Source organism: Rhodoferax sp. P1_F3, assembly GCF_056405715.1.
The window spans coordinates 1-55814 of record NZ_JBFUBO010000010.1 but is presented as its reverse complement, the minus strand read 5'-3'; the positions used below and the strand labels follow the sequence as shown (position 1 = coordinate 55814).

The following is a 55814-nucleotide window of genomic DNA, read 5'->3' as shown; positions in this document are numbered from 1 at the left end:
TGCTCAGGAGCCGACCATGGCAGTTCAACAAAACAAAAAGTCCCCTTCCAAGCGCGGTATGCACCGCTCGCACAACGCTCTGGTTGTGCCCGGTATCGCTGTGGAATCCACCACTGGTGAAACCCACCTGCGTCACCACATCAGCCCCACCGGTTTCTACCGTGGTCGCAAGGTGCTGAAGACCAAGTCCGAAGCCTGATTCACCTGAATCTCCAAAAGCCCGAAGCTACGGACCTGTAGCGACGGGCTTTTGTCATTTATGGCTTCTATATTCGGATGTTTGACTTCGTTGTCGTTGGAATGATGCACGCATGATTACTGTCGCCGTCGATTGCATGGGGGGAGACCACGGCCCCCAAGTCACTTTGCCCGCCTGCACCCAGTTTCTGGAGCAGCACCCCGAGGCCGCGCTGGTACTGGTTGGTTTGCCCGAGGCACTCAAAGGCTTCTCGCACCCCCGTGCCACGCTGGTCACGGTGACCGAAGTTGTCACCATGGACGATCCGCTGGAAGTGGCGCTGCGCAAGAAGAAAGATTCTTCGATGCGCGTGGCGATTCAGCAGGTCAAAGATGGTGCTGCCCAGGCGGCGGTGTCGGCGGGCAATACCGGCGCACTCATGGCGATTTCGCGCTACATCCTCAAAACCATGGACGGCATTGAGCGCCCGGCGATTGCGGGCCAGATCCCCAATGCCACCGGCGGCGCCACCACGGTGTTGGACCTGGGGGCCAATGTGGATTGCACGGCTGAACACCTGCTGCAGTTTGCGGTCATGGGCTCGGCACTGGTGTCGGTGCTCACCAACCAGGAATCACCTTCGGTGGGCCTGCTCAACATTGGTGAAGAAGTCATCAAAGGTAATGAAGTCATCAAAAAAGCAGGCGAACTGCTGCGAAATGCAGCCAAGTCTGGCGATTTGAACTTTGTGGGCAACGTCGAAGGCAACGATATTTTCAAAGGTACGGCCGATATCGTGGTGTGTGACGGTTTTGTCGGGAACGTGGCGCTCAAGACCAGCGAAGGCCTGGCCTCCATGATCGGCAACTTCCTGAAAGCCGAGTTTTCCAAAAACATTTTTACCAAAATGGCGGCAATTGCAGCCTACACAGTGTTAACTGCGCTTAAAAACCGCGTTGACCACCGTCGCTACAACGGTGCTGCGTTGCTGGGCCTGCGTGGCCTGGTGTTCAAAAGCCATGGCTCAGCCGATGTGCTGGCCTTCAGCAATGCCTTGAACCGGGCGTATGATGCAGCCCGAAACAACTTGCTGGACCGCGTTCAGGTCCGCATTGCCCATGCAGCCCCTTTGCTGGCTGCGTCTGACGCAACGCAATAGCCTGAACGGGTGCCCGCCATAACACCCATGAGACGATATTCGCGAATCACCGGCACCGGCAGCTATGTGCCTCCCCGTCGCCTGAGCAACGCTGACCTGGTGGCCCAATTGGCTGCGACCGGCGTGGAAACTTCGGACGAGTGGATCGTGGAGCGCACCGGCATCCGCGCCCGCCATTTTGTGGATGACAGTGTCTACAGCAGCGATCTGGCCCTGGAGGCCTGCAAAGGCGCGCTGCAGGCCGCAGGCCTGGAAGCCAAAGACATTGATCTGATCATTGTGGCCACGTCCACCCCGGACATGGTCTTCCCCTCGACCGCCTGTATCTTGCAGAACAAGCTGGGCGCCAACGGTGGCGCCGCGTTTGACGTGCAGGCCGTGTGCAGCGGCTTTGTGTACGCCCTGACCGTGGCCGACGCCATGATCCAGTCCGGCGCCGCCAACAAGGCGCTGGTGGTGGGGGCCGAAGTGTTCTCCCGCTTGCTGGACTTCAACGACCGTACCACCTGCGTGCTATTTGGCGACGGTGCGGGTGCCGTGGTGCTAGAGGCCTCTGACATGCCCGGCATTTTGGCCAGCGACCTGCATGCCGATGGCAAGCACGTGGGCATCCTCTGTGTGCCCGGCCATGTGGCCAATGGCCATATTCTGGGCGATCCTTTATTAAAGATGGATGGCCAGGCGGTCTTCAAGTTGGCCGTGGGCGTGCTGGAAAGCGCGGCCCGCGCCACGCTGGCCAAGGCCGGCAAGACCGAAGCCGACATTGACTGGTTGATTCCGCACCAGGCCAACATCCGCATCATGCAGAGCACTGCCAAAAAACTGAAACTTCCCATGGATAAAGTGGTGGTGACGGTGGACCAGCATGGCAATACCTCGGCGGCCTCGATTCCGCTGGCGCTGGACGTGGCGGTGCGTGGCGGCCAGGTCAAATCCGGCCAGACCCTGATGCTTGAGGGCGTGGGCGGTGGTTTCACCTGGGGCGCCGTGCTCCTGACTTTGTAGCTGCTCGCGCATATTCCATCAGGGCTAGAGCCCTATTTCATTGCCAATCACTATGAAACCATTTGCATTTGTATTTCCGGGCCAAGGCTCCCAGGCCGTGGGCATGCTGGACGCCTGGGGCGACCACCCTGTGGTGGCCCAAACCCTGCGCGAAGCCTCGGACGCCTTGGGCGAAGACGTGGCCCAACTGATCCACGAAGGCCCCAAGGAGGCGCTGGCGCTGACCACCAACACCCAGCCTGTGATGTTGGTGGCCGGTGTGGCCGCCTACCGCGTCTGGATGTCCGAGACCGGTGTGGCCCCTCAGGCTGTGGCCGGCCATTCGCTGGGCGAGTATTCCGCCTTGGTGGCAGCCGGTTCGCTGACGCTGGCCCAAGCCGCACCGCTGGTGCGCCTGCGCGCCCAGGCCATGCAGGAAGCCGTTCCCGTGGGCGTAGGCGCCATGGCGGCCATCCTTGGCATGGATGCTACGAAAGTGATAGCTGGTTGTGCAGAGGCGACGGGGGCTTTTGGCCCCAATAGCACTGAAGTAGTGGAAGCAGTGAACTTCAACGACGCCGCCCAAACCGTGATCGCCGGTAGCAAGGCCGCGGTGGACAAGGCCTGCGAAATCCTCAAGGCCAATGGTGCCAAGCGTGCGCTGCTGCTGCCTGTGTCGGCACCGTTCCACTCCAGCCTCATGAAGCCCGCGGCCGAGAAGCTCAAGGCACGGCTGGAAGACATCGAGATTGCTGCGCCCCAGATCGCCCTCATCAACAATATTGATGTAGCCGTGGAAGTGGATGCCGACCGCATCCGCGACGCTTTGTACCGCCAGGCCTTTGGCCCGGTGCGTTGGGTGGAGTGTGTGCAAGCGATCAAGGCGCGCGGTCTGACGACTTTGGTAGAGTGCGGTCCCGGCAAGGTGCTGGCCGGCATGGTCAAGCGCATCGACGCCGAAATGACCGGGGTGGCGCTGTTCGACCCCGCCAGCCTGGAAGACGTCAAGGGAGTATTGGCATGAGCGAAGTGAAATTTGAAGGCCAGGTGGCCCTGGTGACCGGCGCTTCGCGCGGCATTGGCGCAGCGATTGCGCTGGAACTGGCCCGCAAGGGCGTGAAGGTGATTGGTACGGCCACGTCGGATGCAGGCGCGGCCAAGATCCGTGAAGCCTTGTTCGCCTTTCCCGGCTGTGACGGCCGCACGCTGGACGTGACGGACGGTGCTGCCGGTGATGCACTGGTGGATGCCATTGTGAAAGAGCAGGGTGGTCTGCACGTGCTGGTGAACAACGCTGGCATCACCCGCGACACCCTGGCCATGCGCATGAAGGATGACGACTGGGACGCGGTGCTGGACACCAACCTCAAAGGCGTGTTCCGCATGAGTCGCTCGGTGCTGCGCACCATGATGAAACAACGCTATGGCCGTATTGTCAGCATCACCTCGGTGGTGGGCGTCTCAGGCAACCCCGGCCAGGCCAACTATGCGGCGGCCAAGGCCGGAGTGGCCGGCATGACCCGTGCACTGGCCCGCGAGCTGGGCTCGCGCAACATCACGGTGAACTGCGTGGCTCCCGGTTTCATCGAGACCGACATGACCGCCGGCCTGGGCGAGGACCAGCAAAAAGCTTTGCTGGGCCAAATTCCCCTGGGCCATCTGGGCAAACCCAGCGATATTGCACACGCTGTGGCCTACTTGGCGTCGCCCCAGGCCAGCTACGTGACGGGGCAAGAACTGCACGTCAACGGCGGCATGTACATGTAAGTGATTCAACCTCGCCGATGTCTGAGCGGCGGCCCGGTTAGAGACAAGTCTCTAGGGCGGGTAAAATCTCGGATTCTTTTACAACCCTTAGAGGGAACCCATGAGCGATATCGAAGTCCGTGTCAAAAAAATCATTGCCGAACAACTCGGCGTTGAAGAGTCTCAAGTCACCAACGAAAAAGCCTTCGTGGCCGATCTGGGTGCCGACTCCCTGGACACCGTGGAGCTGGTGATGGCCTTGGAAGACGAATTCGGGATCGAGATCCCCGACGAAGACGCGGAAAAAATCACGACCGTGCAAAACGCGATCGATTACGCGACGTCCCACAAAAAAGCCTAATCGGCTTGGGCAGCACCCTGGGGGTGCTGCCGCCTCTTGCATGCTTTCCATGCCGCTGCTGGCGGTATTTCATTGACGAACTGCTGAATTTCAGATTTCTATGTCCCGTCGCCGCGTCGTTGTTACAGGTTTAGGTTGCATCAGTCCCGTGGGCAACACGGTGGCTGAGGCTTGGTCGAACGTACTGGCTGGCAAGTCGGGTATCGTCACGATCACCAAGTTCGATCCCGAGGCGTTTGCCTGCAAGATCGCTGGTGAAGTGCGCAACTTCGATCTGGAGTCCTACATGAGCTCCAAAGAAGCCCGCACCATGGATACCTTTATCCATTACGGTATAGCCGCCGCGGTGCAGGCAGTGAACGACAGTGGTCTGAAAACAGGTGACGCGTTGGGCGAAGAAGAGTCCACCCGCATCGGCTGTGTGATTGGTTCCGGCATTGGCGGTTTGCCCATGATCGAGAACACCCATACCGAATACACCAACCGCGGCCCACGCCGCATCTCCCCATTTTTTGTGCCGGCGTCCATCATTAATATGACGGCCGGCCATGTGTCCATGCGTTTTGGCTTCAAGGGCCCGAACATCGCCATCGTGACCGCTTGCACCACCGGCCTGCACTGCATCGGTGAAGCCGGCCGCATGATTGAGTACGGCGACGCCGATGTGATGGTTGCTGGCGGCTCCGAAGCTACGGTTTCGCCGCTGGGCATTGGCGGTTTCGCCGCCATGCGCGCACTTTCCACCCGCAATGACGACCCCGCAACCGCGTCGCGCCCTTGGGACAAAGACCGCGACGGCTTTGTGCTGGGCGAGGGCGGTGGCGTGATGGTGCTCGAAGAATACGAGCACGCCAAAGCCCGTGGCGCCAAGATTTATGCCGAACTGGCAGGCTTTGGCATGAGCGCCGATGCCGGCCACATGACGGCCCCCAATATGGACGGCCCACGCCGCGCCATGCTCAGCGCCATGCGTAATGCCGGTGTGAACCCGGACCAGGTGAACTACCTGAACGCGCACGGCACTTCCACACCGCTGGGCGATATCAACGAAACCAATGCCATCAAGGCGGCCTTGGGTGATCACGCCAAGAAGACGGTGGTTAATTCCACCAAGTCCATGACCGGTCACCTCTTGGGTGGCGCAGGTGGGTTGGAGTCGGTGTTTACCGTGCTGGCGCTTCACCATCAGAAGAGCCCACCCACGATCAACATCTTCAACCAGGACCCCGAGTGCGACCTGGACTACTGTGCCAATACGGCGCGGGACCTGAAGATCGACGTGGCCGTGAAGAACAACTTCGGCTTTGGTGGAACCAACGGCACGTTGGTGTTCAAGCGCATCTAAACTTCGCCTCTATATCCAAGACGGACTATGCACCGGCCACCTGCGGTCAGTTACAGCGTAGTCCGCTCCCGCTGGCACGCCCTCACGCTGGGCACTCTCTGGGGTCTGGGTATTGTCCTGGTTCAGCTGGCGCTATGGCGCTACAACTACTCCGGTGCTGCCCTGGCCATCATGGAATGTGCCTGTCTGCTGACAGGGATCTGGGCCGTTTGGGCTTGGCGCACGGCGCCGCAAGGGCTGTTGCGCTGGGACGGCGATTACTGGCATTGGTCCGGGGATGCCGAGGCGCCTTCACGTCAGGTGACCGTGCATTTTGATTTTCAAGCGGTGGTGCTGGCTTCTGTGCATGGGCCGAGCGGTGCTCGTATCTGGCTGTGGTTGGACCATGCGGCAGTCCCCCGTGCCCGTTGGCTGGCATTGCGCCGTGCTTTGGTTGCGGGCCGCACGCCGTTGCAGACAGGCCCATCGGCATTGCCATATGAGCAACTGCCGTGAGTGACCCGCTGCTGTCCTCTAATGATTCGGACCTGGCCCTGGTGGAGCGCACGGTGGCGGGGGATCAGCGCGCCTATGGCCTGTTGGTGCTCAAGTACCAGCGCCGCATCCAGCGCTTGATTGGGCGCATGGTGCGTGACGTGGATCTGGTGGAAGATATTGCCCAGGAAACCTTTGTGCGGGCCTACCGCGCACTTCACCAGTTCCGGGGCGACGCCCAGTTCTACACCTGGCTGTACCGCATTGCGGTGAATACCGCCAAAAAGTTCTTGCTGGAGCTCAAGCGCGATCCCACGGTGACCGAAAGTTTTTTGGCCAATGACGATGACGATGAAACTTCCCGGTCCAAAAACGAACCAACCACCGACGAAACCCCGGAATCCGTGCTGGCGGCCAAGGAAATTGCCTCGGTGGTGAATGCTGCCATGGACGATTTGCCCGAGGAACTGAAGCAGGCGGTCACGTTACGGGAAATTGAAGGTCTGAGTTACGAGGAAATTGCCATGGCTATGGATTGCCCCATTGGAACGGTCCGCTCCCGCATCTTTCGGGCGCGAGAAGCCATTTCCGCCAAAGTGCGCCCCTTGTTGGAAAAGCAGACCGGAAAACGCTGGTAGATCGACGCCAGGAACACGACGATGAATACGCCCCACGCCCCTTTGAACGAACGTATCTCCGCCCTGATGGATGGTGCAGTGCCAACCGACCAGTTGCCGGGACTGCTGGCAGAACTGCGTGCGTCGGAGGAAGGGCGCCAAGCCTGGCACCTTTACCACCTGACCGGCGATGTGTTGCGCAGCGATGCCTTGGCTCCTAGTGTGTCGGAGTTGGCGTTTTGGGAGCGTTTGCAGTCGCGCTTAGATACCGAACCGGTACGCCCCGTGCAAGTGGTGGCCGCATCGGATGTGATGGTGATGTCGTCCGCAGGTGCTGCAAACCAACGCTGGGCATGGGTCGCCGGTTTGGCCGGCGTGGCCATGCTAGGCGTGCTATCCCTGGTCGTCTTGCGCCAGGCTGAGCCATCTGCCTCTCCCCAAATGGCCCTGGCCCCTGTGCCCAGCCAAGCCGCTACGGTGGCGCCTGTGGTGCTGGCGCAAGACATGCCCGCCGTGATGTTGCGCGACCCGCAGCTGGATGCGTTGATGGCGGCCCACCAGCAAATGGGTGGACATTCGGCTTGGCAGATGCCGTCGGGCTTCTTGCGCAACGCCACCTTTGAGAGGCCGGCACGATGAAGCCCTGGCGGCATCTTCTGTGGGGTAGCTGGCTGGCGCTGGCCCTGTGCGGTCTGCCGTGGATCGTGCACGCCGAAGAAGCGCCCGTGAATGCCTGGTTGATGCGCTTGCACGAAGCGTCGCGCCACCGTACCTACACCGGTACCTTTGTGGTGTCGGCGGGCGGGCAAATGGCGAGTGCACGCATCTGGCACGTGTGCGATGGTGCGCAGCAGATGGAGCGGGTGGAGTCGCTGAGTGGCACGCCACGCAGCACGTTTCGCCGCAACGACCAGGTGTTGACGTTTTTCCCGGAGTCCCGTGTGGCGGTGGCGGAAACGCGGGAGTCACTGGAGTTGTTCCCCAACCTGCTCAAGTCGCAAGATTCGACCATTGAAGAGTTCTACCAATTGAAGCCGATAGGCGCCGAGCGCGTGGCGGGGCTGGATGCCGACGTCGTGCAGTTGCAGCCCAAAGACAACTTGCGCTATGGCTACCGGGTGTGGAGCGAAAAGCGTTCTGGCCTGGTGGTTCAGCTGCAGACGCTGGACCCGGACGGCAAGGTGTTGGAGCAATCGGCCTTTTCCGAACTGCAGCTGGACGCACCGGTGAGCATGGGCAAGCTGGCGCAGATGATGGCCCACACCGATGGCTACCGGATAGAACGCCGTGATTTGCAGAAGACCACGGCCAAGGCCCAGGGCTGGGACATGCCCAAGGGAGTTGCAGGGTTCAAGCCCATGGGTTGCTACACGCGCCCGGTGGCTTTGCTGGCTGGCGCCTCGGGCCGTGCGGACCAGACCATGCAATGGATGTTCTCAGACGGACTGGCTACGGTGTCGCTGTTTGTGGAAGCGTTTGATGCGCGCCGCCACACACGCGAAGGAGCTACCGAGCTGGGCGGTGCCACGCGCACCTTCACCCGCCATGTGGGCGCTTGGTGGATCACTGCTGTGGGCGAGGTGCCTGCGGCAACTCTGAGCGCCTTTGCGCTGGGGCTGGAACGCAAAAAGTAGGTCTGCGTCCCGGGGAGCCGGAGCGTTGCGTGGTTTTCTTGTGACTTTGACGGAAAGACAAACGATGAGAACTTTGAATATGCGGTCGGTACGGGTGTGGGGCATGGCCACCATGCTGATTGCTAGCGGTGTGGTTGGCTTCGCGCCTGTGACTCCAGCACTTGCACAAACGCGGACCTTGCCGGACTTCACGGATCTGGTGGACCAGGTGGGGCCTTCGGTGGTCAATATCCGCACGCTGGAGAAGGTGGCTGCGCGCTCGCAGCAGGGCACACCGGGCGAGGAGGAAATGCTGGAGTTCTTCAAACGCTTTGGCTTGCCCATCCCCAACATTCCGCGCCAGGCACCGCGGCAAAACCGTCCACAGCCTGATGAAGAGCAGCCCCGCGGCGTGGGGTCCGGCTTTATCCTGACATCGGACGGTGTGATCATGACCAACGCCCACGTGGTGGAGGGCGCGGATGAAGTCCTGGTAACGCTGACCGACAAGCGCGAGTTCAAGGCCCGCATCATTGGTTCGGACAAGCGCACCGATGTGGCAGTGGTGAAGATCGATGCCTCGGGCCTGCCTGCCGTGAAGGTGGGCGACGTCAGCCGCTTGCGTGTGGGTGAGTGGGTGATGGCGATTGGTTCGCCTTTTGGCCTGGAGAACACCGTGACCGCCGGCATCGTGAGTGCCAAGCAGCGCGACACGGGTGACTACCTGCCCTTCATCCAGACCGACGTGGCGATCAACCCCGGAAACTCCGGCGGCCCTTTGATCAATATGCGCGGCGAAGTGGTGGGTATCAACAGCCAGATCTATTCCCGTTCGGGTGGTTTCATGGGTATTTCCTTTTCCATCCCCATGGACGAAGCGGTGCGCGTGAGCGACCAGCTGCGCAACGCGGGCCGTGTGACACGCGGACGTATTGGCGTGCAGATTGACCAGGTCAGCAAAGAGGTCGCCGAATCCATTGGATTGGGCAAACCGGTGGGTGCCTTGGTGCGTGCGGTAGAAGCGGGTTCGCCCGCCGAGAAGGCCGGTGTGGAGGCCGGCGACATCATTACCAAATTCGATGGCAAGGCCATCGAGAAATCGAGCGACTTGCCACGGCTGGTAGGCAGCACCAAACCAGGTACCAAGAGCGTGGTGACTGTGTTTCGCCGGGGCAGCAGCAAGGACCTGACCGTGGTGATTGCCGAGATCGAACCCGATACGGCTGTCGCTAGCAAGGCCCCGGGCCGTGCCGAGACAAAACCCAAGGCTTCTACCGCGGCACAGGTGTACGGCTTGGCGGTTAGTGAATTGACCGACGCGCAAAAGAAGGAAGCCAGCGTTAAGGCCGGTGTGCGGGTGGAGGCTGCTGTGGAGGCCGCTAGCCGCGCAGGCCTGCGCGAGGGCGATGTCATCACCCAGCTGGCGAATACCGAAGTGGCATCGGTCAAAGAGTTCGATGCCGTGGTGGCCAAACTGGACAAGAGCAAACCTGTGAATGTGCTGTTCCGCCGCGGGGAGTGGACGCAGTACGCGGTGATTCGTCCCGGCAAGTGAATGGAGGGGCAACAACCCTAAACCAGAGCAGGGTTTGGGGTTGTTAAGGCGGGTAGAAAAATATTTATCTGCCGCCCACTGGCCTGCACCTAAAAGTGTGCGGGCGCTAACTTAAAGAGGTCGTTGAAAGCCTTGGTTAGAATATGGGGGTCTTAAGAAAGATTGTGGGTATATGGATAGGTTCAAAGTCCATCATGTGGGATGTTTAAAAATGCCCCACAGCTGATCCACAACTCACCCACACCTTGTTCAGCGCTTTGTTTGATAATTTGTGGATAAGATGTGTATAAGATAATTGTTGCGGTGTCGCAACGACCCCTGAACCAGGTTTTTTGGACTGTGCTCTCTGGACTTTTTGCCTACAATGGGCTTCCAACCTTCGCAGTTGCCAAAGATTGTTGGTTCAGGGCGCGTCGTTTTACGATGCGCCCTTTTTTCTTGCCCGTTCGTTTTAATTCAATCACTTGAAGCCCGTCGTTGATGAATCACATCAGAAATTTTTCGATCATTGCCCACATTGACCACGGCAAGTCCACGTTGGCAGACCGCTTGATCCAGCGTTGTGGTGGGCTTGAGGCCCGTGACATGGAGGCACAGGTTCTGGACTCGATGGACATCGAGAAAGAGCGTGGGATAACCATCAAGGCGCAGACCGCTGCGCTCAAATACAAGGCGCTCGATGGCAAGGTCTACAACCTCAATTTGATTGACACACCAGGGCACGTGGACTTCTCCTATGAAGTGAGTCGTTCGCTCTCTGCATGCGAGGGTGCGCTGCTGGTGGTCGATGCGTCTCAAGGTGTGGAAGCGCAGACCGTGGCCAACTGCTACACCGCACTCGACCTCAATGTGGAAGTGCTGCCCGTCCTCAACAAGATTGACCTGCCGAATGCAGACCCTGACAACGCGCGTAGCGAAATCGAAGACGTGATTGGCATCGACGCGACCGATGCGATTGTGTGTTCCGCCAAGACTGGCCTGGGCATTGACGACATTCTGGAAGCCATCGTCGCCAAGATCCCCGCGCCCAAGGGCAACCCCGATGGCCCGCTGCGTGCCATGATCATCGACAGCTGGTTTGACCCGTATGTTGGCGTGGTGATGCTGGTCCGCGTGGTGGACGGCCGTCTGGGCAAGGGAGAGCGCATCAAGATGATGGCGTCCGGCGCTATGTACAACGCCGACAACCTGGGCGTGTTCACCCCCGCTAATGAGCCGCGCCAATCGCTCGAAGCGGGTGAGGTGGGCTACATCATTGCCGGCATCAAGGAACTACAGGCCGCCAAGGTGGGCGACACCGTCACCTTGATCAAACCCGGTACCGGCGGGGCCGCAGCAACTGCTACCGAAGCCTTGCCCGGCTTCAAGGAAATTCAGCCGCAGGTGTTCGCGGGTCTGTACCCGACCGAAGCCAGTGAGTACGACTCCCTGCGCGATGCGCTCGAGAAACTCAAGCTCAACGACGCATCCCTGCATTACGAACCGGAAGTGTCGCAAGCGTTGGGCTTTGGCTTCCGCTGTGGCTTTCTGGGCTTGCTGCACATGGAAATTGTGCAGGAGCGACTGGAGCGCGAGTTCGACCAGGATCTGATCACCACCGCGCCCAGCGTGGTCTACCAAGTAGTCAAGAACGACGGCGAAGTGGTGATGGTGGAAAATCCATCCAAGATGCCGGAGATCGGCAAGACCGCCGAGATCCGTGAGCCCATCGTCACGATGCACCTCTATATGCCGCAGGAATATGTAGGCGTGGTGATGACGCTGGCCAACCAGAAGCGCGGCGTGCAGATGAATATGGCCTACAAGGGTCGCCAGGTCGTGCTGACCTATGAAATGCCGCTGGCCGAAATCGTGCTGGACTTCTTTGACAAGCTCAAGAGCGTGAGCCGCGGCTATGCCTCGATGGACTACGAGTTCAAGGAGTACCGTGCGGCCGATGTGGTCAAAGTGGACATTTTGCTCAATAGCGAGAAGGTCGACGCCTTGTCCATCATGTTGCACCGCGCCCAAAGCCAGTACCGGGGCAGGGCGGTAGTTGCCAAAATGCGCGAGATTATTTCTCGCCAAATGTACGACGTGGCGATCCAGGCTGCTATTGGGGCCAACATCATTGCGCGTGAGACAATTAAAGCGCTGCGCAAGAACGTTTTGGCCAAGTGCTATGGCGGTGATATTTCGCGCAAACGCAAGCTCCTCGAGAAACAAAAAGCAGGTAAAAAGCGCATGAAACAAATCGGCTCTGTGGAGGTTCCACAAGAAGCGTTCTTGGCCATTTTGCAGGTGGAAGACTGATGCAAGCTTTGACATCCGCCGTTCTTGCGGCTTTTGGCGTGTACGCCACGTCCTGGTATTTTGGGCTGGTTGAAGGCAACTTCGCGCTCTTGTTGTTCTTGGCAACGCTGGTGACTGGTATCTATTGGGTGGCCGAGCGCTTCTACTTTTTGCCCCAGCGCCAACAGACCGTGGCGGCCCTGGAGGCCAATGACATCCAGCGCCGTGCGGAGCTGAGCAAGATGGGCATCAGCCAGGTTGACGGCGACATTACCGAGGCCAAGGTGCGCTTGCTCATGCAACCCTGGTGGTTGGACTGGACCGCGGGCTTGTTTCCCGTGATCATCGTGGTGTTCCTGCTGCGCTCGTTCCTGTTCGAGCCCTTCAAGATTCCCTCGGGTTCCATGATTCCGACCTTGCTGGTCGGTGACTTGATCTTGGTCAACAAATTCACTTACGGTTTGCGCCTGCCGGTGCTCAATACCAAGATCACCGAAGGCACACCGCCTCAGCGTGGTGACGTGATGGTGTTTCGCTACCCCCCCAAACCCAGCTTGGACTACATCAAGCGTGTAGTAGGCGTACCCGGAGACACCGTCGCCTATTTGAACAAGCGCCTGACCATCAATGGCAAGGCCCTTGAAACCAATGCGCTACCCGATTTCTTTGACGAAGATGTCATGCGTTATTTCAAACAGTTTGAAGAAACCTTGGGTGACAAAAAGCACCGGCTGCTCAACGATGCCGATCGCCCAGCCTTTGTGCCAGGTGCCGACAAGTTTGAAGGGTTTGAGGCTTGCAGCTACACCGTGGAAGGCGTGACCTGCAAAGTGCCAGCAGGCCACTACTTCATGATGGGCGACAATCGCGATAATTCGCTGGATTCGCGCTACTGGGGCTTTGTGCCAGAGAAAAACATCGTGGGCAAGGCGTTCTTTGTCTGGATGAACTTTGGCAACCTCAAGCGCATCGGTGGATTCAATTGAAGCTCCGTGCACCAAGTGATAAGGGAACAATGATGACATTTCAGCGCAAATCCAAGCAACGCGGCATTTCCTTCTTCGGCCTGATATTTGTGGGCGGTGTACTTGCCATGGCCGGCGTGATTGCAGCACAGGTGTTTCCCACTGTTGTCGAGTTGATGGCCATCCAGAAGGCGGTGCAACGCGCGGCTACGGGTCAGTCGGTCGTCGAAATTCGCAGCATCTTTGACAAGGCGACAGAAATCGACGCGATTTCGTCCATCCGAGGCAAAGACCTGGAAGTCACCAAAGAAGGTGACAAAGTGGTGGTGGCCTTTGCCTACGAGCGCGAAATTCACTTGGCTGGTCCGGCGTTTCTTACGCTGAAGTACGCCGGTCGCTCCAAATAACGTGGGTGATGCTTTGGCAGCGTTGCAGCTCAAACTGCAACACCAGTTCTCCAATCCCACCCTGCTAGCCAGGGCACTGACCCACCGCAGCTTTTCCAGCGACCACTACGAGCGCCTCGAATTTTTAGGCGACTCGGTGTTGGGTCTGGCGATCTCCGATTTGCTGTATTCCCGCCTGGGTGCTTTGCCCGAAGGCGATTTGTCTCGCGTACGTGCCAACCTGGTCAAGCAGGAGACCCTGCACCAGTTGGCATTGGGCTTGGGCTTGCCCGATGTGCTGAAGCTGGGCGAGGGCGAAATGCGCTCTGGCGGGCAAAAGCGTGCGTCCATCCTGGCTGATGCGCTGGAAGCCATCATCGGCGCGGTTTATCTGGACGCGGGCTTTACGCCTGCACAGGCCTTGGTACACCGTTTGTTTGAAGCGGTGGAGATCAACCCACAGATGGACGCTATCGGCAAGGACCCCAAAACCGAGTTGCAGGAGTGGCTGCAGGGTCGCAAAATGAAACTGCCGCTCTACAAGGTGGTGGGCACCATTGGTGCCGCCCACAAACAGAGCTTTGACGTGGAGTGTGAAATCGCCGAGCTGCGTCTGGCTGAACGGGGCATTGGTGGTTCGCGCCGTGCCGGTGAACAGGCCGCTGCGGCTGCCATGCTGCAAACCATCAAGTCAAAGGTAAAACCATGAATGCTCCTAAAAAAATAGCTGCTGGCGCAGAATCCACGGGGGCTAGCGGTCCAAAAGACTCTAAGCCTGAAGTTCAGGAAGACCTGGATGCCATGCTGCAAGGCCTGCTCAAGAGTACGCCCAAGCTGGCCCTCCCTGGCGCCGACGGCGCCGGCCAGCGCTGTGGCCTGGTGGCCATCGTGGGCAAGCCCAACGTAGGCAAGTCCACGCTATTGAATGCCTTGGTGGGTCAAAAGATCAGCATTACCTCGCGCAAGGCACAGACAACGCGCCACCGGATTACCGGCATGCACACGCTGGGCAACACCCAGTTCGTGTTTGTGGATACGCCGGGTTTTCAGACCCTGCATGCCAATGCGCTCAACAAGTCATTGAACAAAGCCGTGCAAGGTGCAGTGGCAGATGTCGATTTAATTTTGTTTGTGGTGGAGGCTGGCAGCTTTACGCCCGCAGACGCGCGCGTATTGACGTTGTTGGGCAAGGACATTCCCACGCTGCTGATCGCCAACAAGCTCGACAACGTCCACCGCCGTGGTGACATCGCGCCCTGGTTGCAAACCATGACCGACAAACACAAGTTTGCGGAGTTTGTGCCCATGTCGGCCAAGAACGCCAAAGACATTCCGCGCTTGCTCGCTATCTGTGAGAAGTACCTGCCCGAGCAGGCATGGTGGTACGCCGAGGACGAGTTGACCGACCGCAGCGAAAAGTTTCTGGCCAGCGAGCTGGTGCGCGAAAAACTGTTCCGCCTCACCGGGGATGAACTGCCGTACACCTCCACCGTCATCATCGACAAGTTTGAAGAAGAGCCACCGCAGAAGAAGGGCCAGAAGCGGCTGCTGCGCATTGCGGCCACCATCGTGGTGGAACGCGACACGCACAAAGCCATGGTGATTGGCGACAAGGGCGAGCGCATCAAGCGCATCGGCATGGAAACCCGCGTTGAGCTGGAGAAACTGGCTAACGCCAAAGTCTTTCTGGAGATGTGGGTGAAAGTGCGTTCGGGCTGGGCCGACGATGAAGCGCGCGTGCGCAGCTTCGGTTACGAGTAGTCCCTTCCCGCGTGGCCACCAAACGCATTGCTGACGAGCCCGCGTATGTGCTGCACCGCTACGACTGGAGCGAGTCCAGCCTGATTCTGGAAGTCTTTACCCGCCACTATGGGCGCATTGCGCTGGTGGCCAAGGGAGCGAAGAAGCCCAGCTCCAGCTTTCGCCCCATTTTGCTGCCGCTGCAGCCTTTGCATGTGGCCTTTGGCGGCGATGCCGAAATCCGCACGCTGCGCAGCGCCGAATGGCAGGGCGGCCATGTGATGCCTACGGGCGACGCGCTGCTGTCGGGCTACTACCTCAATGAGCTGCTGATGACGCTGCTGGCACGCGACGACCCGCATGCTGAGCTGTTTGACATTTATGCCCGCGTGGTGGAGATCATTGCCAGCGAGCATGGCGAGGTGCTGCAAGGCGCGCTGCGCACGTTTGAGCTGCTGCTGTTGCGCGAGACCGGTTTTCTACCCCCGCTGAATGTGCAGACCATGACTTTGCGCGCGCTGGATGCTGGCGACCACTACGTGCTGGTGCCCGAAGGGGGCTTGCGCCAGGCGCATGCGGACGACCGAGCCAGCCTGAGCGGCACACAGTGGCTGCGCCTGCACGAGACGCTGCAAAACCACGCCCCCTTTACCACCACGCTGCGCGCCTGCGCCGAAATGATGGGTGAGCTCAAACCCCAGCTACGCGCACTGCTGCACTACCATTGCGGTGTGAAGACGCTGCGCACGCGGCAGATGATGATCGACATACAGGCACTTTAGGCAGCCCCCTCGACTATGACAACCCATCTCTCGGTCAATCTCAACAAGGTCGCGCTGGTGCGCAATACCCGCCACCTGGGCATTCCCAGTGTCACGCGTGCGGCCACGTTATGCCTGCAGGCGGGTGCAGCGGGCATCACCGTGCACCCACGGCCGGACGCGCGTCACATCCGCGCGCAGGACGTGCTGGATCTGGCCGAGTTGCTGAAGGCCTGGCCTGACCGCGAATACAACGTCGAGGGCAATCCGTTCCACAACCTCATGGACTGCGTGCGCGACCTGCGCGAGCGCGGTCTGCCGGTGCACCAGGTGACCTTTGTGCCGGACAGCGAGGGCCAGTTCACCAGCGACCATGGCTGGGTCTTCCCCGACGATGCTGCACGCCTCAAGCCCTTGATAGCCGATGCCCATGCGCTGGACTTGCGCGTGAGTCTGTTCATGGATGCAGACCCCGCCGCCATGGCTGCCGCCAAGGCGGTAGGGGCGGACCGCATCGAGCTCTATACCGAACCCTATGCCGCGGCTTGGGGCACCGCCGGGCAGGGCACCCAACTCGCCCGCTTTGCCGCTGCCGCGCAGGCGGCGTTGGATGTGGGGCTGGGCGTCAATGCAGGCCACGACCTGAACCGCGACAACCTGACTGCCTTCGCGCAGCAGGTGCCGGGCCTGCAAGAGGTGTCGATTGGTCACGCGCTGATTGCCGACGCGCTGGAGCTGGGTTATGACGCTACGGTCAAGGGCTACCTGGCCTGCCTGGGGCAGTGAGGGGCGGCGCGTGATCTACGGCATTGGCACCGATATTTGCGATGTGCGCCGTATCCGCACCAGCCTGGAGAAGCATGGCGACCGCTTTGCGGCCAAGGTGCTGTCGGATGCGGAATTCAAAACCTGGAAAGCGCGCAGTGCGCGCTGGCCCGAGCGCGGTGTGCGCTACTTGGCCACCCGCTTCAGCGCCAAAGAGGCCTTCAGCAAGGCTATAGGCATGGGCATGCGCATGCCCATGACCTGGAAGCTGTGCGAGATTGCCAATGAGCGCAGCGGCAAGCCCACCATCGTGTTGCATGGCGGGCTTAAAGACTGGTTTGAGGCCCAAGCGCTGACGGTGCACGTGACCGTGACCGATGAGACCGACTACGCGGCCAGTTTTTGCGTGGTGGAGACCACGCCCTAGCGCTCGCCGGTTACAGCTTGCCGTACTGGGTGCCGCCAATCATGATGCCGCCGTCCAGAGGCGCCAGGTCTGATTGGTACTCCATGTCGCCCACATGTACGGCGGGCAACGTGGCGCCGCGCTGCAGGGCCTCCATGAAGGCGGCTTGTTCTTCGGCGGAGATAGCGTGATAGCCGGCCCGTGACAAAGCTCCGGTGGAGATGTGTTCCGGTGCGCTGTGCGCAACCGGCTCAAAGCCATCGCTGCGTGCCGGATCGCTGGAGCGGGAGTGGCGCTCGAAATGCTCTTCGGTTTCGCTCACACGCCAATAGATGCCGTCAATCAACACGCCAAAGCGTTTGTAAGTGTTGATGCGCATGCTGTGCTCCATGGCAGCAAAGCTCTTGGTCTTGCTGTTGGGGCCGGTCACAAACGACTTGGCAACGTCAATCATTGCAATGAAGCGGTGGTGCCGTTCGTCTACAGGCATGACCTTGAAACGGTACATCTGCGAGACCACTTCCATCGACAGGAATGTCTCACGGATGGATTGGTAGAGGCGTTCACGGCGGTAGGCCTTTCGCTCTTCCAATTCCATGCGCCGGACGGCCGGTTCTGCACTGGTAGTCTCCAACGACTCGGGTGCGGTGCGCGCACGTTTTTTTAAGAATTCAAACACGGTAAATGGCAGTTGTTTTAGTAGGGAAGCCATGCGCCGACTTACTTGCGAAGCCATTTGCGCAAAATAAGTCTATCAGCCGCCGCTTTTTTCTGTCTGTAACAAATTGGCAGAGTTCGGACATTTTTTGAACTATGGACAGGAAACAACACTTCCTACCTGGCGCTTGGGGGTCAAACAGCCCTCCAGCCCCCGTAAAATGTGCGCAAGCAGCTCCTAAATAAATAGCAAAACGGAACCTCCCGCTATGGCCTTTCACGCCCCCCTGATCATTGACATTGCCGGCACCAGCCTGACCCCGCTAGACCGCCAGCGCCTGAAACACCCGCTGGTGGGCGGCATGATTCTGTTCGCCCGCAATTGGCAAAACCGTGACCAGCTCACCGCCCTGTGCCGTGACATCAAGAAAGTGCGCGCCGACCTGCTGATCTGCGTGGACCACGAAGGTGGGCGCGTACAGCGCTTCAAGACGGATGGCTTCACCCACCTGCCGCCCATGCGGGCGCTGGGTGAGATGTGGCTGCGCGAAGCCGTCGGCACAGTGTCCCCCAAAAAGGCCGGTCCACTGGATGCGACGAATGCCGCCACGGCCTGTGGCTACGTGCTGGGTGCCGAGCTGCGCGCTTGTGGTGTGGACCTGAGCTTCACCCCCGTGCTGGACCTGGACTATGGCGAGCGCGGCGTGATCGGCGACCGCGCCTTTGGACGCGACCCGCGCGTGGTCAGCCTGCTGGCCAAGAGCCTGATGCACGGCCTGCACAAGAGCGGCATGGGCAACTGCGGCAAGCACTTCCCAGGCCACGGCTTTGTGAAAGCCGATTCGCACACCGAAATCCCGGTGGACAAGCGCAGCCTCAAGGCCATCCTGGCCGACGATGCAGCGCCTTACCGCTGGCTCAACACCGTGACCAGCAGCGTGATGCCCGCCCACGTGATCTATCCCAAGGTGGACGCGCGGCCCGCGGGCTTCTCGAGCACCTGGCTCAATGACATCCTGCGCGCCCAACTGGGCTTCACAGGCGCCATCTTTAGTGACGACTTGTCCATGGCCGGCGCCCGCCTCATCGATGGCAAGACGGTCAGCTACACCGAGGCCGCAGTGGTCGCACTCAATGCCGGCTGCGACCTGGTGCTGCTGTGCAACCAGTCCCTGCTCAGCGCCGAGGGCGGTGGCAAGGCCGTAGACGAGCTGATCGAAGGGCTGACCGAAGCCCAGTTGAAGGGCCAGTGGCAGGCGCTGGAGGCCAGCGAAGCCCGCCGCCGCGCTCTGCTGCCCAACACACCCGCATTGGCCTGGGATGAGCTGATGGTGCATCCCGACTACATGCAGGCGCTGGACTGGATTGCCTGAGGGCCTCGCGGGTGCCCGCCGCACTGCGCCCAGGCCGGGTGTGCTGGGGTGGAGCTTTTGCGATGATGACTGTGGTGTTGCAACTGTGGCCCGGTGCCGCAGAGTGGTTGCACTTTTTTCGCCCGGTTTTTGCTGAAGGTGCCGTCTGGCAATTGCTCACTGCACAGTGGGTGCATCTGAGTCTGGCGCACGCAGCTGTCAACGCGATGGCAGCGGTGCTGCTGTGCTGGTTGCTGGCACCGTGGGTGTCTGTGCGCAGGCAGCTGCTGGCGTTATTGGGCGGCTACGCGGGGGTGGCAGTGGTGCTGGTGTTGGACAGCAACTGTCAGTACTACGCCGGCGCTTCGGGGGCATTGCACGGAGTGCTGGCCGGGGCTGCCGTTGCGGTGTTGTGCGCTCCATCGACTGGCATGGAGTCTGACTGGCGACGGTGTGCGGTGGGCGCGGGGCTGCTTCTGGCTTTGCTGGCCAAGCTGCTGGTCCAGCCCTTGGGTAACGCCGCGGCTACACCCGGATGGCTGGGCATCCCCACCTACTATCCCGCACATGTAGCGGGCGCTGCGGGTGGGGCGTTGGCTGCCTTATTCGTTGTGTTGCTGCGCTACCGGTCGGCGCAGCGTAAACCCCGCTAGTGCCATCAGCAACAGGGCGACGATGTCCCTCCAGTGCATGGAGCCGCCTCCACCGCCTCCGCCCGAGTTGGCGACAGGGTTAGGGGCCGACACCATGTTTATAGAGACCATGCTATTGGAACTTCCGGAAGATACCGAGGTGGCTTGAAACCGGAAGGTCAGGCCGACGGTGTCTGAAGTGGCTGGTGTCGTGAACGTGGCCGCGCTGGTGTTGGCCCCGGACAAAGTCACGGTGGGGCCGGAGACTTGTGTCCAGCCTACAGTACTGATACCCGTGCCGTTCGCTCCCGCTGTGGCCGTGCCCGTTAACGTGACCACGGTGCTCCGCGCCACGGGGTCGGTTTTGTTGGCGGTGGCGGTGGTTGTGGGAGCGGTGTCTGCCAAAACCAGGGCAGTCGCTGCATCGGCGTCCAGCATGCCAGCGCCACAACTCGTCTTGTTGAAGCAGTAGGTGCTTGAAGGAAAGGCACGTACCGAATCCGTCAGGCGTGAGGTCAGTTCGTTGATGCCCATAGTCGGTTTGATTTGCAACAGCAAGGCTGCAACGCCAGACACCATGGGGGCGGCGAAGCTGGTGCCGTTCGCAGCGACATAGCTATCCCCGCCCGGGGATGCGACTGGAGTCGTCGTGCCGGAGTTCAATGTGCCGTAGATGCTGACGCCCGGTGCACTGATTGTGGTGCCAGGCCCGTCATTTGCAAAACTGGGACTGTCCCCAGTCAACATGTGGGCCGTGACAGCAATCACTCCTTGGCAGTTGGCCGGTTGGCTGATGGTGGTGATGCTGCCGTCGTTGCCTGTCGATGCCACCACGATGCTGCCGGCTGCACGCACATCATTGACTGCATCTTGGAATGTGCTCAAGCATGTGCCAGAGCTACCCAGACTGAGGTTGAGAATTTTGGCTGGATTGGTGTTCGCGGTGGGACTTCCTATGAATGTCACACCAGCCGCCCAACGCATGCCAGCTGCAATGTCAGACACGTAACCGCCACATACGCCCAATACGCGTACGGGCAACACTTTCGCGCCATAGGCGACGCCGATCATGCCTGTGCTGTTGTTGCCCACTGCGCTCACGATGCCTGCGACCCGGGTGCCGTGCCAACCGGAGTCAGAAACGGAGCAACCATTCCCTGTATTGGTGTTCCAGTTGCCAGGGTCTGCGGCATCCGAATCTCGTCCGGTGGTGATGTCGTTTTCGGTGCTGAAGGGCGAATAGGGCAAGGTGTCTGCAGAGACAAAATCGTAGCCAGTGAGCAGGAGGTTAGCCGTCAAATCTGCATGGGTTACGTAGCCGGTATCCAGCACTGCAACCACCACTCCGGCCCCACTGACGGGTTGCCCACCCGTGCTTTTGTTCCACGCACTGTCGGTATTGGTGGCGCCCGCGTTGCTGCCCGATGATTTCCAGGCCCATTGGCTGGCGACGTAGCCTGGATCATTGGGAGCGAAATGGGCAAACACCTTTTCGTCGATTTCGGCATATTCCACCCGTGCGTCCTGTGCCAGCTGTTGTGTCAGTGCTTTCATCTCGGCGCGGCTCAAAGGTTGGTCGGTTTGCACCACATGGGCTTGTTCCGATACCGACTTCAGATAGGTCAGCGTGACTGCCTTTTGTCCCAAGACTTGCATGCCACCTCGGGCATTGAAAGTGTTGATGCGGGTCTGCGGGTCGACTTGCCCGCCGGCAGTTTGATCGGTCTTTGCCTCCGTTTGCTCCTTGAATTTCACGATCAGACGGTTGTAGCCAGTCGACGAGTCATTGGCTGGCGATGCAGTGGGGCTTGCGGCGGACTTGGCTTCTAGCGATCCATCGGTTTGCGAAGTTGCGAGCCAGGATGCGCCCAGACCCGCGCACAACAAGATGGTGATCAGTGCCGTTTTCATTCGATGCATGTGTTGAATTCTCAGGGGTTGCGGGCTTTGCTGTCCACATCCACGTGAACCACCTCAGGGCGGGTTCGCAAGACACCGAGAATCTTGTCCGGATCCTGCCCCGCTTGTGGCAATACCCGGTACGTCCACGTGTCGTCGGACACCGCGGCAATGGGGCTGATGTCGGCAAACAGGCGTGTTTGCAATTGAGCGAGGTCCGATGCGGTCCACACACTCTTGGCTTCTTTGAAGCGAATGACCAGGCGCACCGCGACAGGTATCGCGTGGGACGTGTTCGCAGCTGTGGCAGGAGGCTCAGCGCACGCGACAAGGCCTAGCGCGAGCAGGCCTGCGCCAACCCAATGGTGGTGTTTCAAACGGATTTCCCCTGAGATTTGTTAGACATGGCCTTGCTTCGTTTTTATCGTGTTTGCACAAGGCTTTGGTATCCAACGATCGCAGGCATTGTAAAAGACACTTTGTTACTTCTTTAGGGTGCTATGCCGGGATGCAAAGCCACTGCCCCGCAGTAGCCTTCCGGCAGTTCCAGCCTCGCGATGTCGCAGCGGTCCACGCTGCTTTGCAGTGCTGAAGTCCATTCGCTCAGCCCCAGACCGCAGCCCTTCAATCCGGCTTCCCATTGCGTCCACGCAGCGGCAAAGGCGTTGGCTTGCTGCGCTGTTGGCAGTCTTTCCAGTCGAGTTGCTACGTCGGGGCCCATGTAGTCGCGCGCCAGCGTCGGGCACTCGGCCGCCCAAGTAGGGTTGCCTGTGGCGAGTACATCCACACCTATGGCGCGGTAGGGGTGGATGGCGGCGACCGACAATCCATCTTCATGGCTGATGGACACCTGTGTGGTGGTATTGGGGTGCTCGATGAGTAGAGGCGCACCGACACGTGCGGACAGTGCCAAGCTGCCCAAAGGGCAAACCAGCCATAAGGCCAACGCTTGGCGCAGTGCCAGACGGATGGCGCTACGTGCTTCATTGCGAGGTGTGCCGTGCGGCAGCAGGCGATAGATCACCGCTCCCTGGCCTTGTTGCAATGCCGCCAGTACCTGGTCGACCTCACCCGGCCACGCATATGTAGACCAAGGGTGTGCCGCCGTGGTACCCATGTTGCTGTATGGCCTTAGGTCCCGGCCCGTGTAGGCGCCGCAGGGCAGCCACTCCAGCGCGATGCAGCAGGAATGCTCTCGCCTTTCATCACCAAGGTCAGTGGCCCCAGCCAGGCATCATCTGCCACGCTGGCGCTGTACAGCACCGCGCCACGCGGTCCGATGTACACGCGGGCACCGATGTGCACGTGGTCAATCTTCATCACGCGGTCTTCAAACAAGTGGGTTTGCGGGCAGCTCAGCGCGTTGAGTTCGCTGTGGTCACCAATGTGCACGCAGTCAAACTCGGTGATGTCGGTGGTGTCCATATACACACCCTTGCCGATGCGGCTGCCCAGCAGGTTGAAGGCCACCGGCAACCATGGCGTGCCGCGCAGGTAGCGCATGAAGTTGGGCACGGCAATGCCCTCGTACAAATTGGTCACGCCTTCGGATAGCCATACAAATGGGGTCCACATAGGCATGCTGCGCTGGCGGTAGCGGCCCATCAGCAGCCACTTGAGCAGCCATACAAATACAAACGTCCCCAGGCCGTAGAGCAGGCCCGTCAGCGTCAGGTAGGCAATGACCTGGCCCCAGCGCCCGTCCCCTGCCAGTGGCATCACGTTCAGCACGATGGTGTAGCCCACCGAAATCACGATGGCGTGGGGCGACACAATGCGGAAGGCTTCTATCAGCCCCCGCGCCAAGCGCCGTGCGGGTGAGGGATGAAAGGTCAGTCGCTCCGGAAAACCGGCGGTCTCTTCGCGTGCCGGCAGGTGCAGGGGGGGAGACCCCAGCCAGGTGTCGCCACTACGGATACGGTCATTGGCCGGCACCGTAGAGTGCACGCCAATCAGCACGTTCTCGGGCAGCGTGGTGCCGTCGGGAATGTAGGCACCGTTGCCCACAAAGCTGCGCTTGGAGATCACAGTGGGCCGCATGGTCATCCAGCCGCCATCAATATGTTCATCACCCAGCATCACCGCATCGGCGATGAAGGTTTCATCGCCCAGCGTCAGCATGTCGGGCACCAGGCCCAAAGCAGAGGAAATCTCGGCATCGCGCCCCACCTTGGCACCCAGCAGGCGGTACCACCAGGGTGCGTACAGCGTGGCGTACACGCCATGCAGCACATTCAGGCTGGACTCCTGGATCTGGTTCACCAGCCACTTGGCGCAGTACAGCGTGCTGTGCACCGGCCAACTGCCCGGCTTCAGGCGCGGCAGTACGGACCACCGGATGCCAGCCGATAGCAGCGCGGTGCAGACAATCAGCACGGCAGCGGCGGGGAAGGCCAGCACGAAATACTTGGCCAGCTGAAACCAGATATCGGTGCTCGCCAGAAACGGGAAGCGCTCCACATCGTCGACCCAATCGATCAGCACAAAAGACGGAAACACGGGCAAGAAGAACAATGTAGTGATCAACAGGGCGCCCAGCACAAAGTACGTGCCTTCCACCACGCTGCGCAAGCCTGTAACTGCGGGACGCGGCCGCAGGCTCGTGACATCAAACGCGCCTGCGTCCCGCGCGGGCGAGCCTTGCCAGACGCGACCTGCGGGCACGGTGTCCCCATCGCAAAGTGCTGATTGACCTTCCAGGTGCCCCCAGTCGTGCACCGTGGTGTTGCCTTCCAGAATCGCATACGAGCCCACGCAGCTGTGGTCCCCCAGTGCGATGGCGCCCAAGTGCAGCACGCCATGTTCCACGCGGGCGTTTTCCAGGTTCACGGCGTTGCCAATGCTGGCGCCGTTGCCCACCTGCAGCAGGTCCGGTGCACGCAGCGTCATGGAGCCAATCACCACGTCGTTGCCGATGCGCGCACCCAATGCGCGCAGCCACCAGACGTACAGAGACGAGCCGCTGAGCAAATACGTGGGAGCGGTTTCCAGCAGCCGGTCCGCCAGCCACCAGCGGTAGTAGGTCAGGCCCCATAGCGGGTACTGGCCCGCTTGCAAGCGACCCACCAATAGCCATTTGCCTGCGATGGCCACGGCGAATTCCAGCAGGGTGGCAATCAAATACGCCAGCACCGAGGCGCCAGTGGCCACTAGAAGCGAGTCTTCTGGCTCACCGGTAAAGAAGTGGTAAGTAAAAAACGGTGCCAGCCACTGTGCCATGCGCATGGCGACCAGCCAAGGCACTGCTGCGGCCTGGGCCAAGCCGCAGCGCCAGCGCTGCCAGGCACCGGGTGGCGTCCAAGATGTGTCCACGGCCTGGGCCTGACCATGGGCGGCACCAATGGCTTGCGCGATGGCGGCCACGCTGCGGTGTTGGTAGATGTCGCGCACCGTCACATGGGCAAAGCCCGCATGGGCGCGCAGGCTGGAGGCCAGGCGCGCGGCGAACAGCGAGTGGCCGCCCAGATCGGCAAAGAAATCGGCGCTGCGCACGATGGCCTGGCCGGGGAAAAGCTTGGCCAGTGCGGCAAACAGCACTTCTTCGGCGGGCGTGTCCGGCGTGTCGGACGTCTCGGACGTGTTGGCTGCGGCGAGCGGCCACACTTTGAGCGCATTGCGGTCAATCTTGCCCGAGGTAAGTCGCGGCATGGTGGGCACGGTCTCAAAATAGCCGGGCACCATGTAGGGCGGCAACCGTCGACCCAGGGTCGCACGCAGGGCGCTGCTGCTCAGCGTGGCGCCTGCGTCGGGGGTGATGAAGGCAATCAGCTGGTCCACGCCGTCTTCCGGGCGCAGCACTACGGCTACGGCGGCCACACCAGCTTGGTCGGCCAATGCAGATTCAATCTCACCCAGCTCCACGCGGAAGCCACGGATCTTGACTTGGTCGTCGGTGCGACCCAAGCACTGTACGCAGCCGTCCGCGTCGATACGGGCCAGGTCGCCGGTGCGGTACAGGCGCGCGTCTTGCACGTTGTTGGCCCAGGGGTTGGCTAGAAACTTCTCGGCTGTCAGGTCGGGGCGTCCCAGGTAGCCTGCGGCCACGCCGGGGCCGGTGATGCAGAGTTCGCCCACTTCGCCGCGGGGCAGTAACGTGAGCCCCGATTCGGTTTGCGGGGCGATGACCAGCAGGCTGTAGTTGGGCAAGGGGCGGCCAATGGTGACGGGTTCGCCCGCATGCAGCTCTGCCAGGCTGGCAGACACAGTGGCCTCGGTGGGGCCGTAGGTGTTGAACACCTGGCGGCCGGGCTTGGCCCAGCGCTCCACCAGCGCGGGCGGGCACATCTCGCCGCCCAGATTGATGGTGCGCAGGCCGGGTACGTCCTCGTTGAACAGCGCCAGCAGCGTGGGCACCGCGTGCAGCACGGTGATGCCGTTGGTAGCAAGCACACCAGGCAGGCTTTCGGGGTCGGACGCTACGTCCTTAGGTGCAATCCACACCGTGGCGCCGGCCAGGTAGCTGATCCAGATCTCCTCGAACGACATGTCAAACGCTACCGAGAAGCCTTGGTACACCCGGTCTCCATGGCGCACGCCCAACTGCGTGTTCTCGCTGCGCAGGAAGTGGCAGATGCTGCCCTGGTTGATGGCAATGCCCTTGGGCCGCCCGGTGGAGCCTGAGGTGTAAATCACGTAGGCCGGGTGCGTGGGCAGCACGCCACTGCACCGCTGCAGCTGGGCTAACGGTTCGCTCAGCGCCTCGGCGGTCCACACGGTATGGGGTGTGTGCGCCATGCGCGGCGCAAATGCTGCGCAGCTCACCAGGCCTTTGGCCTGTGCGTCGTCCAAGCACACGGTAATGCGGTCCACCGGCGTGTCAGCATCCAGCGGCAGCCAAGCGGCTCCGGCCTTCGCAATACCCAGCTGCATCACCAGCAGATCCAGACCCCGCGGCAGCCACAAGCCCACGATGTCACCCGCTGCCACACCAGCCGCCAGCAGGTGCGCGGCCACGGTGTCGGCACGCGCGTCCAGCGCCTGGTAGCTCAGCGATTGTTCGCCAAACACCAGGGCGGTACTGTCGGGGTACTGCTGGGCGGTGGCTTCAAACAGGTCGGCCAGTACTTCGGCGCGCACCAGGTCGGCGCGCTCGGGCCCCCGCAAGATGTCGGGGTGGGGCGTCTGGAGCATGGTCAAGGGGAGCGGTGCAGGCGCGGTGCGGCCAACAACGCCAGGTTGGCGTCAATGGCCTCTTCCAGCAGGCGGTGCTTACCCAGCAGGTTGTTGGCGAGCATCAGTTTGCGCAGCTGCTGCAGGTCTTTCACAGTCGGGGCGACCTTGATTTGTGCCAGCGCAGCCTGGCTGTTGCCACCTTGAACGATGGCCAGGACCTTGGTGGCCCAAACGCTTTGGCGGGAGGTGGGGGAGTTTTTGGACATAGCAGACAGAGTAGGCACCATTTTCGCACACAGCACACGTCTTTGGTGCGCGAGTAGCTATCAAAATGATAGTGAATAGGTCGCTTGAGTCACCCGGTGGGCGAGGGGCATCCGTTACCATTGCAGCTCTTTGATTTTGGCGTTTTCCGGACACATATCGCTATGGCCAAACTTTCCTTGTCCGATCTGGGCGGCTTGGTGTATTCCACCGAGGTGGGCCGCACCTGCCCGGTGTGCCGCCAAGCCATCGCCGCTTGCACCTGCAACGTACCCAAGCGTCCGGCTGGCGATGGCGTGGTGCGCGTCTCCCGCGAAACCAAGGGCCGTGCGGGCAAGGGCGTGACCCTGGTGCGTGGTGTGCCGCTAGACGATGTAGAGCTGGTCGCGCTGGGCAAGCAGCTCAAGGCGGCCTGTGGTTCGGGCGGTACCGTCAAAGACGGTGTGATTGAAGTGCAGGGCGACCACGTAGAGCGCGTGATGCAACTGCTGCAGGCGCAGGGCCACAAGGTCAAGCGGGCGGGGGGCTAGCCATGCAAGCGGAAGACCTGCAGAAGCTCGTGGAGCGGGCCATGCCCTTTGGCAAGTACCAGGGCCGCCTGATTGCCGACCTGCCCGGTGACTACCTGAACTGGTTTGCGCGCGAGGGCTTTCCCAAGGGTGAGATCGGCCGACTGCTGCAATTGATGCACGAGATTGACCACAACGGCCTGAGCGACTTGCTCACGCCGCTGCGTGCGCAGCGGTAGTTATCTCAGGGTGCTGGCACGTCGCGCAGCGTGCCGGGTGCCAGACCTTCCAGCGTGTAGGGCCCAATGGCCGCGCGAATCAACCGCAGCGTGGGAAATCCAACCGCCGCCGTCATGCGGCGCACCTGGCGGTTGCGGCCCTCGCGGATCTCCAATTCCACCCAAGCAGTGGGGATGGCCTGGCGAAAGCGTACCGGCGGGTCACGCCTCCAGAGTGCGGCGGGCTCCGCGATCAACTGCGCACGGGCGGGCAGGGTAGGGCCGTCATTGAGCTGCACGCCTTCGCGCAGTGCCTGCAGGGCGGCTTCGTCGGGTTCGCCCTCCACTTGGACCCAATAAGTCTTTTCCATCTTGTAGCGCGGGTCGCTGATGCGGGCCTGCAGCTTGCCGTCGTTGGTGAGCAGCAGCAGGCCTTCGCTATCCGCATCCAGCCGGCCCGCCACATAGATACCCGGGATCTCGATGAAGTCCTTGAGCCCGCGCCAGCGGCCTTCGGGCGTGAACTGGCTCAACACCCCGTAGGGCTTGTTGAAACAGATCAGGCGGCTGTCCATAGCCGCTCGCCCGTGGCTTCCAGGTGCGTGAGGTAGATGCGCACCTCAAACTCCAGCTGGTGGTAGGCAGGCTCCATGTGGGTGCAGAGCTGGTAGAAGGCCTTGTCGTGCTCGCGTTCGCGCAGGTGGGCCAGCTCGTGCACCACGATCATCTTGAGGAAGGGCTCGGGCGTGTCCTTGAACAGGCTGGCCACGCGAATCTCGCGTTTGCTCTTGAGTTTGTTGCCCTGCACGCGTGACACGGTGGTGTGCGTGCCCAGCGCGTTCTTCACCACATGCAGTTTGCTGTCAAAGGCTACCTTGCTCAGGGGCTCGGCGCTGCGCAGGTAGTCCGACTTGATGTCTTGCACATAGTCATACAGCACCTTGTCGGTCCGCACGCCATGGGCTTGCGGGTAGCGCTGGGTCAGCCAGCTGCCCACGCGGCCTTCGTCCAGCATGCGCTGCACCTGCCCCAGCGCGTCTGCGGGGTAGCCATTTAGGTAGCGCAGCGTGGGAATTGCTACCGTTTTCATAGCTGCTCGCGCAGATTCTACGGGGGCTAGAGGCCTATTTGGCTTCAAACTCGAATCAAACTTCGCGGCGCAGGGCGGGGAACAGAATCACGTCGCGGATGCTGGCGCTGTCGGTCAGCAACATCATCAAGCGGTCGATGCCGATGCCGCAGCCGCCGGTGGGGGGCATGCCGTATTCCAGCGCGCGCACGAAGTCGTGGTCGTAGAACATGGCTTCATCGTCGCCGCCGTCCTTGGCGGCCACCTGGGCGTTGAAGCGGGCAGCCTGGTCTTCGGCGTCGTTCAGTTCCGAGAAGCCGTTGCCGAATTCGCGGCCCGTGATGTAGAGCTCAAAGCGCTCGGTCACCTCGGGGCGGTCATCGTTGGCGCGGGCCAGTGGCGAAATTTCGGTGGGGTGCTCCATGATGAAGGTGGGGTTCCACAGCTTCTCCTCCACGGTCTCTTCAAAGTACAGCACCTGCAGGCTGGCCAGCGTGCGGCCGGCGAGCTTGTTCTTGGCTTCGTTCAGGCCCAGCTTCTTGAGCGCGTTGGTCAGCCACTCGGCGTTGCCCACGTTGTCGCCGGCTTCGGTGTACTTGCGGATGGCTTCCACGATGGTCAGGCGCTCGAAGGGCTGGCTCAGGTCTACGGGCTTGTCGGCGTAGGTAAGCTGCAGGCTGCCCGTGGCTTTCATGGCCGCGTCGCGGATCAGCTTCTCGGTGTAGTCCATCAGGTCCTGGTAGTTCCAGTACGCCGCGTAGAACTCCATCATGGTGAACTCGGGGTTGTGGCGAACCGAGATGCCTTCGTTGCGGTAGCTGCGGTTGATCTCGAACACGCGATCGAACCCACCCACGATCAAGCGCTTGAGGTACAGCTCAGGCGCGATGCGCAGGAACATTTCCTGGTCCAGCGCGTTGTGGTGCGTCTTGAACGGTTTGGCATTGGCACCGCCGGGAATGGGGTGCAGCATGGGCGTTTCCACTTCCAGGAAGTTGTGGCCCACCATGAACTCACGCAGTGCGCTCACAGCCTTGCTGCGTGCCACAAAGCGCTTGCGCGCTTCCACATCGGTCATCAGGTCCACATAACGCTGGCGGTACTTGGTTTCCTGGTCGGCCATGCCATGGAACTTGTCGGGCATGGGGCGCAGGCTCTTGGTCAGCAGGCGGATGCTGGTGGCGTGGATGGATAGCTCACCCGTCTTGGTCTTGAACAGCGTGCCCTCGGCTGCCACGATGTCGCCCAAATCCCAATGCTTGAAGGCGGCGTACAGGTCCACCCCTACGTCTTCGCCGCGTACATACAGCTGGATGCGGCCGCCGCTGGGGCCGAAAGATGAGTCCTGCAGGGTGCAGAAGCTGGCCTTGCCCATGACGCGCTTGAGCATCATGCGGCCGGCTACTTTGGCGGTGGCACCCAGTGCCACCAGATCTTCAGCCGTTTTCTCGTTGTAGGCCTCAAACAGCTCCGCAGCCTTGTTCTCGGGCTGGAAGTCGTTGGGGAAGGCCACGCCCTTGCCATCGGCCTGCTGCTGGCGCAAGGCCTTGAGTTTTTCGCGGCGCTCCAGGATCAACTGGTTTTCGTCTTGCGGGGCGGGAGCAGCTTGGTTTTGGTCAGACATGGGGTGGTTGGTGTACGGTGGCAGAACCAGCCAAGCCGTGGGGCTTTGGCCGTAACCCTCCATTGTAAGAGGGGTGGCTGCCGCTATGATGCGCGGGCACTGCCCCAATCCAGTCATGCTCTACCAAATCATTTCCCTGTTGCTCGAAGTTGTCGCCGGTCTGCTTACCAGCACCTGTCTGCTGCGCCTGTACATGCAGCACCAGCGCATCCCGCTGTCCGCGCGCTCGGGCAATCCGCTGGGCCGTTTTGTGTTTGCGCTGACCGACTGGTTGGTGCTGCCGTTGCGCCGCGTACTTCCCGCCATGGGCCGCTGGGACACGGCCAGCCTGGTGGGCGCTTTCCTGATTCAGTTGGCCCAGTTTTCCATCCTGTGGCTACTCAACGGCCTGGGTGCCAGCCTGGTCTCGGTGGTCGTGCTGGCGCTGTTTGGCGTGGTGCGCATGGGGCTGTCCGCTCTGACGGGGCTTGTGCTGGTCTATGCCGTACTGTCGTGGGTGCAAACCCAGTCCTACCTGTCGGATGTGCTCGAGCGTCTGGTGCAGCCACCGCTGACCCCGATTCGCCGGGTGCTGCCGCTGGTGGGTGGTGTGGATCTGTCACCGCTGGCGCTGCTGGTGCTCATTCAGATTGCGCTGATCGTGCTGGGCTCGTTACAGGCCTCGGTGCTGGTGGCGACGGCAGGTTGAACCCCGTTGGCACCATGCAAAAGAGGCCCGCGAGGGCCTCTTTGTTTTTGTAGTGTCGATTTGGTTTAGATCACCGCATCTGCCGGCTGGCGTTGCAACATGGCCAAGGTGTCGGCCACAGTTTTGCGCAGCTCGCGGCGGTCGCAGATGAAATCGATCGCGCCCTTGGTCTGCAGGAATTCGGCGCGCTGGAAGCCCTCGGGCAATGTCACGCGCACGGTGGATTCGATCACGCGCGGACCAGCAAAACCGATCAGCGCCTTGGGTTCTGCAATCACCACATCACCCAAAAAGGCGAAACCGGCGCTCACGCCGCCCATGGTGGGGTCGGTCAGCACGCTGATGTAGGGCAGGCCCTTTTTGGCCAAGCGGGTCAGCGCGGCGTTGGTCTTGGCCATCTGCATGAGCGACAGCAAACCTTCCTGCATGCGCGCACCACCCGTGGCGGTAAAGCACAGGAAGGGTACTTTTTGCTCGATAGCGGTTTCCACGCCACGCACAAAACGCTCGCCGACCACGGAGCCCATCGAGCCGCCCATGAATTCAAATTCAAAGCACGCGGCCACGAGGCTGATGCCGTGCACGGCACCGCCCATGACGATCAGCGCATCGGTCTCGCCCGTGTTTTCCAGGGCTTCCTTCAGGCGTTCGGGGTATTTGCGGCTGTCCTTGAACTTCAGGGCATCCACGGGCAAGACTTCCTGGCCAATCTCGAAGCGGCCTTCGTTGTCCAGAAACGCATTCAGGCGCGCCCGCGCGCCAATGCGGTGGTGGTGGCTGCAGCTCGGGCAAACGTTCTGGTTTTGTTCCAGATCGGTCTTGTAGAGCACGGTTTCGCAGCTGGGGCACTTGATCCACAGGCCTTCCGGCACGCTGCGGCGCTCCGTGGGGTCGGTGTGTTGAATTTTCGGGGGTAGCAGTTTCTCAAGCCAACTCATCGTCAGGTCTCCTTGCAGTGCCCAGACGGGCGTCCAACCAACAGGGGGCGATTATCCGCGAAACCGCCCCCGGTGCTTTTTTGGGTCTTAGCCCTGGTCCATCGCGGTACGGATGCCACGCAAAAAGGCCTGCGCTGTGGCGCCCACCTGGTCGCGCGGCTGGTCTTCCAGCAGCTGGATGATCTTGCTGCCGATCACCACCGCATCTGACACCTTGGCAATCGTTTGGGCGGTGGCCGCGTCCCGAATGCCAAAGCCCACGCCCACCGGCGTGCTGATGTGCTGGCGGATGCGCGGCAGCATGGCCTCGACTGCACCCACGTCCAGCGCACCCGAGCCAGTCACGCCCTTGAGCGACACGTAGTACACATAGCCACTGGCCACGCGCGCCACCTGCTGCATGCGCTGCTCGGTGCTGGTGGGGGCCAGCAAAAAGATCAGGTCCATGCCATGTGCGCGCAGGTCGGCGGCAAAAGCCTCGCATTCCTCGGGTGGGTAGTCCACGATGAGCACGCCGTCCACACCGGCTTCTGCCGCATCCTTGACGAATGGGCTGCTGATGCCGGCTTTGGCGTGTTTCTGGTCGTAGCGCTCCACCGGGTTGGCGTAGCCCATCAGCACCACCGGTGTGGCGCTGTTGGTCTTGCGGAATTCCCGCACCATGGCCAGTACCTGCACCAGACCAATGCCAAAGGCCAGGGCCTTGTCGCCCGCCTTCTGGATCACCGGGCCGTCGGCGCTGGGGTCGGAGAAGGGCACGCCCAGCTCAATGACGTCCGCGCCGCCTGCGACCATGGCGTGCATCAGCTCGGGCGTGACGTCAGCGTAGGGGTAGCCGGCAGTGACAAAGGGAATCAACGCCTTGCGGCCCTGGGCTTTGAGGGTGGAGAAAGTGGAGTCAATGCGTCCCATGCTCATGCTCCCTTCACCACGTGGCCGCGCATCGAAGGGCGGTCGTAGACGTCGTCACCCGACAGGTCGGCCACGGTACCGATGTCCTTGTCGCCGCGGCCCGACAGGTTGATCAAAATTGACTGATCCGGTCGCATCGTCTTGGCCAATTTCATGCCGTAGGCCAAGGCGTGGCTGGATTCGAGTGCAGGGATGATGCCTTCGGTACGGCACAGGTAGTGGAAAGCGTCCAGCGCTTCCTTGTCGGTGATGCCCACGTATTCCGCGCGGCCGATGTCGCCCAGAAATGCGTGTTCCGGGCCGACGCCGGGGTAGTCCAGGCCGGCGCTGATGCTGTGCGTCTCGGTTACCTGGCCGTTGTCGTCCTGTAGCACATAGGTGCGGTTGCCGTGCAGCACACCGGGGCTGCCGCGCTGGATGCTGGCGCTGTGTTTGCCACTGTCCAGGCCTTCACCAGCCGCTTCCACGCCGATCAGGCGCGTGTTCTCAAACGGGATGTAGGGGTAGAAGATGCCCATGGCGTTGCTGCCACCGCCTACGCAGGCAATCACCGCGTCAGGCTGCTCGGTTTTGCAACCGGCAGCGGCCAACATCTCGGGCATCTGCACCAGACACTCATTGCCGATGACGCTCTGGAAATCGCGCACCATCATCGGGTAGGGGTGCGGACCGGCCACCGTGCCAATGATGTAGAAGGTGTTATCCACATTGGCAACCCAGTCGCGCATGGCTTCGTTCAAGGCGTCTTTCAGCGTCTTGCTGCCACTGGTCACGGGCACGACGGTGGCGCCCAAGAGCTTCATGCGGTAGACGTTGGGGCTTTGGCGTTTCACGTCTTCGCTGCCCATGTAGACCACGCATTCCAGGCCATAGCGTGCGCAGATGGTGGCCGTGGCTACGCCGTGCTGGCCCGCGCCGGTTTCGGCAATCACACGTGGCTTGCCCATGCGCTTGGCGAGCATGGCCTGGCCTATGGTGTTGTTGACCTTATGTGCGCCCGTGTGGTTCAGGTCTTCGCGCTTCAAAAAGATCTGCGCGCCGCCCATTTCGCGGCTCATGCGGTCGGCGTGGTAGACCGGGGAAGGGCGGCCTACATAGTGGGCCAGCTCGGACTGGAATTCGGCCAGGAAGGCCGGGTCGTGCTGGTACTTGGCGTAAGCGTCTTTCAGCTCATTGATCGCGTGGGTCAGCGTCTCGGAGACAAAGCTGCCGCCGTATTTGCCAAAGTGGCCCGTGGCATCGGGTTGTTGGTAGTCGTACATGGTGTGGGTCCATTCAAGACAGGGTTGATCGCCACGGCTGTGGCCTGCCAGTCGCTGTCGTGCCAATGAGAAGATTTACCGGTCTGCAGCGCGCACGGCGGCCACAAACTGGCGGATTTTTTCGGGGTCTTTGATGCCCTTGAGGGGCTTGCCCTGAGCGTCGACGGCTTCCACGCCGGAGCTCACGTCCACGGCCAGCGTTTTACAGCGCGGCCGTACCGACGTGATGCCATCGCCCACGTTTGCACTGGTGAGTCCACCACTCAAGACGAGGTGAGCGTTGACGCTTGGAGGAAGAAGTGACCAATTGAATGTTTTGCCGCCACCACCGTAGCCGTCCACATGGGCGTCTAGCAGGATGGCTTGGGCGTTCGAATAATCGTGGGCGTATTTTACGAGGTCAAAGGCCTGCGCGTCATCCCCCAGCGGAATACGCGCTGCGCGCAGGTAGGGGCGGGCGCCATTGCCGGTGGCATCCAGGCAGTCCTGCGGGCTCTCGTCACCATGAAATTGGATGGTAGCCCCCGGAATCATTGCGCTGGCAGCTATCACTTCTGTAGCGGATGCATTGACGAACAACAGCACAGGGGTGATGAAGGGGGGGAGACGCTTGGCCAATTCAGCCGCGCGCTGCGGCGTGACTGCCCGTGGGCTCTTGGGGTACAGCACAAAGCCAATGGCGTCGGCACCGGCGGCCACGGCGGCGTCTACATCCTGTTCGCGGGTCAGGCCGCAGATCTTGATTCGGGTGCGTGTCGGAGGGGTTTCAGGCGTGCTCATGGAAGAGCATCATACGCAGGCGTGCGGTCGGGCATGCCCCACTTGGCGTCGTAGCGTGGGCCCAGAAAGTACAGGCCATCCGGCGAGAAAGTGGGCGCCGCAGCGTTGCGGTCCCGTGCGGCCAGCACTTCTGCCATCCATTCGGGCGGCTTCTTGCCTTGGCCAATTTGCACCAGGCAGCCCATGATGTTGCGGATCATATGGTGCAAAAAGGCATTGGCCTCGAACTCGATGCGCCAGTAGGCACCGCGCTTACTCAGGCTGATCTCCAGCAAGTTTTTGACGGGACTCAGCGCCTGGCATTGCGAGGCGCGGAAGGAGCTGAAGTCGTGTTTGCCCAGCAAAATGTCGGCGGCCTGGCGCATCGCATCGTGGTCCAGGGCGCCAAAGGTCCAGCCTACGCGGCCAAACTCCACGCTAGGGCGAATCGTCGATTCGAGCAGCACATAGGCGTAGCGGCGCGACAGGGCCGAGGCACGGCAATGGAACTCCCGGGTGGTTTTGACGGCCCACTGCACCGCAATGTCGCGCGGCAGGTTGGCATTGGTGCCGCGCACCCAGGAGTAGGTGTCGCGGTCCAGTTCGGTGTCGAAGTGCACCACCTGCATCAGGCCGTGTACGCCGGCATCGGTGCGGCCAGCGCACAAGGTAGAAACGCGGCGGGCAGTGAACTTGCCCAGCGCGGTTTCTAGTTTGTCCTGGATAGTGAGGCCGGACGACTGGCTTTGCCAGCCCTGGTAGGCCCCACCGTTGTAGCTAACGCCTAACGCAATCCGCACAAGCTCTGGATCCTGCGATGTGCCAAGCCCCCACGGGAGGGCTTAGCTCAGTTTGGCCAGGGCGCGTTGGGCTTTGGCGCGCATGTCGCCGCTGGCCTCAGACACCACTTCTTCGATCAGCGCACGGGCGCCGTCTTCGTCGCCGATGGAGACGAACTCTTCGGCCAGCGCCAGCTTGGTTTCCAGCGGGTCTTCACCCACGCTGTCAGGTGCTTGCGCAGCGGCCGGAGGATCCAGATCCAGGGACAAGGAGCCCAGGTCGAACTCCATCAAACCGGTGTCAGCTGTCGGACTGGCCGCCAGCACAGGCTCTACGGGAGCGGGACCCGTGGGTTCAAACTTGGGCGCTGGCACGTCGTCGGCGTGCATTGGGGTTTCCAGGTCGTCCAGCGACAGGGAAATCTCGGGCATGGGCGGCACAGGCACGGGGGCGGCTTGCACGGCGGGCGTATCCGGCAGGTCAAAGTCCATGTCCAGGCTGTTGTCCTGGGGTTGGGCTTCCATCTTGACCGTTTGCTCTGCAGACGGTGACGGGCTCATCGTGCCACCCGTCACATCGCTGATGGCGCTGGCAGGTTCGTCGTCCAGCGAGAAGTCCAGGTCCAGATCGAGGTCAACCCCCGATGCGCCACTGTCTGCCATGGCCGCGCTGGCGGGCATGGCCACAGTGCTCGCGCCAAAGCTGGAGTTTCCACTGGCTGCAGGTGCGGCGCCGGCAGACGCGGGTGCTCCACCAGGTTGGTACAGCGCGTTGGTCGGATCAATCGCCAAGCCCATTTCGCAAATGCGGGTCCAGTCGGGGCTATTGGCCCCCGTGAGCTTGTAGGCTTGGGCTGCGGTGGTCTCAAAGCTGCGGGTGTCGCGGCGTTTGGAGAAGATTTCCAGCAACTTGGTGTGGATGGCCAGGCGCCCAGGGTTGGTACGCACCGCCTCTTTGAGAATTTCTTCAGCCTGTAGGTCGCGGCCATAGGCAAGGTACACATCGGCTTCGGCAACCGGATCTACGTCGTCAGCAGCGTCCAACTGGCTGGCGGAGTACACCATTGAGGATGCGCTGGGAGGGCCGTTGCTGGTGTCAATGCGCTGTCCGCCACTGGCGCCGAAGAACGAGTCCGGTTGCAGGCGACTTTCCAGGAAGGCGCTGTCCACCTGGGCGGAATTCTTCTTGCGTTGGCGAATGCGGTAGGCGGCAAAACCACCCAGCAACGCCAGCAAACCGACGGCACCTGCGGGTACCAGCGGGTCTGCCAACAACTCGTCAAGCAGGCCAGGTTCTTCTTGTACTGGCGCTGGCACGGCCACTTTGGGTTTGGGTGCGGGAGCCGCGGCCTGTGGAGCAGGTGCCGATACGGCTGCAACAGGGGCGGATGCTGCGGGCGCAGGCGTGGCCGCCACTGGAGCGGGTACGGGGGCTACGGCAACCGCAGGCACGGGTGTCGCGGGCTTGGCGGCAGGTGCTGGCTCGGCGGGCGCTGGTGCCGCGGGCTTCGTGGCCGCGCCCAGCTTGTTCAGATCGCTGATGTTCTTGTTGATTTCTGCAGCGCGCGCTGCAGCGTCTTTGGTTTCGCGGTCTTTGGCAATCTTGGCTTCATCGGCCTTGCTCTGGACAGAGCCCTTGGACAGCGTGAGCTTGTCGGGCGTGGTGCTGGCAGGTTTTTTGTCTTCAACCTTGGCTTCGATGGCACCACTGGCTTTGCGGTCGGCCGCCCCTACGGCAGCAGCGGGCGCATTGGCGGCCAGATTGCGGCGGAAGTCGTTGAAGTCTTTGCTCTGGGCCACCACCAGCTTGGAAGCCTCGGCAGCGCTCACGCTTTGGGCGCTCTCTGCTGTGGGCACGTTCAGAACAGCGCCCGCGCGAATGCGGTTCAAGTTGTCGTGAACAAAGGCATCGGGGTTGGCACGCAACATGGCCACCAACATCTGGTCCAGGGACACATCGGCAGGTTTGATGTTGCCGGCGATCTTGCTGGCAGTGTCGCCTTTTTTGACGACCAACTGTTTGTCGGAGTCTGCAGCGGCAACGGGCGCTTTGGCGACAGCCACAGGCGCGGTCGTACGTGGGGTGCTGGGTTTGCTGGTGGCTGCGCGTGGAGCCGATTCAGCCGCAGGCTGGGCGCTGGCTGCAGGTGCGGTACGCGGAGGAATGTTGCTCGTAGCTGGTGCCGCAGGGGTCTGGGCCAGCGTGGGCGCCGCGGGCGCCTTGCGCAGGGCGGGGGGGTCAAACAGCAGGGTGTAGTCCCGCACGATGCGCCCGGACGACCAGGTGGCCTCCAGAATCAGATCGACAAAGGGGTCGTTGATGGTGCGGTCACTGCTCAGGCGCAGAAACGAACGGCCATCGCGTCGTATCAGCGTAGCCTGCAGGCTGGACATCGCGGGGTTGTAGTCAAGTCCGGCGGCGACAAAAGCGTCCGGCAGGGCAACGCCCGCTTTCAGGGACGCAGCTTCTTCGGCGTTGATGTCCGGGATCTCGATTTCGGCACGCAAGGGCTCGCCCAGCGCTGACTGGACCGTAAGGCGACCGAGCGAAAGCGCATATGCCCCGGTTCCCGACAAGCCGAGTAGCGCAACGGCTGCAGCCGCAACAGCGGTCTTTTGCCAACGATGTGACTTAGCGATCAATTTATTAGCCTCCGGTGCTCAGGCGAGCGGCAATTTACTTATCTGTTTTCGGACGTTAAAGCCCGAGTATCAAAACGTAAAAAGTACCATAACATCAATGTCTTAGGCTGACAAGCTAAGAAAGCTTTTAACTTTCAAAGCCTGCCCCGTTCGCACTCTGCCGGTGGTCTTTATGTTGCCTTGCGACAACGTCCTGTAACAGCTTGTTACGCGCCCAGCAGGATGCGCAACATGCGGCGCAAAGGCTCTGCGGCGCCCCACAAAAGCTGGTCGCCGATGGTGAAGGCGCCCACGTATTCCGGCCCCATAGCCAGCTTGCGGATACGGCCGACGGGGATGGTCATGGTGCCGGTCACTGCCACGGGGGTCAGGTCCTGGATGGTGGCTTCGCGGGTGTTGGGCACCACTTTGACCCATTCGTTGTCGGCGGCGATCAGGGCCTCAATGTCGGCTACGGGCACGTCCTTCTTCAGTTTGAAGGTCAGTGCCTGGCTGTGGCAGCGCATGGCGCCCACGCGCACGCAGAAGCCGTCCACGGGGATGGCGCTGGTGCCGAAGCCTTCGCCCAGGCCCAAGATCTTGTTGGTCTCGGCCATGCCCTTCCATTCTTCCTTGGACATGCCATTGCCCAGGTCCTTGTCGATCCAGGGGATCAGCGAACCACCCAGCGGCACGCCAAAGTTGGCGGTTTCAGCATTGGTTAGCGCGCGCTGCTTGGCGATGACCTTGCGGTCGATTTCCAGGATGGCACTCTTGGGGTCGTCCAGCAAGGCTTTGACTTCGGCGTTCAGCGTGCCGTATTGGGTCAGCAGTTCGCGCATGTGCTGGGCGCCGCCGCCGGAGGCTGCCTGGTAGGTCTGGGTGCTCATCCACTCGACCAAACCGGCCTTGTAGAGCGCGCCCACACCCATCAGCATGCAGCTCACGGTGCAGTTGCCACCTACCCAGTTCTTGCCGCCTTTGGCCAGCGCGTCCTGGATGACGGGCATGTTCACCGGGTCAAGGATGATGATCGCGTCTTTCTCCATGCGCAGCGTGGAGGCCGCGTCGATCCAGTGGCCATTCCAGCCTGCAGCGCGCAGCTTGGGGAAAATTTCGCTGGTGTAGTCGCCGCCCTGGGCGGTGATGATGATGTCGCAGCGCTTGAGCGCATCGATGTTGAAGGCGTCTTGCAGCGTGGTTTCGTTTTTGGCCCAGGCCGGGGCTTTGCCGCCAGAGTTGCTGGTGGAGAAGAACAGGGGCTCGATCAGGTCGAAATCCTTCTCTTGCACCATACGGTCCATCAATACCGAGCCGACCATGCCGCGCCAGCCGACCAAACCTACCAACTTGCTCATATCAACGCCTTTTCAAAAAGTTAAACAAACAATGCTCTTACACGGCTGTTTATGGACTGTTTGCCCGGCTCGTCTGGCCGGGAGGGCGCACGACGAACCAGGCTGGGTCAGCCCTTAATGGTCGTGGTTTTGGTGATGGTTGCGCGCGCGGCCTTGCTTGCCAGGGCGGCAGAAGCAATGCTCAGAGAGAGGGGGCGGGCGGCAAACATGGCTTTATTGTAGCTCAAAACAAGAATTTTTTGCCCCGCGCGGACTGAAATGGCTCTGCAGTGGCAGGGCAACAACGCGGTGTGTCGCCCTGCGGATGGTCCTTACGCCAGCGCCTTCACCACGGCGTCGCCCATCTCTTGGGTGCTGGCGCGGGTGGTGCCTTCGCTGTAGATGTCGGCGGTGCGCAGGCCTTGCTCCAGCACCTTTTTCACCGCGGCTTCAATGCGCAGTGCAGCAGCTTCCTGGTTCAGGCTGAAGCGCAGCATCATCGCGGCACTCAGGATGGTAGCCAGCGGGTTGGCAATGCCTTTGCCGGCAATGTCGGGCGCGCTGCCGTGGCTGGGCTCGTACAGGCCCTGGTTGCTGCTGTTCAGGCTGGCCGAGGGCAGCATGCCGATGGATCCGGTGAGCATGGAGGCTTCGTCCGACAGGATGTCGCCAAACATATTGCCGGTCACCAGCACGTCGAATTTCTTGGGCGCCTTGACCAGCTGCATGGCCGCGTTGTCCACCAGCATGTGGTCCAATTCCACGTCGGGGTACTGCTGGCCGACTTCGACCATCACGTCTTTCCAGAGCTGCGAGGTTTCCAGCACGTTGTTCTTGTCCACGCTGGTCACGCGCTTGTTGCGCTTCTGGGCGGCTTGGAAAGCCACGTGGGCGATGCGCTCGATCTCGGGGCGGCTGTAGCGCATGGTGTCGAAGGCTTCTTCGGCACCGGGAAAGTGGCCGTCGGTGGCGATGCGGCGGCCACGTGGCTGGCCGAAGTAGATGTCGCCGGTCAGCTCGCGGATGATCAAAATGTCCAGACCGGCAATCAGCTCGGGCTTGAGGCTGGAAGCGCCCACCAGTTGCTCGTAGCAGATGGCGGGGCGGAAGTTGGCGAACAGGCCCAGGTTTTTGCGCAGGCCCAGGATGGCTTGCTCGGGGCGGAATTGGCGTTCCAGCTTGTCGTATTTCCAGTCGCCCACGGCGCCGAACAGCACGGCGTCCGCTTCTTTGGCCAGCTTGAGGGTGGCTTCGGGCAGGGGGTGACCGTGCGCGTCATAGGCCACGCCGCCCACCAACGCGGTTTCCATCTCCAGAGGGAGGGTCAGCGCGTTCAAAACCTTAACGGCTTCTGCAACGATTTCGGTACCAATGCCGTCACCCGGCAATACTGCGATTTTCATAATTCTCTTTGTTTGCTATAAAGTTAATAGCTGCTTACGCAGTCATTGTGCGGGCTAGCCACGGTTTTTGTGCCAAACGCTGGGTTTCGAAGGACTTGATCTTGTCGGCATGGCGCAGGGTCAAACCAATGTCGTCGAAGCCGTTGATCAGGCAGTACTTGCGGAAGGCCTGCACGTCGAACGCAATCTCTTCACCCTGCGGTTTGACGATGACTTGGCGCTCCAGGTCGATGGTGAGCTGGTAGCCGGGGAAGGCCAATGCCTCATTGAACAGTTGGTCCACTTGTGCCTCAGTCAGCACGATGGGCAACATGCCGTTTTTGAAGCTATTGTTGAAGAAGATGTCGGCATAGCTGGGCGCGATGATGGCGCGAAAGCCATACTGGTCCAGTGCCCACGGCGCGTGTTCGCGGCTGGAGCCGCAGCCAAAGTTCTTGCGAGCTAGCAGGATGGAGGCACCTGCATAGCGCGGCTGGTTCAGCACGAAGTCGGGGTTGGGTTTGCGGCTGGCCGGGTCCTGACCAGGAAAGCCCGCATCCAGATAGCGCCATTCGTCAAACAGATTTTGGCCAAAGCCGGTCTTGCGGATGGACTTGAGAAACTGCTTGGGGATGATGGCATCCGTGTCCACGTTCTCGCGGTCCATGGGGGCCACCAGGCCCTTGTGTACGGTGAATTTCTGCATGGTGAGGTGCGCCTTATTTGGAAATGTCTCGGATTTTTTCGCCAGCTTTCTCGATACCTTTGCCAGCGGTCGTACCGACCTCCTTAGCGTCTTGCTTGACGCCGGACCACGTGTTGCAGCCAGAAAGGAGCAACAGGGCGGAAGTAGCAACCAGGGTGATGAATGTTTTCATGATGAAAGTTCCAGAGAAGGGGTCAGCTGAATTTGCGGATATCGACGAAATGTCCGTGGATGGCGGCGGCCGCGGCCATGGCCGGGCTCACGAGGTGGGTACGACCACCGGCACCCTGGCGGCCTTCGAAATTGCGGTTGCTGGTGGAGGCGCAGCGCTCACCGGGCTCCAACCTGTCGGCGTTCATGGCCAGGCACATGGAGCAGCCGGGTTCGCGCCACTCAAAACCAGCGGCCTTGAAGATCTCGTGCAGGCCTTCGCGCTCGGCCTGGTCTTTCACCAGACCGGAGCCGGGTACCACCATGGCCAGCTTGATGTTCTTGGCCACTTTCTGGCCGAGTTTTTTCACCACGGCTGCGGCTTCTCGCATGTCCTCGATGCGGCTGTTGGTGCAGGAGCCGATGAACACTTTGTCGACAAACAGGTCGTCCAGCGCCTTGCCGGGCTCCAGGCCCATATAGGTCAAGGCGCGTTCGATCGCACCGCGCTTGTTGGCGTCTTTTTCCTTGTCAGGATCGGGAACGCGGGCATCAATGCCCAACACCATTTCGGGCGAGGTGCCCCAGGTGACTTGCGGAACGATCTGGGTTGCGTCGAGTTCGACGACAGTGTCGAAATGCGCGCCTGCATCGGAATGCAGCGTTTTCCAGAACGCCACAGCCTGGTCCCATTCCACCGCAGCTGCTTCGGGGCTGGCGGCGTTGGCGCCGGGGGCCAGAGGGCGGCCCTTCACGTAGTCAATGGTCTTTTCGTCCACAGCTACCAAACCGGCGCGCGCGCCAGCCTCAATGGCCATGTTGCAGACGGTCATGCGCCCTTCCATGCTCAGCGCACGGATGGCAGAGCCGCCAAACTCGATGGTGTAGCCGGTACCACCTGCGGTACCGATCTTGCCGATGATGGCCAGCACGATGTCCTTGGCGGTAATGCCCTGGGCAACGGTGCCTTCCACCTTGACCAGCATGTTCTTGGCCTTCTTGGCCAGCAGGGTTTGCGTGGCCATCACGTGCTCGACCTCGCTGGTGCCAATGCCGTGGGCCAGCGCGCCAAACGCGCCGTGCGTGGACGTGTGGGAGTCTCCGCACACCACGGTCATGCCGGGCAGGGTGGCGCCGTTCTCAGGCCCAATGACATGCACGATGCCTTGGCGTTTGGACAGAAAGGGGAAGTAGGCCGCAGAGCCGAACTCGCCGATATTGGAGTCCAGAGTCATGACCTGCTCTTTGCTGGTCGGGTCGGTGATGCCGTCGTAGCCTCGTTCCCAGCCGGTGGTGGGCGTGTTGTGGTCGGCCGTGGCCACGATGGAGCTAACACGCCAGACCTTGCGGCCTGCAACGCGCAGGCCTTCAAAGGCTTGGGGGCTGGTCACTTCGTGGACCAGATGGCGGTCAATGTAGAGGATGGAGGTTCCATCCTCCTCGGTGTGAACGACGTGGTCGTCCCACAATTTGTCATAGAGCGTGCGTGCAACAGTAGCCATGGTTTTCCTTCCGAAATTCAATTTTAGGCCTTGGCCCCGTGGGGGGCCAAGGCCGTGAGGTGGTCCACCAGCAACCGTGCGGTGCGTGGCAAGGTGGAGAAATCGCGGGCGACCAGTTCGATCTGGCGGGTGGCCCACGGGTCACGGAGAGCGACGGCACTTAGCTCGCCCGTGCTGTGCATCAGGGTGAACGCACGCAGCGGCATCACGCCGATACCCAGACCGTTGTAGATCATGCGGCCCATGGCATCCAGCCCGGTGACCTGGATGCGCAGCCGGATGCTTTGCCCCAGCGCGGCGGCGGCCTGGCGCATGGCGACGTAGATGGAGCTATTGGAGTGCAGGCCCACGTGGTCAAACGCCAGCGTGTCTTCAAAGGCCACTGTGCCTTTGTCGGCCAGTGCGTGGTCCGCAGGTACGACGAGCACCAGTTGGTCCTGCCGGTACGGCCGGGTTTGCAGCTCGCCCACGCCATCAGCCGTGTTGCAGACGCCGAGATCGGCGGCACCTTCCTGCACCGCACGCAGGACTTCGCTACTCAGGTGCTCTTCCAGATCGATTTTGATGCCCTGATGCGCACGGATGAAGGCGCCCAGGTCTTCGGGCAAAAACTGCACCGTGGCCGAAATGCTGGCATGCATGCGTACCTGGCCGCGAACGCCGTCGGCATATTCGCTGAGTTCGGACTGCATGCGCTCCAGGCTGAACAGCACGCTGCGCGCGTGGTGCAGCAGGTTTTGGCCGGCGGGGGTGAGGTGCACCCCGCGGGAGTGCCGGTGCAACAGTGCGGTTCCCAGAGTAGCCTCCAGGTCGCTGAGGCGTTTGCTCAAGGCAGACGGGGCGATGAACTCCCGTTCCGCTGCCTTGCCAATGCTGCCCAGCTCGCAGACGGCCACAAAGAGCTGAAGCGAAGCTAGATCCAGGCGGCGGGTGAGGTTGAGAGGAACGGATTTCATGGTGCGCATGCCATCGCGGTTTGCGATTGCTTTCGCTATTTTCCTACCTAATGTTGGGTTTTGGCATCGTGGTTTGCGATGTCTTGTGTCGACTGAGGATACGACAACGGTTGCTATGAAAAGAGTAGCTGCTCGCGCACAGTCGACGAGGGCTAGCGGCACTTTTTATACAAAAAAGCCCCGCAGCCTTGTGCAGGCTGCGGGGCCGGACAGGTCACAGCCGCAAGGGCTGCAAGCGATCAGCGTTGGCTGATGGGCAACACGTCGCGCTTTTCAGAGCCGGTGAACAGCTGGCGTGGACGGCCGATCTTGTACTCGGGGTCGCCGATCATTTCATTCAGTTGGGCAATCCATCCCACGGTGCGGGCTAGCGCGAAGATCGCGGTGAACAGGCTCACGGGGATGCCAATGGCGCGCTGCACGATGCCGGAGTAGAAGTCCACGTTGGGGTAAAGCTTGCGCTGCACAAAGTAGTCGTCTTCCAGGGCAATTTTTTCCAGCGCCATGGCCAACTTGAACAAAGGATCGTTTTCCAGGCCCAAGGCGGTCAGCACTTCCTTGCAAGTCTCTTGCATGAGTTTGGCGCGCGGGTCGTAGTTCTTGTACACGCGGTGGCCAAAGCCCATCAGCTTGACGCCAGAGCTCTTGTCCTTGACCTGTTCCATGAACTGGCCGACCTTGGAAATGCCGCCCATGCGCTGGATGTCTTCCAGCATGTTCAGACAAGCTTCGTTGGCGCCGCCATGGGAGGGGCCCCACAGACATGCCACACCGGCGGCAATGGCCGCAAACGGGTTGGTGCCGGACGAACCGCACAGGCGCACGGTAGACGTGGATGCGTTTTGCTCGTGGTCTGCGTGCAGGATGAAGATACGGTCCAGTGCGCGTTCGATCACGGGGTTGACCACGTACTCTTCGCAGGGTGTGGCAAACATCATGTGCAAGAAGTTGCCTGCGTAGCTCAGGTTGTTCTTCGGGTACATATAGGGCTGGCCTGCGCTGTACTTGTAAGCCATGGCCACGAGCGTAGGCATCTTGGCTATCAGGCGGATGGCCGAGATTTCGCGGTGCTCAGGATTGTTGATGTCCGTGCTGTCATGGTAGAAGGCCGACATGGCGCCGACCAGACCGGTCATGATGGCCATGGGATGCGCGTCGCGGCGGAAACCACGCAGGAAGAACTGCATCTGCTCGTTGACCATGGTGTGCTGGGTCACGCGCTTGGTGAAGTCGGCTTTGCCGGCGGCATTGGGCAGGTTGCCGTACAGCAGCAGGTGGCAGGTTTCCATGAAGTCGCAGTTGGTGGCCAGCTGCTCGATGGGGTAGCCGCGGTACAGCAGTTCACCCTTGTCGCCATCGATGTAGGTGATGGCGGACTGGCAGGATGCCGTTGACAAAAAGCCCGGGTCATAGGTGAACATGCCTGTTTGCGCGTACAGCTTGCGAATGTCCACGACGTCGGGGCCGACGTTGCCGTGGTACACCGGCAAATCGACGCTGGGGCTGCCGTTACTGAACGACAGGGTGGCTTTGTTGTCAGCTAGTTTCATCTTTCGCCTTTCAGAGAGGTACTCTCAACATTTTCAAAACTTCGTGCACATCCGCACGGTCCAATTGCGCATCTACCTGGGCCAGCGACTTGCGTGCCAATTGCACGTCCAGCAGGTCGTTGTCACTCAGGTCCATCAGGGCTGCCAAGGCATCGCCCTGGCGGACCGTCAAAGTAGGGCTGAACCGCTGAAAGAAGCGCTCAATGAACAGGTCGTTCTCCAGCAGGCCGCGGCGGCAACGCCACTGCAGCTTGCTCAAGGCGCGTTCGTCAATCAGTGCTTCAGTCACGTGCTACTTGCCTGGTAAAGGTTAGACGGTCCGCAGGACCATCATTTCCTTGATCTTGCCAATGGCCTTGGTGGGATTCAAGCCCTTGGGGCAGACATCCACGCAGTTCATGATGGTGTGGCAGCGGAACAGGCGGTACGGGTCTTCCAGGTTGTCCAGGCGTTCACCGGTAGCTTGGTCGCGGCTGTCTGCAATAAAGCGGTAGGCCTGCAGCAAACCCGCGGGTCCCACGAACTTGTCGGGGTTCCACCAGAAGCTGGGACAGGAGGTGGAGCAGCTTGCGCACAAGATGCATTCGTACAGGCCGTTGAGCTCTTCGCGCTCTTCAGGGGACTGCAAACGCTCTTTTTCGGGCGGTACCGTGTCGTTGATCAGGTAAGGTTTGATCGAGTTGTACTGCTTGAAGAAGTCCGTCATGTCGACGATCAAATCGCGGATGACGGGCAGACCTGGCAGGGGCTTCAACACGATTTTGCCCGGTAGGGTCAGCATGTTGGTCAGGCAGGCCAGACCGTTCTTGCCGTTGATGTTCATCGCGTCCGATCCGCAGACGCCTTCGCGGCAGGAGCGGCGGAAGGAAATGGTGGGGTCCACGGCCTTGAGTTTCATCAGCGCGTCCAGCAGCATGCGTTCGTGGCCGTCGAGTTCGACCTCGATGTCCTGCATGTAGGGCTTGGCGTCCTTGTCCGGGTCGTAGCGGTAAATGGAGAAAGTGCGTTTGGTCATAAGTGTTCCTTAATCAGTTGGGGACAGAGCTAAAGATCTGTCCCGCAATTTCTCAAAATGTCCGGACTTTGAGTGGCACAGAGTCAACCGTCAAAGGCTTCATCTGCACAGGCTTGTAAGAGAGGCGGTTGCCTTCGCTGTACCACAGCGTGTGCTTATGCCAGTCTTGGTCGTTGCGGCCATTGGGGTGCTCGACGGAGTCACTGTAGTCGTCCACCGTATGGGCGCCACGACTTTCGTGGCGGGCAGCGGCAGACACGATGGTGGCCTGAGCCGCTTCGATCAAGTTCTCGACTTCCAGCGCTTCGATGCGCGCGGTGTTGAACACCTTGGACTTGTCCTTGAGGTTGATCGCGTTCACGCGGTCACGCAGGGCAGCGATCTTGGTCACGCCTTCGTCCATGCTCTTTTGCGTGCGGAACACGCCCGCGTGTTGCTGCATGGAGGCGCGCATGTCGTTGGCCACGTCCTGCGCGTATTCGCCATTGGTGGCGTTGTCCAGGCGGGAGACGCGGGCCAGAGTGCGATCTGCCGCATCCTTGGGCAATTCCTTGTGGGCCTTGCTGGTCTTGATGTAGTTGACGATGTGGTTGCCGGCTGCGCGGCCGAACACCAACAGATCCAGCAACGAGTTGGTGCCCAGGCGGTTGGCGCCGTGCACGCTCACGCAGGAGCATTCGCCCACAGCGTACAGACCGTTCACCACCTGGTTGTGCACATCACCGTTTTGCACGACCACCTGGCCGTTCACGTTGGTGGGGATACCACCCATTTGGTAATGGATGGTGGGCACCACGGGAATGGGTTCCTTGGTGATGTCCACGTTGGCGAAGTTCACACCGATTTCGTACACCGAAGGCAGGCGTTTGTGGATAGTTTCCGCACCCAAATGGTCGAGCTTGAGCAAGACGTAGTCCTTGTTCGGACCGCAGCCACGGCCTTCCTTGATTTCCTGGTCCATGGAGCGGGATACGAAGTCGCGCGGCGCCAAGTCTTTCAGCGTCGGCGCATAGCGCTCCATGAATCGTTCGCCATTGCTGTTGAGCAAAATAGCGCCTTCACCACGGCAGCCTTCAGTCAGCAGCACGCCAGCACCGGCCACGCCGGTGGGGTGGAACTGCCAGAACTCCATGTCTTCCAGCGGGATGCCAGCGCGTGCTGCCATGCCCAAGCCGTCACCGGTATTGATGAAGGCGTTGGTAGAAGCTGCAAAGATGCGGCCTGCGCCACCGGTGGCCAGCAGCGTGGTCTTGGCTTCCAGAATGTGGATGTCGCCGGTTTCCATTTCCAGCGCAGTCACGCCGACCACATCGCCTTCGGCATCGCGGATCAAATCGAGGGCCATCCACTCCACAAAGAAGCTGGTCTTGGCTGCTACGTTTTGCTGGTACAGCGTGTGCAGCATGGCGTGGCCAGTGCGGTCGGCTGCAGCGCAGGCGCGTTCCACGGCTTTTTCACCGTAGTTGGCGGTGTGGCCGCCGAAGGGACGCTGATAAATCGTGCCATCGGGGTTGCGGTCAAACGGCATGCCCATGTGCTCCAGGTCGTACACGACCTTGGGCGCTTCACGGCACATGAATTCGATGGCGTCCTGGTCGCCGAGCCAGTCGGAACCTTTGACGGTGTCGTAGAAGTGGTAGTGCCAGTTGTCATCGTTCATGTTGCCCAGCGAGGCACCGATGCCGCCTTGGGCTGCCACGGTGTGCGAACGGGTGGGGAACACTTTGGAGAGAACGGCGACGTTCAAACCGGCGCGGGCCAGTTGGAGGGACGCGCGCATGCCGGAGCCACCGGCGCCGACGATGACAACGTCAAATTTGCGTTTGGATACGGAGTAAGACATGAATGGATTGCCTGTTAGGAGGGGAGATCAGAGACGCCACAGGACCTGAATGGCCCAGCCAGCACAGCCGACGAGCCAGACGATGGAAAACACCTGCAGAGACAGGCGAATGGAAACGGGTTTGACGTAGTCCATCCAGACATCACGGATGCCGACCCACACGTGGTACAGCATGGCCACGATCACCGAGAAGGTCAAAACCTTCATCCACTGGGAGGAGAAAATGCCTGCCCATTTGTCGTAGCCAATGGGGCCTTTAAAGAAGATCACCTGGGCCAGCACCACCAGGGTGAACAGGGCCATCAACACTGCGGTGACGCGCTGCGCCAACCAATCCCGCAGACCGTAGTGCGCGCCAACGACGACACGCTTGGAACCGTAATTCACTGCCATTTTTCGATTTCCTTTTTTGTAGTTAGTAGGCGCCAAACAGCTTGAGCGCCAGTGCGGCGGTCAACACCGAACCCAGGGTCAGGGTCACGATGGCCGAGGAGCGGCCAAACTCTTTGCTCACGGCGTGGTTGATGTCCATCCACAGATGGCGCAGGCCTGCGATGAAGTGGTGCAGATAAGCCCAGATGATGGACAGTGCCACCAGTTTGATGAACCAGCCCGGAACAAAACCAAGGCCAACCGTGAATGCGCTGCTGAACTTAGCAAATGAGATTTCCGAGGATACGGAGGTGTCAAACATCCAGATAATGAAAGGCATCAGGATGAACATGATGACGCCGCTGACGCGGTGCAGGATGGATACCCAGCCTGCGGGAGGCAAACGGTAGGTGGGCAGATCCGAGAGGGCGTTGATGTTGCGGAATTCGGGCCGCGGGCGTTTGGATGCAGAGGCGAGCTCAGTCATGGATGGGCTTTCTTGGTGGTAACTGGTATGTAATTTTTGGCGCAGCCAGCCAAAATTCTATTGCACCGCACCAATCTGACGTTGGACTTGCACGGTAAAGACTGCTCAATTTAGCGCATTTCGATAGTAATGTGTGTCGGTCAGGTACAGGCCGCGGCGCATTTCCATGGGCGTGTCGTTGTAGGTGAAAGCTGTGCGTTCCACGCTGAGCAACGGCGTTTGTTGCGTGGTGTGCAGCAGCTTGCATTGCTCGGCATCCGGCAGCACTGCACGGATTTTTTCTTCAGCGCGCACCATGCGCACGCCAAATTCGGTTTCAAACAGCGCGTACATCGGGCCGTCGTAGCCCGCCAAGCGCTCAGCCGTCAGCCCTTTGAATGGGGTGCCGGGCAACCACAGATCTTCCAGAATGGTTGGCACGCCGGCAAACGACAACACGCGCCGCACCTGCAGCACCGCATCGGCCGGGCGCAAGGCGAGCGCGCGGGCGACTTCGGCTGAGGCCCGCAGGCGCTTGCAGTCGATGATCTTGCGTTGGGCTGGGCCTTCGCTGTTGGGGTCGCCGTTGTCGGGAAAGAGCTTGAGAAAGCGGTACTGCACATGGTGCTCGGCATGGGTGGCCACAAAGGTGCCCTTGCCCTGGCGACGCACCAGCAGGTTCTCGGCAGCCAATTCGTCAATGGCTTTGCGCACGGTGCCCTGACTGACCTTGAAGCGTGCAGCCAGTTCGAGTTCGCTGGGGATGGCGGCACTGGGCTTCCATTCGCCACTCTGGAGACTCTGCAGCATCAACACCTTGATCTGTTGGTACAGCGGACTGAAAGCAGGGGTCAGACCGGAGCCCGTGGTCACGCCCGCATCGGCATCTGCGGAGGCAGAACTGTCGCTCGAATAGGGTGGGGTGGCGGCCATGGTCAGAGGGGTTAGGTCAGCGGCAAGTCAGTCTTTAAACTGTCGCAATCATATCTTATATAAGACATAAGACAAATTGACGGAGTGCAGATTTCGGGAGTAAACTCCAGCGCATTCTGCAGCGCAACACAGATTGCGAAAAGCGCTGGTCCCACGCCGTTTTCACTACACTTCCTGGAGTTTTACCATGAGCAAGAAACCCGTCCGCGTTGCCGTTACCGGAGCAGCCGGTCAAATTGGATACGCCATTCTGTTCCGCATCGCCTCCGGCGAAATGCTGGGCAAGGACCAGCCCGTCATTCTGAGTCTGCTGGAAGTGCCTGTCGAGAAGGCGCAACAGGCTTTGCAAGGCGTGATCATGGAGCTGCAAGACTGCGCATTCCCCCTGTTGGTCGGCATTGAAGCGCACAGCGACCCGCTGGCTGCATTCAAGGACGTGGACTACGCGCTGTTGATCGGTTCACGCCCCCGCGGCCCCGGCATGGAACGCGCCGAGCTGCTGGCCGTCAACGCCGAAATCTTCACCGCCCAAGGCAAGGCCTTGGACAAGGTTGCCAGCCGCAACGTCAAGGTGCTGGTCGTCGGCAACCCCGCCAACACCAATGCCTACATCGCGATGAAGAGCGCGCCTAGCCTGCCACGCAAGAACTTCACCGCCATGCTGCGCCTGGACCACAACCGTGCCCTGAGCCAGATCGCCGCCAAGACCGGCAAGGCCGTGGCCGACATCGAAAAGATGACCGTGTGGGGCAACCACTCGCCCACCATGTACGCCGACTACCGCTTCGCCACCATCAACGGTGAGAGCGTCAAGGCGATGATCAATGACGAAGTGTGGAACAAAGACACCTTCCTGCCCACCGTGGGCAAGCGCGGCGCGGCCATCATCGCGGCCCGTGGCGTGTCGTCCGCAGCGTCTGCCGCCAACGCGGCCATCGACCACATGCGCGACTGGGCCCTGGGCACCAATGGCAAGTGGGTCACCATGGGTATCCCATCGGATGGCCAATACGGCATTCCCAAGGACACCATGTTCGGCTTTGCCGTGACCTGCGAAGGTGGCGAGTACAAGCTGGTCGAAGGTCTGGAAGTGGACGCGTTCAGCCAAGAGCGCATCAACGTCACGCTGAAAGAGTTGCAAGACGAGCAAGCTGGCGTCGCCCATCTGCTGTAATCGGCTGCTGAAGTGGCCCATCCGCGCGACGTACTTATTGGCGCCCAGGGCGCAGCAGGTGTGTTACCTGTCTGCGACCACTACAGCGGTGTTGAGGCGCGGATGGTCAAAAGCCTGCAACTGCAGGCCGAGATGACCGAAGAGTTCGGGGCCTGCGTCTTTGACGTGACCCTGGACTGCGAAGACGGTGCCCCGGTCGGGGGTGAAGATGACCATGCCAATATGGTTGTAGCCCTCGCCAATGCTGCGCAAGCAGCTCCCAATTTAATAGCAAGAGGCCTGCGCCGCAGGGTTGGTGTGCGCGTTCACGCCGTGGACCACGCGGAGTTTGCATCCGATGTGCAGACCGTGGTGGGCCTGGCCGGTGCGGCGCTCAGCTACCTCATGGTGCCCAAGGTGGAGTCGATCTGGGACGCGGATCGCGCCGTTGCCGCAATCGACGCCGCTACCGCACCGGGTGTCCCGCCGCTGCCTCTGCATGTGCTGATCGAATCGCCGGCCGCCGTGCATCACGCTTTTGAGATTGCGGCGCATCCGCGGGTGCAGTCCATCAGCTTTGGCCTGATGGACTTTGTGTCCAGTCATGGCGGCGCCATTCCCTCGTCGGCCATGGGCGTGCGCCCGGCGGATGACAGTATTTCGCTGGACCAGTTTCACCACCCGCTGGTGCTGCGCGCCAAGCTGGACATTGCCAGTGCCTGCCATGCGCATGGCAAGGTGCCTTCGCACTGTGTGGTGACCGAGTTCAAAGACCCCGCCGCGTTGTTGCGCGCTGCCAAAACAGCCGCCCAGGCTTTGGGGTTCACGCGCATGTGGAGCATCCACCCCGACCAGATCCGCCCGATTCTGGAGGCTTTTGCCCCCACAGAAGACGAAGTGGCGCTGGCCGCGCACATCGTGCAGGAAGCCCAGCGCCAGGAGTGGGCGCCGATCTCCGTCGGAGGCAAGCTGCATGACCGGGCCAGCTACCGTTACTTTTGGCAGGTGCTCGAGCGCGCGCACCAGACCGGCCGCGCGCTGCCCGCAGACGCGGCGGCCTATTTTTCTACGTCAGTCCATTGAGGTTAGGGTTCACCATGCTGAAGTTGTCACTGTCGGGTGTGTTGTTGGTGCTGCTGATGGCGCCCCTGGCCCAAGCGGCCGCGCCCGTGAAGAAGGCCGCCAAATCCCGTGCTGTAGCTCCCGTTTTCGCCGTGGCGGAGGCTGAACCGGCCGAGCTGTCACCCGAGCATTTGGCGGTGGCGCAGCGCGTGGCCGTTGGCACCGTGCCTTGCGAGTTGGGCGCGCAGGTCAAGATTTCTGCGCACCAGACCTGGGCCGGGCGTTTTGTGCTGGAGCATGGGCGTCAGAAATACCAGATGGCACCGGTGCCCACTAGCACCGGTGCAGTGCGCCTGGAAGACCCGGTGAGCGGTGCGGTGTGGCTGCAACTGGCCAATAAGTCGATGCTGATGGACCAGAAGCTGGGACGTCGCCTGGCGGACGAGTGCATGAACGCCGGGCAGGCGGTGGTGGCCGAGGCCCTGCTGCGCACTCCGGCACCGAGTTTGCTTGAACCCCTGGACAACACGCCCGCCGTGGCGGCTGCCGAGTCCAAACCCGAAGCGGTGGCAACCGCTACCAAATAGATAGCTGCTTGCGCATATCCCACGCGGGCTAGCGCGGTATTTTATTGTTACTGAAGGAGAAAATGATGTTGAAAGCCTACCGAGACCATGTGGCCGAACGCGCTGCGCTGGGGATTCCCCCGCTGCCCCTGTCTGCCCAGCAGACCGGTGAACTGATTGAGTTGCTGAAGAACCCGCCCGCTGGCGAAGAAGCGACTCTGGTAGACCTTATCACCCACCGGGTACCCGCAGGTGTGGATGACGCGGCCAAGGTCAAAGCCAGCTACCTGGCTGCCGTGGCCCACGGTACAGAGAAGTGCGACCTGATAAGCCGTGCAAAGGCTACCGAACTGCTGGGCACCATGCTGGGCGGCTACAACATTAGCCCGTTGGTGGACCTGCTGGACGACCCCGATGTGGGCGAAGTAGCGGGGAATGGTCTGAAGAAAACTCTGCTGATGTTCGACCAGTTCCATGACGTGGCTGAAAAGGCCAAGGCCGACAACCCCAATGCCAAGTCCGTGCTGCAAAGCTGGGCCGATGCCGAGTGGTTCACCAGCCGCCCCGAAGTGCCCCAGTCCATCACCGTGACCATCCTCAAGGTGACGGGCGAGACCAACACCGACGACCTGTCCCCCGCGCCAGACGCCTGGAGCCGCCCCGACATTCCGTTGCACGCCCTGGCCATGTTGAAGAACAAGCGCGACGGCATCACCCCGGAAGAAGATGGCAAGCGCGGCCCCGTGAAGTTTGTGGAGGACCTGCGCGCCCGCGGCAACCTGGTGGCCTATGTGGGCGACGTGGTGGGCACCGGCTCCAGCCGCAAGTCCGCCACCAACTCCGTGCTGTGGTTCACTGGAGAAGACATTCCTTTTGTACCGAACAAGCGTTTCGGTGGCGTGTGCCTGGGCACCAAGATTGCGCCTATCTTCTACAACACCATGGAAGACGCGGGCGCTTTGCCCATCGAAGTGGACGTAAGCCAGATGAACATGGGCGACACCGTGGAGCTGCGCCCCTACGACGGCAAGGCGTTCAAAGACGGCAAGGAGATTGCCTCCTTCCAGGTCAAGAGCGACGTGCTGTTTGACGAAGTGCGCGCCGGCGGGCGTATTCCCCTGATCGTGGGTCGTGGCCTGACCGCCAAAGCCCGTGAGACTTTGGGCCTGCCCCCGTCCGAGCTTTTCCGCCTGCCGCAAAACCCCGAGGACACCAAGAAGGGCTTCAGCCTGGCGCAGAAGATGGTGGGCCGCGCCTGCGGTTTGCCAGAAGGCCAGGGCGTGCGCCCCGGTACTTACTGCGAACCCAAGATGACGTCTGTGGGTTCGCAAGACACCACCGGTCCGATGACCCGCGACGAGCTGAAAGACCTGGCCTGCCTGGGCTTCAGCGCCGATTTGGTGATGCAGTCGTTCTGCCACACGGCTGCGTATCCGAAGCCCGTGGATGTGAAGATGCACCATGAGTTGCCTGACTTCATCAGCACCCGCGGCGGTATTTCGCTGCGCCCTGGCGATGGCGTGATCCACAGCTGGCTGAACCGTCTGCTGTTGCCCGACACCGTCGGCACCGGTGGCGATAGCCACACGCGTTTCCCTATCGGCATCAGCTTCCCCGCGGGCTCCGGCCTGGTGGCGTTTGCTGCCGCTACCGGCGTGATGCCTTTGGATATGCCCGAGTCCGTCTTGGTGCGCTTCAAGGGCAAGATGCAGAACGGCGTGACCCTGCGTGACCTGGTCAACGCCATCCCGCTGTACGCCATCAAGGCCGGCCTGCTGACCGTCGAGAAGAAGGGCAAGAAGAACATCTTCTCCGGCCGCATTCTTGAAATAGAAGGTCTGCCAGACCTGAAGGTCGAACAAGCCTTCGAGTTGTCCGATGCTTCCGCCGAGCGTTCTGCTGCGGGTTGCACGGTGCATCTGAACAAGGAGCCCATCATTGAGTACATCAACTCCAACATCACGATGATGAAGTGGATGATTGCCAATGGCTACTCGGACGCCCGTACGCTGGCCCGCCGCATTGCTGCGCAAGAAGCCTGGTTGCGCGATCCCCAGTTGCTCAAGGGCGATGCGGATGCCGAATACGCCGCAGTTATCGAAATCGATCTGGCCGACATCCATGAACCCATCGTGGCCTGCCCCAATGATCCGGACGACGTGAAGACATTGGCCGACGTGGCCGGCGCCAAGATCGACG

Annotated in this window: 57 protein-coding genes; 29 read left to right on the top strand and 28 right to left on the bottom strand. The window is 61.1% G+C overall.

The genetic code is table 11. The features are described from left to right. The first annotated feature begins 16 nt into the window (after positions 1–16). The 20 genes from rpmF (at position 17) to acpS (ending at position 17347) form a co-directional block, all read left to right on the top strand. Complete coding sequence (rpmF, locus tag AC1DZ5_RS16505; RefSeq protein WP_105259923.1) at positions 17–199, top strand: 50S ribosomal protein L32; 183 nt, start codon at positions 17–19, stop codon at positions 197–199. A 112-nt stretch (positions 200–311) separates the two neighbouring features. After that, entirely contained in the window at positions 312–1337 is a 1026-nt protein-coding gene (plsX, locus tag AC1DZ5_RS16500; RefSeq protein WP_105259922.1) for a phosphate acyltransferase PlsX, read from the top strand. 27 nt (positions 1338–1364) lie between these two features. Next, positions 1365–2342, top strand: coding sequence for a beta-ketoacyl-ACP synthase III (locus tag AC1DZ5_RS16495; protein ID WP_477890969.1), 978 nt, complete (start codon positions 1365–1367; stop codon positions 2340–2342). 52 nt (positions 2343–2394) lie between these two features. Next, positions 2395–3345 (top strand): ACP S-malonyltransferase, encoded by a 951-nt coding sequence (fabD, locus tag AC1DZ5_RS16490; protein WP_477890967.1) that lies wholly within the window; start codon positions 2395–2397, stop codon positions 3343–3345. After that, complete coding sequence (gene fabG / locus AC1DZ5_RS16485) at positions 3342–4088, top strand: 3-oxoacyl-ACP reductase FabG (RefSeq protein ID WP_477890965.1); 747 nt, start codon at positions 3342–3344, stop codon at positions 4086–4088. Before fabD ends, fabG begins: the two co-directional genes overlap by 4 nt. Positions 4089–4188: 100 nt before the next feature. Next, on the top strand, positions 4189–4428 hold the full coding sequence (acpP, locus tag AC1DZ5_RS16480) for an acyl carrier protein (RefSeq protein ID WP_094479684.1): 240 nt from the start codon (positions 4189–4191) through the stop codon (positions 4426–4428). Between the two features lie 100 nt (positions 4429–4528). Then, positions 4529–5773: a beta-ketoacyl-ACP synthase II gene (gene fabF / locus AC1DZ5_RS16475; RefSeq protein WP_477890963.1), complete on the top strand. Its 1245-nt coding sequence runs from the start codon at positions 4529–4531 to the stop codon at positions 5771–5773. 27 nt (positions 5774–5800) lie between these two features. Further along, entirely contained in the window at positions 5801–6268 is a 468-nt protein-coding gene (locus AC1DZ5_RS16470) for a hypothetical protein (protein WP_477890961.1), read from the top strand. After that, positions 6265–6885 carry an RNA polymerase sigma factor RpoE gene (rpoE, locus tag AC1DZ5_RS16465; protein ID WP_477890959.1) on the top strand — a complete coding sequence of 207 codons (621 nt, stop codon included), beginning with the start codon at positions 6265–6267 and terminating at the stop codon, positions 6883–6885. The genes AC1DZ5_RS16470 and rpoE overlap by 4 nt, the downstream gene beginning before the upstream one ends. Before the next feature lie 21 nt (positions 6886–6906). Continuing rightward, the gene (locus AC1DZ5_RS16460; protein ID WP_477890957.1) at positions 6907–7503 is read left to right on the top strand and encodes a sigma-E factor negative regulatory protein; all 597 of its coding nucleotides are present in this window, start codon (positions 6907–6909) and stop codon (positions 7501–7503) included. Further along, a complete protein-coding gene (locus AC1DZ5_RS16455; protein ID WP_477890955.1) occupies positions 7500–8498 on the top strand; it encodes a MucB/RseB C-terminal domain-containing protein in 999 nt (332 codons plus the stop codon). The genes AC1DZ5_RS16460 and AC1DZ5_RS16455 overlap by 4 nt, the downstream gene beginning before the upstream one ends. Before the next feature lie 112 nt (positions 8499–8610). Further along, positions 8611–10032 carry a DegQ family serine endoprotease gene (locus AC1DZ5_RS16450; RefSeq protein ID WP_477891164.1) on the top strand — a complete coding sequence of 474 codons (1422 nt, stop codon included), beginning with the start codon at positions 8611–8613 and terminating at the stop codon, positions 10030–10032. Positions 10033–10512: 480 nt separating this feature from the next. Then, positions 10513–12324 carry a translation elongation factor 4 gene (gene lepA / locus AC1DZ5_RS16445; RefSeq protein ID WP_477890953.1) on the top strand — a complete coding sequence of 604 codons (1812 nt, stop codon included), beginning with the start codon at positions 10513–10515 and terminating at the stop codon, positions 12322–12324. Next, positions 12324–13289: a signal peptidase I gene (gene lepB, locus AC1DZ5_RS16440; RefSeq protein WP_477890951.1), complete on the top strand. Its 966-nt coding sequence runs from the start codon at positions 12324–12326 to the stop codon at positions 13287–13289. Before lepA ends, lepB begins: the two co-directional genes overlap by 1 nt. A 32-nt stretch (positions 13290–13321) precedes the next feature. Continuing rightward, complete coding sequence (locus AC1DZ5_RS16435) at positions 13322–13675, top strand: DUF4845 domain-containing protein (protein ID WP_310341504.1); 354 nt, start codon at positions 13322–13324, stop codon at positions 13673–13675. Position 13676: 1 nt separating this feature from the next. After that, positions 13677–14363, top strand: coding sequence for a ribonuclease III (gene rnc / locus AC1DZ5_RS16430; RefSeq protein ID WP_477890948.1), 687 nt, complete (start codon positions 13677–13679; stop codon positions 14361–14363). A 92-nt stretch (positions 14364–14455) separates the two neighbouring features. After that, a complete protein-coding gene (gene era, locus AC1DZ5_RS16425) occupies positions 14456–15415 on the top strand; it encodes a GTPase Era (RefSeq protein WP_477891162.1) in 960 nt (319 codons plus the stop codon). An 11-nt stretch (positions 15416–15426) separates the two neighbouring features. Beyond that, positions 15427–16176 carry a DNA repair protein RecO gene (gene recO, locus AC1DZ5_RS16420; protein ID WP_477890946.1) on the top strand — a complete coding sequence of 250 codons (750 nt, stop codon included), beginning with the start codon at positions 15427–15429 and terminating at the stop codon, positions 16174–16176. 15 nt (positions 16177–16191) lie between these two features. Next, positions 16192–16941, top strand: a complete 750-nt coding sequence (locus AC1DZ5_RS16415) for a pyridoxine 5'-phosphate synthase (protein WP_477890944.1) — start codon at positions 16192–16194, stop codon at positions 16939–16941. A 10-nt stretch (positions 16942–16951) separates the two neighbouring features. Continuing rightward, positions 16952–17347 carry a holo-ACP synthase gene (gene acpS, locus AC1DZ5_RS16410; protein WP_477891160.1) on the top strand — a complete coding sequence of 132 codons (396 nt, stop codon included), beginning with the start codon at positions 16952–16954 and terminating at the stop codon, positions 17345–17347. A gap of 10 nt (positions 17348–17357) precedes the next feature. Here acpS and AC1DZ5_RS16405 read toward each other — a convergent pair whose 3' ends face one another. Next, positions 17358–18038: a hypothetical protein gene (locus tag AC1DZ5_RS16405; protein WP_477890942.1), complete on the bottom strand. Its 681-nt coding sequence runs from the start codon at positions 18036–18038 to the stop codon at positions 17358–17360. A gap of 214 nt (positions 18039–18252) precedes the next feature. Between AC1DZ5_RS16405 and nagZ the strand changes: the two genes are divergently transcribed. Both nagZ and rrtA read left to right on the top strand, forming a co-directional pair. After that, positions 18253–19356, top strand: coding sequence for a beta-N-acetylhexosaminidase (nagZ, locus tag AC1DZ5_RS16400; RefSeq protein WP_477890940.1), 1104 nt, complete (start codon positions 18253–18255; stop codon positions 19354–19356). 65 nt (positions 19357–19421) lie between these two features. Further along, a complete protein-coding gene (gene rrtA, locus AC1DZ5_RS16395; RefSeq protein WP_477890938.1) occupies positions 19422–19988 on the top strand; it encodes a rhombosortase in 567 nt (188 codons plus the stop codon). Here the strand turns inward: rrtA and AC1DZ5_RS16390 are convergent. The 5 genes from AC1DZ5_RS16390 to AC1DZ5_RS16370 all read right to left on the bottom strand — a co-directional run bounded on the left by AC1DZ5_RS16390 (position 19938) and on the right by AC1DZ5_RS16370 (position 27244). Beyond that, positions 19938–21887, bottom strand: coding sequence for a S8 family peptidase (locus AC1DZ5_RS16390; RefSeq protein ID WP_477890936.1), 1950 nt, complete (start codon positions 21885–21887; stop codon positions 19938–19940). The genes rrtA and AC1DZ5_RS16390 overlap by 51 nt on opposite strands. A gap of 11 nt (positions 21888–21898) precedes the next feature. After that, positions 21899–22243, bottom strand: a complete 345-nt coding sequence (locus tag AC1DZ5_RS16385; protein ID WP_477890934.1) for a hypothetical protein — start codon at positions 22241–22243, stop codon at positions 21899–21901. Between the two features lie 113 nt (positions 22244–22356). Beyond that, on the bottom strand, positions 22357–22983 hold the full coding sequence (locus tag AC1DZ5_RS16380) for a 4'-phosphopantetheinyl transferase family protein (RefSeq protein WP_477890932.1): 627 nt from the start codon (positions 22981–22983) through the stop codon (positions 22357–22359). A gap of 14 nt (positions 22984–22997) precedes the next feature. Then, positions 22998–26996: a Pls/PosA family non-ribosomal peptide synthetase gene (locus tag AC1DZ5_RS16375; protein WP_477890930.1), complete on the bottom strand. Its 3999-nt coding sequence runs from the start codon at positions 26994–26996 to the stop codon at positions 22998–23000. Between the two features lie 2 nt (positions 26997–26998). Next, positions 26999–27244: a hypothetical protein gene (locus AC1DZ5_RS16370; RefSeq protein WP_477890928.1), complete on the bottom strand. Its 246-nt coding sequence runs from the start codon at positions 27242–27244 to the stop codon at positions 26999–27001. A gap of 162 nt (positions 27245–27406) precedes the next feature. On the opposite strand from AC1DZ5_RS16370, the gene AC1DZ5_RS16365 reads away from it, so the two are divergent. Next, positions 27407–27772 carry a translation initiation factor Sui1 gene (locus AC1DZ5_RS16365; RefSeq protein ID WP_477890926.1) on the top strand — a complete coding sequence of 122 codons (366 nt, stop codon included), beginning with the start codon at positions 27407–27409 and terminating at the stop codon, positions 27770–27772. Positions 27773–27774: 2 nt separating this feature from the next. After that, positions 27775–27990, top strand: a complete 216-nt coding sequence (locus AC1DZ5_RS16360) for a DUF3820 family protein (protein WP_477890924.1) — start codon at positions 27775–27777, stop codon at positions 27988–27990. Between the two features lie 5 nt (positions 27991–27995). Here the strand turns inward: AC1DZ5_RS16360 and AC1DZ5_RS16355 are convergent, their stop codons facing one another. Genes AC1DZ5_RS16355 through lysS form a run of 3 tightly spaced genes read right to left on the bottom strand, consistent with a single transcriptional unit; the run spans position 27996 to position 30662 of the window. Then, a complete protein-coding gene (locus AC1DZ5_RS16355) occupies positions 27996–28544 on the bottom strand; it encodes a pseudouridine synthase (protein ID WP_477890922.1) in 549 nt (182 codons plus the stop codon). Beyond that, positions 28529–29059, bottom strand: a complete 531-nt coding sequence (locus AC1DZ5_RS16350; RefSeq protein ID WP_477890920.1) for a YgjP-like metallopeptidase domain-containing protein — start codon at positions 29057–29059, stop codon at positions 28529–28531. Before AC1DZ5_RS16350 ends, AC1DZ5_RS16355 begins: the two co-directional genes overlap by 16 nt. Positions 29060–29114: 55 nt before the next feature. Continuing rightward, positions 29115–30662, bottom strand: coding sequence for a lysine--tRNA ligase (gene lysS / locus AC1DZ5_RS16345; protein WP_477890918.1), 1548 nt, complete (start codon positions 30660–30662; stop codon positions 29115–29117). Between the two features lie 115 nt (positions 30663–30777). Here lysS and AC1DZ5_RS16340 point away from each other — a divergent pair, with 115 nt between their 5' ends. Beyond that, positions 30778–31350 (top strand): YggT family protein, encoded by a 573-nt coding sequence (locus AC1DZ5_RS16340; protein WP_477890916.1) that lies wholly within the window; start codon positions 30778–30780, stop codon positions 31348–31350. 65 nt (positions 31351–31415) lie between these two features. Here the strand turns inward: AC1DZ5_RS16340 and accD are convergent, their stop codons facing one another. The 19 genes from accD to AC1DZ5_RS16245 all read right to left on the bottom strand — a co-directional run bounded on the left by accD (position 31416) and on the right by AC1DZ5_RS16245 (position 50834). Beyond that, the gene (accD, locus tag AC1DZ5_RS16335; RefSeq protein ID WP_310341556.1) at positions 31416–32288 is read right to left on the bottom strand and encodes an acetyl-CoA carboxylase, carboxyltransferase subunit beta; all 873 of its coding nucleotides are present in this window, start codon (positions 32286–32288) and stop codon (positions 31416–31418) included. An 87-nt stretch (positions 32289–32375) separates the two neighbouring features. Beyond that, positions 32376–33200, bottom strand: a complete 825-nt coding sequence (trpA, locus tag AC1DZ5_RS16330) for a tryptophan synthase subunit alpha (RefSeq protein WP_477890913.1) — start codon at positions 33198–33200, stop codon at positions 32376–32378. 2 nt (positions 33201–33202) lie between these two features. Then, the gene (gene trpB / locus AC1DZ5_RS16325; RefSeq protein WP_477890911.1) at positions 33203–34462 is read right to left on the bottom strand and encodes a tryptophan synthase subunit beta; all 1260 of its coding nucleotides are present in this window, start codon (positions 34460–34462) and stop codon (positions 33203–33205) included. Between the two features lie 75 nt (positions 34463–34537). Then, entirely contained in the window at positions 34538–35242 is a 705-nt protein-coding gene (locus tag AC1DZ5_RS16320) for a phosphoribosylanthranilate isomerase (protein WP_477890909.1), read from the bottom strand. Continuing rightward, positions 35239–36021, bottom strand: a complete 783-nt coding sequence (gene truA, locus AC1DZ5_RS16315) for a tRNA pseudouridine(38-40) synthase TruA (RefSeq protein ID WP_477890907.1) — start codon at positions 36019–36021, stop codon at positions 35239–35241. Before truA ends, AC1DZ5_RS16320 begins: the two co-directional genes overlap by 4 nt. 42 nt (positions 36022–36063) lie before the next feature. Further along, on the bottom strand, positions 36064–38577 hold the full coding sequence (locus tag AC1DZ5_RS16310; protein ID WP_477891158.1) for a motility hub landmark protein FimV: 2514 nt from the start codon (positions 38575–38577) through the stop codon (positions 36064–36066). 272 nt (positions 38578–38849) lie between these two features. Then, the gene (gene asd, locus AC1DZ5_RS16305; RefSeq protein ID WP_477890905.1) at positions 38850–39980 is read right to left on the bottom strand and encodes an aspartate-semialdehyde dehydrogenase; all 1131 of its coding nucleotides are present in this window, start codon (positions 39978–39980) and stop codon (positions 38850–38852) included. Positions 39981–40291: 311 nt separating this feature from the next. Next, entirely contained in the window at positions 40292–41362 is a 1071-nt protein-coding gene (gene leuB, locus AC1DZ5_RS16300; RefSeq protein WP_477890903.1) for a 3-isopropylmalate dehydrogenase, read from the bottom strand. A 34-nt stretch (positions 41363–41396) separates the two neighbouring features. Then, entirely contained in the window at positions 41397–42047 is a 651-nt protein-coding gene (gene leuD, locus AC1DZ5_RS16295; RefSeq protein WP_477890901.1) for a 3-isopropylmalate dehydratase small subunit, read from the bottom strand. Between the two features lie 13 nt (positions 42048–42060). Next, on the bottom strand, positions 42061–42219 hold the full coding sequence (locus AC1DZ5_RS16290) for an entericidin EcnAB (protein ID WP_477890899.1): 159 nt from the start codon (positions 42217–42219) through the stop codon (positions 42061–42063). Positions 42220–42241: 22 nt separating this feature from the next. Beyond that, the gene (gene leuC, locus AC1DZ5_RS16285; RefSeq protein WP_477890897.1) at positions 42242–43699 is read right to left on the bottom strand and encodes a 3-isopropylmalate dehydratase large subunit; all 1458 of its coding nucleotides are present in this window, start codon (positions 43697–43699) and stop codon (positions 42242–42244) included. A gap of 23 nt (positions 43700–43722) precedes the next feature. Continuing rightward, positions 43723–44655, bottom strand: a complete 933-nt coding sequence (locus AC1DZ5_RS16280) for a LysR family transcriptional regulator (RefSeq protein WP_477890895.1) — start codon at positions 44653–44655, stop codon at positions 43723–43725. A 239-nt stretch (positions 44656–44894) separates the two neighbouring features. Then, positions 44895–46205 carry a citrate synthase gene (gene gltA / locus AC1DZ5_RS16275; protein ID WP_477890893.1) on the bottom strand — a complete coding sequence of 437 codons (1311 nt, stop codon included), beginning with the start codon at positions 46203–46205 and terminating at the stop codon, positions 44895–44897. Between the two features lie 10 nt (positions 46206–46215). Further along, the gene (locus AC1DZ5_RS16270) at positions 46216–46494 is read right to left on the bottom strand and encodes an FAD assembly factor SdhE (protein WP_477890891.1); all 279 of its coding nucleotides are present in this window, start codon (positions 46492–46494) and stop codon (positions 46216–46218) included. A gap of 21 nt (positions 46495–46515) precedes the next feature. After that, positions 46516–47220, bottom strand: a complete 705-nt coding sequence (locus tag AC1DZ5_RS16265; protein ID WP_310341583.1) for a succinate dehydrogenase iron-sulfur subunit — start codon at positions 47218–47220, stop codon at positions 46516–46518. 52 nt (positions 47221–47272) lie between these two features. Then, positions 47273–49063 carry a succinate dehydrogenase flavoprotein subunit gene (sdhA, locus tag AC1DZ5_RS16260; RefSeq protein ID WP_477890888.1) on the bottom strand — a complete coding sequence of 597 codons (1791 nt, stop codon included), beginning with the start codon at positions 49061–49063 and terminating at the stop codon, positions 47273–47275. Between the two features lie 27 nt (positions 49064–49090). Further along, positions 49091–49456 carry a succinate dehydrogenase, hydrophobic membrane anchor protein gene (sdhD, locus tag AC1DZ5_RS16255; protein WP_477890886.1) on the bottom strand — a complete coding sequence of 122 codons (366 nt, stop codon included), beginning with the start codon at positions 49454–49456 and terminating at the stop codon, positions 49091–49093. A gap of 22 nt (positions 49457–49478) precedes the next feature. Next, complete coding sequence (gene sdhC, locus AC1DZ5_RS16250; protein WP_477890884.1) at positions 49479–49922, bottom strand: succinate dehydrogenase, cytochrome b556 subunit; 444 nt, start codon at positions 49920–49922, stop codon at positions 49479–49481. Between the two features lie 105 nt (positions 49923–50027). Next, positions 50028–50834 carry a GntR family transcriptional regulator gene (locus tag AC1DZ5_RS16245; RefSeq protein WP_477890882.1) on the bottom strand — a complete coding sequence of 269 codons (807 nt, stop codon included), beginning with the start codon at positions 50832–50834 and terminating at the stop codon, positions 50028–50030. 187 nt (positions 50835–51021) lie between these two features. Here AC1DZ5_RS16245 and AC1DZ5_RS16240 point away from each other — a divergent pair, with 187 nt between their 5' ends. The 4 genes from AC1DZ5_RS16240 to AC1DZ5_RS16225 form a co-directional block, all read left to right on the top strand. Beyond that, the gene (locus tag AC1DZ5_RS16240; protein WP_310341593.1) at positions 51022–52008 is read left to right on the top strand and encodes a malate dehydrogenase; all 987 of its coding nucleotides are present in this window, start codon (positions 51022–51024) and stop codon (positions 52006–52008) included. A gap of 12 nt (positions 52009–52020) precedes the next feature. Further along, on the top strand, positions 52021–53070 hold the full coding sequence (locus AC1DZ5_RS16235; RefSeq protein WP_477890880.1) for an HpcH/HpaI aldolase/citrate lyase family protein: 1050 nt from the start codon (positions 52021–52023) through the stop codon (positions 53068–53070). Positions 53071–53084: 14 nt separating this feature from the next. Beyond that, positions 53085–53636, top strand: a complete 552-nt coding sequence (locus AC1DZ5_RS16230; protein ID WP_477890878.1) for a hypothetical protein — start codon at positions 53085–53087, stop codon at positions 53634–53636. A 65-nt stretch (positions 53637–53701) separates the two neighbouring features. Next, positions 53702–55814, top strand: a 2113-nt coding sequence (locus AC1DZ5_RS16225; RefSeq protein WP_477890876.1) for a bifunctional aconitate hydratase 2/2-methylisocitrate dehydratase, incomplete at its 3' end; no start/stop codon positions are given.

What these genes read in the sequence shown, in the direction of transcription:
- lepA (WP_477890953.1), top strand. Translation starts at nt 10,513, where the DNA reads ATGAATCACATCAGAAATTTTTCGATCATTGCCCACATTGACCACGGC.
- AC1DZ5_RS16365 (WP_477890926.1), top strand. Translation starts at nt 27,407, where the DNA reads ATGGCCAAACTTTCCTTGTCCGATCTGGGCGGCTTGGTGTATTCCACC.
- AC1DZ5_RS16320 (WP_477890909.1), bottom strand. Translation starts at nt 35,242, where the DNA reads ATGAGCACGCCTGAAACCCCTCCGACACGCACCCGAATCAAGATCTGC.
- AC1DZ5_RS16360 (WP_477890924.1), top strand. Translation starts at nt 27,775, where the DNA reads ATGCAAGCGGAAGACCTGCAGAAGCTCGTGGAGCGGGCCATGCCCTTT.
- AC1DZ5_RS16240 (WP_310341593.1), top strand. Translation starts at nt 51,022, where the DNA reads ATGAGCAAGAAACCCGTCCGCGTTGCCGTTACCGGAGCAGCCGGTCAA.
- AC1DZ5_RS16245 (WP_477890882.1), bottom strand. Translation starts at nt 50,834, where the DNA reads ATGGCCGCCACCCCACCCTATTCGAGCGACAGTTCTGCCTCCGCAGAT.
- AC1DZ5_RS16290 (WP_477890899.1), bottom strand. Translation starts at nt 42,219, where the DNA reads ATGAAAACATTCATCACCCTGGTTGCTACTTCCGCCCTGTTGCTCCTT.
- AC1DZ5_RS16340 (WP_477890916.1), top strand. Translation starts at nt 30,778, where the DNA reads ATGCTCTACCAAATCATTTCCCTGTTGCTCGAAGTTGTCGCCGGTCTG.
- plsX (WP_105259922.1), top strand. Translation starts at nt 312, where the DNA reads ATGATTACTGTCGCCGTCGATTGCATGGGGGGAGACCACGGCCCCCAA.
- rpmF (WP_105259923.1), top strand. Translation starts at nt 17, where the DNA reads ATGGCAGTTCAACAAAACAAAAAGTCCCCTTCCAAGCGCGGTATGCAC.
- nagZ (WP_477890940.1), top strand. Translation starts at nt 18,253, where the DNA reads ATGGCCTTTCACGCCCCCCTGATCATTGACATTGCCGGCACCAGCCTG.
- AC1DZ5_RS16280 (WP_477890895.1), bottom strand. Translation starts at nt 44,655, where the DNA reads ATGAAATCCGTTCCTCTCAACCTCACCCGCCGCCTGGATCTAGCTTCG.
- asd (WP_477890905.1), bottom strand. Translation starts at nt 39,980, where the DNA reads ATGAGCAAGTTGGTAGGTTTGGTCGGCTGGCGCGGCATGGTCGGCTCG.
- AC1DZ5_RS16495 (WP_477890969.1), top strand. Translation starts at nt 1,365, where the DNA reads ATGAGACGATATTCGCGAATCACCGGCACCGGCAGCTATGTGCCTCCC.
- leuD (WP_477890901.1), bottom strand. Translation starts at nt 42,047, where the DNA reads ATGCAGAAATTCACCGTACACAAGGGCCTGGTGGCCCCCATGGACCGC.
- leuC (WP_477890897.1), bottom strand. Translation starts at nt 43,699, where the DNA reads ATGGCTACTGTTGCACGCACGCTCTATGACAAATTGTGGGACGACCAC.
- sdhD (WP_477890886.1), bottom strand. Translation starts at nt 49,456, where the DNA reads ATGGCAGTGAATTACGGTTCCAAGCGTGTCGTCGTTGGCGCGCACTAC.
- accD (WP_310341556.1), bottom strand. Translation starts at nt 32,288, where the DNA reads ATGAGTTGGCTTGAGAAACTGCTACCCCCGAAAATTCAACACACCGAC.
- lysS (WP_477890918.1), bottom strand. Translation starts at nt 30,662, where the DNA reads ATGTCTGACCAAAACCAAGCTGCTCCCGCCCCGCAAGACGAAAACCAG.
- AC1DZ5_RS16460 (WP_477890957.1), top strand. Translation starts at nt 6,907, where the DNA reads ATGAATACGCCCCACGCCCCTTTGAACGAACGTATCTCCGCCCTGATG.
- era (WP_477891162.1), top strand. Translation starts at nt 14,456, where the DNA reads ATGCTGCAAGGCCTGCTCAAGAGTACGCCCAAGCTGGCCCTCCCTGGC.
- AC1DZ5_RS16415 (WP_477890944.1), top strand. Translation starts at nt 16,192, where the DNA reads ATGACAACCCATCTCTCGGTCAATCTCAACAAGGTCGCGCTGGTGCGC.
- fabG (WP_477890965.1), top strand. Translation starts at nt 3,342, where the DNA reads ATGAGCGAAGTGAAATTTGAAGGCCAGGTGGCCCTGGTGACCGGCGCT.
- AC1DZ5_RS16435 (WP_310341504.1), top strand. Translation starts at nt 13,322, where the DNA reads ATGACATTTCAGCGCAAATCCAAGCAACGCGGCATTTCCTTCTTCGGC.
- sdhC (WP_477890884.1), bottom strand. Translation starts at nt 49,922, where the DNA reads ATGACTGAGCTCGCCTCTGCATCCAAACGCCCGCGGCCCGAATTCCGC.
- gltA (WP_477890893.1), bottom strand. Translation starts at nt 46,205, where the DNA reads ATGAAACTAGCTGACAACAAAGCCACCCTGTCGTTCAGTAACGGCAGC.
- leuB (WP_477890903.1), bottom strand. Translation starts at nt 41,362, where the DNA reads ATGAAAATCGCAGTATTGCCGGGTGACGGCATTGGTACCGAAATCGTT.
- AC1DZ5_RS16350 (WP_477890920.1), bottom strand. Translation starts at nt 29,059, where the DNA reads ATGAAAACGGTAGCAATTCCCACGCTGCGCTACCTAAATGGCTACCCC.
- AC1DZ5_RS16355 (WP_477890922.1), bottom strand. Translation starts at nt 28,544, where the DNA reads ATGGACAGCCGCCTGATCTGTTTCAACAAGCCCTACGGGGTGTTGAGC.
- sdhA (WP_477890888.1), bottom strand. Translation starts at nt 49,063, where the DNA reads ATGTCTTACTCCGTATCCAAACGCAAATTTGACGTTGTCATCGTCGGC.
- AC1DZ5_RS16450 (WP_477891164.1), top strand. Translation starts at nt 8,611, where the DNA reads ATGCTGATTGCTAGCGGTGTGGTTGGCTTCGCGCCTGTGACTCCAGCA.
- acpP (WP_094479684.1), top strand. Translation starts at nt 4,189, where the DNA reads ATGAGCGATATCGAAGTCCGTGTCAAAAAAATCATTGCCGAACAACTC.
- AC1DZ5_RS16390 (WP_477890936.1), bottom strand. Translation starts at nt 21,887, where the DNA reads ATGCATCGAATGAAAACGGCACTGATCACCATCTTGTTGTGCGCGGGT.
- AC1DZ5_RS16405 (WP_477890942.1), bottom strand. Translation starts at nt 18,038, where the DNA reads ATGGCTTCCCTACTAAAACAACTGCCATTTACCGTGTTTGAATTCTTA.
- AC1DZ5_RS16230 (WP_477890878.1), top strand. Translation starts at nt 53,085, where the DNA reads ATGCTGAAGTTGTCACTGTCGGGTGTGTTGTTGGTGCTGCTGATGGCG.
- AC1DZ5_RS16265 (WP_310341583.1), bottom strand. Translation starts at nt 47,220, where the DNA reads ATGACCAAACGCACTTTCTCCATTTACCGCTACGACCCGGACAAGGAC.
- AC1DZ5_RS16380 (WP_477890932.1), bottom strand. Translation starts at nt 22,983, where the DNA reads ATGGGTACCACGGCGGCACACCCTTGGTCTACATATGCGTGGCCGGGT.
- lepB (WP_477890951.1), top strand. Translation starts at nt 12,324, where the DNA reads ATGCAAGCTTTGACATCCGCCGTTCTTGCGGCTTTTGGCGTGTACGCC.
- fabF (WP_477890963.1), top strand. Translation starts at nt 4,529, where the DNA reads ATGTCCCGTCGCCGCGTCGTTGTTACAGGTTTAGGTTGCATCAGTCCC.
- AC1DZ5_RS16470 (WP_477890961.1), top strand. Translation starts at nt 5,801, where the DNA reads ATGCACCGGCCACCTGCGGTCAGTTACAGCGTAGTCCGCTCCCGCTGG.
- trpA (WP_477890913.1), bottom strand. Translation starts at nt 33,200, where the DNA reads ATGGGACGCATTGACTCCACTTTCTCCACCCTCAAAGCCCAGGGCCGC.
- trpB (WP_477890911.1), bottom strand. Translation starts at nt 34,462, where the DNA reads ATGTACGACTACCAACAACCCGATGCCACGGGCCACTTTGGCAAATAC.
- AC1DZ5_RS16375 (WP_477890930.1), bottom strand. Translation starts at nt 26,996, where the DNA reads ATGCTCCAGACGCCCCACCCCGACATCTTGCGGGGGCCCGAGCGCGCC.
- fabD (WP_477890967.1), top strand. Translation starts at nt 2,395, where the DNA reads ATGAAACCATTTGCATTTGTATTTCCGGGCCAAGGCTCCCAGGCCGTG.
- AC1DZ5_RS16370 (WP_477890928.1), bottom strand. Translation starts at nt 27,244, where the DNA reads ATGTCCAAAAACTCCCCCACCTCCCGCCAAAGCGTTTGGGCCACCAAG.
- rrtA (WP_477890938.1), top strand. Translation starts at nt 19,422, where the DNA reads ATGACTGTGGTGTTGCAACTGTGGCCCGGTGCCGCAGAGTGGTTGCAC.
- AC1DZ5_RS16455 (WP_477890955.1), top strand. Translation starts at nt 7,500, where the DNA reads ATGAAGCCCTGGCGGCATCTTCTGTGGGGTAGCTGGCTGGCGCTGGCC.